The sequence below is a fragment of the Leptospira gomenensis genome, from assembly GCF_004770155.1.
Taxonomy (GTDB): domain Bacteria; phylum Spirochaetota; class Leptospiria; order Leptospirales; family Leptospiraceae; genus Leptospira; species Leptospira gomenensis.
The window spans coordinates 70172-127842 of the sequence record NZ_RQFA01000072.1 but is presented as its reverse complement, the minus strand read 5'-3'; the positions used below and the strand labels follow the sequence as shown (position 1 = coordinate 127842).

Sequence of the window (57671 nt, the reverse complement as noted above, 5' to 3'; positions counted from 1 at the left end):
AAGTTCCCCTTCCGCGGAAGCGGCCTTGAGGTCCCCGGCGAGAACCAGAAGATAACGGAGTTCCTCGAGATGAACCTTGGCTTTGAGAATGTTCCGTATCTTTTCCGAATACATTCTGCTTCCCCAAGCCGCGGCGATTTTGACTGGAAGTAAAGTGGAAACGGAACGCAGATGTTCGAAAACGGCGGAATGTTCCCTCGCCTGGGTTCCTCCCATCTTTCGCTCCAATTGATAAATCTTTAAGATAAGATCGTGCGCCAATCTCCACACTTCCAACTTGCCGAAATTTCCCAAACGAGAAACGTTCTCGAAGACGGCTTCCTTACTGTTACCCACCTCGGGAGAAGGATATACGGGAAGTTTTCCGTCAGTGAAAATTTTACGGAACCCATCGGGAATCGGAACCACCGAACGCGCGGAATAGTCGAAGGTAAGAACTCGGATTTTAACGAGGGCGACCTTCTCCCTTCTCCGGTTTTTGGAAAGACGAAAGTAAAGGTCGAAGGATTTTTCCCCTAAGTTATCGAGCACCACGTCCACGGTGGTAAGATCGTCGTAGAGAAGTTCCCCTTGATACAAAATTCCCGCGTTGGCGAAAATGATACTTCTGCCGAAGATATCGGTCACGGAAAAACCGAGATATTGGAAGAAACGAAGATGCGCTTCCATCACGAGATCCAGGATGGACGCGAACGAAACGTGAATGTCCAAAGCCAGATCCGTTTTCCGAATCGGGATATCCGTCGAAAAGTGCTGATTGGCGGGGAATTCTATCTGTATCTCTGACATAGGATCGAAAAGAAATGGGTCGTATGAACGAACTTTGGAAAACGAAACCCGTTACGTATACTTGGGCTCTATTACAGTTTCGGAATTCTCGGTCCCGATCTTGAAACACTTCCCGGATAAGAAGTCGAACCCGCCAAAAAGCGGAAGTCGGCTTGTCGAATGAGACAAAAGATTTTCCGATCCGGTCGATTTTGCAAAAACGGGGAAGCGTCGAACGCCGGAATAAAAAGTTCTTGATGCGAAGGATTCTTCAAAGAATATCCTTCAACCGTTCGAATATAATTTCTTGCTCGTTATTTTTCCGAAAATTCGGAGGAAATAAATCCGCAGGAAAACGGAATTTTTCCGTAATGAACCTCCTCTTTTTTTCGTATGTCCCCGTTCGTTTCGGAATTCGGCGTATAACGAAGAAAAGGCGGTTTCTACGTCGTGGATTGAAAAGGAAAATTGAGAATCATTGAAAACGAACACGAAGATCTTCGACAATCCCGATGAGATGATCCGTGAAATCGTACGCCCCGGAGCGTATCTTCATCTTTCCGCGACGATGTCGCGTCCGAACGCGCTGATCTATTCGCTCGCCCGTTGTTTTCAATTTACGAATCCGCAGTTTACGATCAGCATGGCCGGGATCCATTCGAGCGCGCACGCACTTACCTTATCCAAGATCGTAAAGAGGATGATCACCGGATTCGCCGGCGACAACTATCCGAAGCCTTCGCCTAATTCATTATATTCTAATTTATTCGAAGGGAATCCGTTCGAATTCGAACTCTGGTCCCTTCTCAGTCTCGTTCAAAGGTTGATAGCCGGAGCGATGCGACTTCCCGGATTCGTGACCAACTCACTTTTGGGAAGCGATCTGATTCTGGACAAGTTAGGCAAAACCGCCTTTCTTTTTCCCGATCCGCAAAACACCGGCGTAGTCGAACATACGAACGGATCGTATCCTCCCGATTATCGCGGAAAAAAAGGGATCGATTTAGCCTATATTCTTCCGCTCAATCCCGACTATACGTTGTTACACGCAGTGATCGGCGACGAGTACGGAAATCTCGTACTTTGTCCGCCGAGCGGCGAGGGAAATTGGGGAGCGCTCGCCGCCAAACAAGGAGTAATCGCCACCGTGGAAAAAATCGTTCCCGGAGGTTCCATTCCTTCCGAATTGGTTTCGATTCCGGGCAACCGAGTCGCCGCACTCGCGGTCGCGGAATTCGGAGCTCATCCGCAATCGCTTCGCGTTCACGACCTGCCGGGAGTAAAAGCGTTCGAAGGTCTTTCCACTTATCTCGACGACTACGAATTCCAAATCGAGGCCAATGAAGCGGCTAACGTGCCTTCCAAGGCTGAAAAATGGTATGCGGATTTCGTAAATCTTTCCGGAGGACATTCGGAATATTTGGAAAAACTGGGAAGCGTTCGTCTCAGAAGATTGAAGAACATTCCCGCGGAAAACAAGGCGCAAAAACTCGAAGATCCGAAAACGGTCAACGACTCGGAACAGATGATCATTTTGGCGGCGAGAGCGATCCGGGAATACGTAAAGGAGAAAGGATACAAAACCATTCTCGCGGGAATCGGCGCGGCTCATATCTCGGCTTGGACGGCAGCGCATTTTTTGGAAAAGGAAGGCATCCAAGTAAGCGTAGTCACCGAACTCGGTTTTTTTTCCATGAAACCCCATACGGGCGACGTGTTTCTTTTCAGCCAACTTCACACGAAGGATTGTTCCATGCTTTCGGATATTACCAACATACTAGGCACGGTCGTTCCCGATCATTGTCTGGGCGTTCTAGGAGCGGCGGAAGTGGATTGGTTCGGCAATATCAATTCCTCGATGACTTCCAAGGGAAAATTTCTCGTAGGTTCCGGAGGAGCCAACGACATCGCAGCCAACGCGGATTGTATCGTGGTGGCAAAGGCTAACCGCGGCAGGTTCGTCAAAAAAGTACATCATATCACTTCGGTGGGAGACCGGGTTATGGAGGCGATCTGTCAGTTCGGAAGATTCAAACGAACGCCGAATACGGATCACGTATTCGAATTCTCTCATTGGATCGCTCCTCCTTCCGACGAAGAAATGGAACCGGACGAAGCGGTGCTTCGTTTCACTTCGTGGCTTCCTCCGGACGAGGACATTCCGCTTAAGAACGAGCCGCCCGTCACCGCGGAGGAATTGACCGTTTTACGGGAGCTCGATCCGGAAAAGATTTACATAGAACAATTTATGGTATATACAAGACTTCCATAATAAAATAAAATTCGAATTTAGTAGAGGAACGAAATGAGCGGAAAAAACCTAACGTCGAACGGAGTAAGAATCACCGGGTTCGGTCATTATTTTCCGAAAACGATCGTGACCAACGAAGAGATCCGTTCCCGTTTGAAGTTTCCGGAAATGCACCCGGCGGAAAAAGCGGTCATCGGAAACATAGGAGTCAACGAACGAAGAAGGGCCGACGAAACGGAAACCCCTATGTTCATGGCCGCGCGTGTCGCGGAAATGGCCCTGAAGGACGCCGGAAAAAAACCGGAAGAAGTGGATCTTTACGTTCTCGCCAATTGGACCGATCGTTATTATCTTCCCGATCTCGCGCCGCAAGCATCGAAACTTTCGGGAACCAAAAACGCCCTCGCGTTCGACGTCAGCACCGCGTGCACCGGTTTCGTACACGGAGTTCAAACCGCTTCCGCGTTTTTAAACACCGGTAAATTCAAAAACGCGCTCGTGATCGGAAGCGAACGTTTTTCGGTTCGCACCAGAATGGGAGGTTACGGGGAATTCACCGCGGGAGATGCGGCCGCAGGAGTGTTTTTGGAAAATACGGGGGATAAAAACTTCGGCCTGATCGATTCGTTTCTTCAAGACGACGGGGATCTCGCCGGGATCATCGTTACCGGACCGCCTCCGCAGAGTTATGTGAAAAGTTATCCGGAACTCGTAACGAACGCGGCCGATCTTACTTTAAAATCCATGGATCTCCTTTTGGAGCGGAACGGATTAAAAATAGAGGACATAGATTGGGTAGTGCCTCATCCGGGAACGGACGTCGTCGTGCAGGACGTGTTAAAACGTACCAAGTTCCCCAAAGAAAAGATATTGATGAATTTTTCGCGCGTCGGCAACACTTCCGCGGCGTCCATCCCTATCGTTTTATCAGAATATTATTATAAAGGAACATTCAAAAAAGGTGATGTATTCCTTACGCCCGCGGTCGGCGGAGGATTTTATTGGGGAGGACTTCTTTTCCGCCTCTGACTTAAACGCGGACGAGACCTTTCGGGATATTGGAGAATATGAAAATAAACGGATACGAACTAAAAGAAAGATTAAACTCGGACTCTTCCACGGAGGTATACAAGGCGATACGCACCAAGGACGAGATCCCGGTCGTCATAAAATACATACCGGTTTTGGACGAACTTCACCCCGCGGTGGTGAACCTTAGAAACGAATTCGAAATCCTCAATCATCTCGCCTCGGAAAGGATCATCCGGACCTTCGGAATGGAGCGTATCCCGGAAGGTTTCGTCCTCATTTTGGAGTTCGTACAAGGAGGAACGCTCAAGAATTTTTCGGGAAGAAAACCCGTCAATCTCAAGGACTTCTTCCGCATCGCGATCGATCTCACCGAAAAACTCGGCGAAATACATCATAAAAAGGTAATACACAAGGATTTAAAACCGGACAACATCATCTTCAATCCGGAAGGAAGCGTGCTCAGGATCGTGGATTTCGGAATTTCCACGAGACTTTCCAAAGAGGAGACTTCCTGGTCCAATCCAAATCGGCTCGAAGGAAGTATTCACTACGTTTCCCCCGAACAAACGGGAAGAATGAATCGCTCCGTGGATTACAGAAGCGACTTCTACTCGTTAGGCGTCACCTTCTACGAACTTCTTACGGGAAAACTTCCGTTCGAAAGCGAAGACCTGTTGGAGCTCGTCCACTTCCATCTCGCCAAATCTCCGATCGATCCGCGTAAGTTGCGCGCGGAAATTCCGGAAGCGCTTTCCCTGATAGTAATCAAACTTCTCTCCAAAACCGCGGAGGATCGTTATCAGACTTCGGAAGGTTTGAAAGCCGATCTGGAAACCGCTCAACAGAGATGGCTGGAAACCGGGGAAGCTCCCGCGTTTCCGCTCGGTTCCAAAGACGATTCGCACGAATTCAAAATCCCCCAAAAACTCTACGGAAGAGAGGAATACATCCGCTCTTTGTTAAACGAATTCAAACGAGTGACTGACACAGGAAGAACGAGCGTAGTACTCATCGCCGGTTATTCCGGAGTGGGAAAATCTTCTCTCGTCAAGGAAATCAATAAACCGCTCACCGAATCCAAGGGATATTTCATTTCCGGTAAATTCGACCAATACAATCGCAACGTACCTTTCAGCGCGATCATCCAACTCTTTTCGAATCTGATCGAACAGATTTTGACCGAATCTCCGGAACGAATCGACGACTGGAAAGGAAGAATCAAAAACTCCCTGGGAAGCAACGGAAAAATCATGACCGACGTGCTTCCAGAATTGGAATTCATCATCGGAGAACAGCCGCCCGTTCCCGAATTAGGCGCTCAGGAAAACGCGAACCGATTTTACGCAGTTTTCCAAAACTTCATCAAAGTTTTTGCAAGCGTAGAACATCCGCTTGCGATCTTTCTTGACGACCTCCAATGGGCCGACACCGCTTCCCTCGAACTCGTGAAAAATTTAGTGGAAGACGTTTCAGTAAATTATCTTTTTCTAATGCTCGCGTATCGGGACAACGAAGTGGATGCGACCCATCCTTTTTCCACGTTAGTCGCCGGTTTGGAAAACGAAGGATTCCGTTTGGATCGGATCCAGTTGCGACCTCTCAGCCTCGAAAACGTGAACGAACTTCTCTCGGACAGTTTGCGTAAAACGGAGAAGGAAACGCTTCAATTCGCGGAAATCGTGTATTCCAAAACGCGGGGAAATCCGTTTTTCATCAACGAACTACTCAAACAACTTTCCAAAGAGGAAGTCATTTCGTATCGGCGGGGGGATTCTTCCCTTTCCGGAGAATGGGTTTGGAATCTCGATAAGATAAAAGGCATCGATATTTCGGATAACGTGGTCGAACTTTTGGTGCGTCGAATCAGGAAACTTTCCCCTCGAACCCAGGAGACTCTCAAACTCGCGTCCTGTATCGGAAGTAATTTCGATCTCGCGGTCCAATCCAAAATTCTCGGAGCAGGTCTCAAGGAAACCGCGGCCGCTTTGATGGAAACGATGCAGGAGGAGCTGATCGTTCCTTACGGGGATAACTACCGTTTGGTGGATTCGTTCGAGGAAACCGACGAGAATTTCGAAAAAAATTTCCAGACGGCAAGAACGATCCAATTCCGTTTTCAACACGACAGGGTGCAACAGGCCAGTTACGAACTTTTGAACGAGGATCAAAAACAATCCATACGTCTTAAAATCGGAAGGATTCTCCTCGAAACCCTCAACGAAAAGGCGCTCGAGGATTCGGTGTTCGACGTCGTCAACCACCTCAACACCGGCTCCTCTTTGATCGGGGAAATCGCGGAAAAAAGAAAATTACTACAATTGAATATACAGGCCGCGCAGAAAGCGAAGTTGTCGGCCGCTTATAAACCCGCAAAACTTTATTCCGAAAAGGCGAGAGAACTGCTATTCTCATTACCGGAAGCGCAAAAAGGAGACAAGGAACTCTGGTCCAAGGAATACGACCTCGCCCACTCCGTTCACAAGGAATTGGCGGAAGTTTTGTATCTGAACGGAAACTTCGAGGAATCCCAGGAGATCATCCAAACGCTTCTCAAAGAATCTAAAACCTCCGTGGAAAAAGCGCAGGCCTATAACTTATTGATGATCGAATATTCCGCACAGGGAAAATTCGACTTGGCGCTTCCGACCGTCGTCAACGCGTTAAAACCTTTGGGAATAGAAATTCCGACTTCGGGTTTCGACAAGGTGACGGACAAGGAAATCGAAGAAGCCAAAAAGAATCTAAGAAACCGCAGCGTAACATCGTTGTTAGACGAACCGTTGATGACGGACCCGACGCACGTATGGGCCGTCAACCTACTGATCAGCGCGATCCCGATGGCTTACAACAAGGAACCCGCGTTGTTCCCTATCATATGCCTGAAGATGGCCAATCTGTTTTTGAAATACGGAAATCTTTCCGACTCGTACGGATATTCCTGTTACGGAATGGTATTGGTCGGCAAAGGAGACTACAAGGGCGCGTACGATTTCTGCGAACTTGCGGTGAAGTTGAGCGAGAAATATATGAACTCGGGGGGATACACCAAGGCGGCGAACATTCTCGCCAACTACTCCTCTTCCTTCGTCAAACATCTTAAATTCTCCGAGGAGATCAACGTCAAGTGCGTTCAATCCGCTTTGGATTCCGGAGAATTCCTGCACGGAAGTTACGCAGCGATGAACGATGCGTCTAACGTGCTCTTTCAGGGAAAAAATCTGGAAATCCTAAAACCAAAAATCACCCAGCTTCTCAAGTTCGTTCACAAGGTGAAGAACAACCTCGCCATCGATACGATCCTCGGAGTCACGTTGATCCTATCCAATCTCAGGGGAGAAACGGGAAGTCACCTCGACTTTTCCACGCAGGAATATCAGGAAAAGGATTACATCGATTTATGCAACGCGCATCAGAGTCCGGCTCCCATATGCACGTTCAAAGTGATGAAGATCCGTTCGCTCCTCATGTACGGAGAATATCAGTTGGCGCTTCAGGAAGCCGAAGAAGCGAACGGAATGATCCTATATCTCGGAGGTCAGTACGGACCGTTCGAACACAATTATCTTTATTCCCTCACTTTGGCCGCCAACTACAAGAAGGTGACGCCGGATAAAAAGAAGGAATATCTAAAAAAGATCAAAGAGAATCAGAGACAACTTCTCACGTTAGCCGAAAGCTGTCCCGAAAATTTCTACCACAAATATCTTTTGGTGGAGGCCGAACTCGCTCGTTTGGAATACAAAAACTGGAAGGCGGCGAGAACGTACGAAGCAGCGATCCGGGAAGCGCGCAAAAACGAATTCCCGAACGACGAAGCGCTCGCTTCCGAAATGGCGGCGATGTTCTGGCTTTCCAAAGGCAGCGTCAAGATAGCGGGAGAATTCATCAACGAAGCCTTTCATAGATACGGACTCTGGGGAGCCAATCTAAAACAAAGCCTTCTCAAATCCAAGTTTCCGGAATTCGTCCGAGAACGAGGAACCGGAACCCTCAGAACACATAGGACGATTTCGACGACGACCGCCGCGGCGACCGAAGTTTATTCCGGTCAGACTTTGGATCTACAATCCGTTCTCAAAAGTTCGACCGCGATTTCGGGAGAGATAAAACTCGAAAACCTTCTCGATAAACTGATGAAGATCGTGATCGAAAACGCGGGAGCCCAACGCGGCGTGTTGATCCTTAAAAAAGAAGGTCGCCTTTTCGTGGAAGCCGAAGGTTCCATCATGAAGGACGACGTCGAAGTCCTCACTGGCATTCCGCTCGGCAACAGCAGGAACCTTCCGATATCTCTGATCTATTACGTGGAAAGAACGAAGGAAAATCTCGTCTTAAGAAACGCGAATCAGGACGAAAAATTCAACAAGGACGAGTATATTAAGAATTCGAAAATTAAGTCTGTCTTATGCGCTCCGGTGATCAAACAAGGCGAAATTTCCGGAATCTTATATCTTGAAAACAACCTTTCCGAAGGAGCGTTCACTTCGGATCGTCTTCAGATCATGAACATCCTCTCCTCTCAAGCGGCCATCTCGATCGACAACGCGTTACTCTACTCGAATATGGAGGAAAAAGTAAGGGAAAGAACCAGGGAATTGGCTCAGGCCAACGCAGACCTTGGACTAAAGAATCAACACATCACGGATAGCATAACGTATTCCTTAAATATCCAACAGGCGATACTTCCTTCCCAAGATGTGCTTGCAAAAAATCTAAAAGAGCAATTCGTAATCTTCCGTCCGAAAGATATCGTGTCGGGCGACTTCTATTGGTTCAGCAAAAAAGACGGATCAATTTTTCTCGCAGCGGTCGATTGTACTGGACACGGAGTCCCGGGTGCTTTAATGTCAATGATCGGGAACACGCTTCTCAATCAGATCGTCAACGAAGCGGGAATCAAAGACCCCGGTAAAGTGTTGGAGCACCTAAATCGGAACGTGCGACAGGCTTTAAAACAAGACAGCTTGGACGCGAACTCCGTGGACGGAATGGACGTTTGTTTTTGCAGAATCGACAACGACAAAGTCCTTTTTGCGGGAGCCAAAAGGCCGCTTTACTTTTCCAAAGACGACAAGATCGAAGAGGTCAAGGGAGACAGACATTCGATCGGCGGAAGACAGAAAGAGGATTCCAGAACCTATACCACACACGAAGTAAAACTGGAAAAGGGAAAACCCACTATGTTCTACCTCGCGACGGACGGATATATGGATCAACCGAACCCTCAAAGACAACGGATCGCGAGTAAGGGACTAATCTCCCACCTACAAAACGTCTCCTCGTTGCCTGCCTCGGAACAAAAGGAAAGACTGGAGGCCTTTTTGGACGGCCACCAAGCCGGAGAGGCGCAAAGAGATGACATAACTTTGATCGGATTCCGAATCTGATCTCGAAACGGAAATCAAGGAGCATGTTAAAAAGAAATGATGGAGAATCAGTCCGTAGACCTTTTTAAACAATACAAAGAGGCATGCGATTATCAATTAATTGTTTCCTTTAAGGGAAGACTCTCTCAGGAGGTTCTGACCGAATTCGGATCTATGATTCGGACTTCCCTGAGCACGGAATCCAAAATCAAGAAAATCTTCGCGGTTTTTATAGAACTCGCGCAGAATATGCTTCACTATTCCGCGGAACGAAAGGCTCTTGAGGACGGAAGAGAAGGAGGTGTCGGTATCATCATGGTCGATGAAAAATCGATTGGCTATAATGTTTCATCCGGGAACCTTGTACTAAACGATAAAATCGAGTCGCTGAAGATGAAATGCGACAAGATCAATTCGATGTCCAGGGAAGAGCTTAAGACATACTATCAACAACAATTGCGCTCCGACAGACCGGACGATAGCAAAGGTGCAGGAGTCGGGTTGATCGATATCGCCAGAAAATCGGACGGACCGATTTCCTACGGTATCGCACCGATAGACGATAAACATTCGTTTTTTACGCTCTCCGCATACTTCACAAAGGAAAATTAAGAATGGAATCTTTACACATTCAACAGACGAAAACTTCTCCCGAAGTGATTTTAGATACGGAAAAGGGCGTTGTGGAGATCATAGGAGAATCGTATCCCGAAAACGCGATCGCGTTCTACAAGCCGGTATTCGATTGGCTCAATTCGGCTATGGGATCGAAAGGATCTATCCAAGTTAAATTCCAGTTGGATTACTTCAATACGAGTTCGTCCAAAGTGATCATGGACATTTTGGATTCCCTCCAGAAATATCACGATCAAAGCGGCAAGGTCAAGGTTCTCTGGCTTTACAAAGAGGACGACGACGATATGCAGGAAACCGGGGAAGAGTTCTCTTCCGATCTTTCTTTGCCGTTCGAATTGAAATCCTATAAGTGACGTTCGGAGTTCGTCGTTTCAGATGGAATCATCCTCTTCTCCGCAAAAGGACTTTAGCTCCTTCTTTGAAGGCGAATTCCAGTTATTAAACGAAGTCAACGAGATCCTGGAAAAAAAAGAATCCTTACAAAAGGAAGATTTGATCCAGGAGTTGAAAAAGGTCGGCGACGCCTACGAAGCCCTTTTAAAACAATCCTCCAAGCTGATGAAGATCGGAGATTCCACGCAGAATCGGTTGATCAAAACGCAGAACGAACTCCAGGATTCGAACCAAAGGCTCGTATCGTCGTATCAAAATCTGAAACAGCTCAGCGAGATAGGACAGATGATCACGGCGAGTCTCGAACCCAAGATCATCCTGACTTCCGTTTTCGAAAATACGAGATCGATGGTTTCGATGGACGTCCTCGCGTTCGGAATCCTGGAAGAGGGAAAAAACGAAATCAAATACAAGTTCAGTTTGATAGAAGGTAGATATACGCCCGCCCCTTCCGTGGATTTGTTAAACGAAGACAATCCGTCCTCCTTTTGTTACAATCAAAATCAGGAATTGATCACCAACGATTTAGAGAAGGACTTCCCCCAATATGTTTCTCCGGTACAAAAACATTTCGGAGAAAAATCGAACTCGGTAGTTTATCTTCCGTTAAAGGTGGAGGAGCGTTTCGTGGGAATCCTTACGATACAAAGTTACGAAAAGAACGCCTTCAACGAGAACCAACTCAGCATCCTCAGAACCCTCGCCAACTACGTAGCGATCGGCGTCGATAACGCGGACGCATACAAGACGTTATCCAAACGGAATCGGGAACTCAAGGATTCTCTCGAAAAGATCAACGTCTTGAACGAAGGCCTCGAAAAGGAAAGACAAAAATCCGAAAGCCTTCTGCTCAACATCCTTCCCAAGTCGATCGCCGAACGCCTGAAAGGCGGAGAAAACGTGATCGCGGATTACATCCCCACTTCGACGGTATTGTTCGCGGACATCGTCGGTTTTTCGAAGTTATCGACGCAAATCCCCACTCCGAACCAGTTGGTCGAAATTTTGAATCAGATCTTCACCTGTTTCGACGACATCGCGAGCAAATACAAACTGGAAAAGATAAAAACCATCGGAGACTGCTATATGATGGCGGGTGGAATTCCGAATCCGACCCCCGATCACGCCGAAAAAATCGCGTTAGCCGGAATCGAAATGATGGCCGGTTTAAAGGACCTCCAAAAATCCTGGAAATACGAATTCAATATTAGAATCGGGATCCACACCGGAGACGTCGTCGCGGGAGTGATCGGAAAAAACAAATTCGTCTACGACCTTTGGGGAGACTCGGTCAATACCGCTTCCAGAATGGAATCCCACGGACAAACTGGCAAAATCAACTGTTCCGAGGAAACCTACAACGTCTTAAAGGATCTTTTCGAGTTTGAGGATCGGGGCGTAATCGAAGTAAAGGGAAAGGGTCCTATGCGGACGTTTTTCCTGTTAGGAAAAAAATAAAGTTTCACGATCCGCCAAAATCCGACCGTTGGGAATCGGGAAGAAAAGAAAAGTCGGTTCTTTGTCAGAATCTTCGCTCAAAGTACCGTAAAAAAATGAGTTAGCGAAGCGCCTTTCCACCCGCATTGCCCGCATCGTAGATCGTCCCTCGTTTAACCTCGCGAAATCGCGAAAGCAAAACTCCGACTTAAACACGTGATTTTTTTTGAATATTAGAAAACTTGCGTATTCAAAAACGCGTGAGCGATCGATGCGGGGTCAAGTTATTGAAAGCTCCGTTATTTTTCGTTTACGGGGAAAGTAACAATAACTTGACCGGAGCGGAGAGCGCGGCCGCATTCAGGGTAGATTTTTCGTTCCGAAAAAAATCCCGCGGCACGCCCGAACGCGTTTAACCGAGTGCGGCGATTACGTCGGCGGGAGCCTGAACGAGTTCTACGAGCACACCTTCCGAAGAATAGGGAAATTCCTCGTTCGCCTTCGGATGAATGAAACATACGTCGTATCCCGCGGCGCCTTTCCGAATTCCTCCGGGAGTAAAACGCACTCCCTTTGTGGTAAGCCATTCCACCGCTTTATGGATATCGTCCACCCAAAGACCGATATGATTGAGTTTCGGTTCGTGAACCTTCGGGCTTTTGTTCGCGTCGATCGGCTGCATGATATCCACTTCGACTGCATACGGTCCCTTTCCCATCCGTAGGATGTCCTCGTCCACGTTTTCCTTTTCACTTTTGAACGTTCCCGTCTTCTCAAGTCCGAGTATGTCCACCCAAAAGGTTTCGAGTTTTTTTTTGTCTTCACCGCCTACGGCTATTTGCTGAATTCCTAATATTCTAAACGGTCTCATGATTCCTCGTTTTGTTGTCGGATCGACGTTTCTTTTTTTCTTACGGCGCGCCTTTTTCCGTTTTGGGAAAGGCGACCCCCATCCAGTGAATTTCCTGCCTCGTCTTTTGCAACTTCTATCTCTTTTGTCGTAATTCCGACTTTTTAGCGGGAGAAAATTCCGCTGGACGCGGATGTTTTTTTGTGATAGGGAAAAATGGCCGCCTGTTCCCGCCACCACTCCTCCTCCACCCAATCAGGGTGGGGCGCCCGCGTTTCACGGACGGATCGTCGGAAGAAATACGGAGCGGCCCTTAGTTCTTCCAGCCGTAAGTCCCCAACAAAGGAAAATGATCGGAAATCGTCCGCACTTTCTCACCTTGATCCACCCGATACGAACTCTGTCTTACGTTGGAGGAATAAAAAAGATAATCGATCGTTCGATCCGGTTTCCCGATCGCTGGATCGTTCGAATAATGCGTAAAGTATTTCGTACGCTCCGGTCCATTCAAAATATTGAATGGAACCGACGAATTCCATTTTTCAAAGAGCGGCTTGATCTCCCCTTCATCCGAATAAAAAAACGCCCCGTTGGGATGCATCGATTTACGATCGAAACCGGGAGGAAGAAGATTGAAGTCCCCTCCTAAAATCCAATAATGCCCCGCCAAATCCAGCTCCTTCAAAAGTCCGGCAATGGTTCCGACTTGTTTGTGCATCGTATCGGTCCCCTGCGAGAACGCGTCGAGATGTGTGTTCAAAACCGTAAACTTGTCCCCGCCTTCGATCGGGAAATCGTTCTGTAAAATCGCCCTCTTTAGGTTGAACTGAGTGGTGATCGGATCCGCCGGCATAAGAGGAAGGGCGTGACGGATTCCGTCCGAAATTTTGAATTTGCTGACCGTGACCAATTTCATCCCCACCCTTCCCATCACTTTGGGATGAGGGACGAACAAGGACTTCCAGTAAAACGCCTCGCTATAACACGCGTAAGACGGATCGATTCGAGAAAGGATTCTTTCCGATTGATTTTCTCCGAACGTATTTTTGGCTCCGTCGTGAACTTCCTGAAGAAGAATAACGTCCGGATTTTCGGCGCGGATATAATCTACGATCTTCGTCAAAGTCTCCTCGATCTCTTCTCGGGAAGGAGCCGTATCCGGTCCGTCGCCGTTCGGAACGTCGTACCAAAAAACCCTTTTTTTACCCGCAAGATATTGTATATTCCAAGAAAGGATTTTGATTTTAGAATCCGCTTTTAAAATCGGAACGTCTTCCTTACAACGCACTTCAGCCGGTTGCGCTTGGTCCGGATGAAACGTAATCGAATAGATCAAAATTAAAAAAGAACCGATCAAAATTCCCAAGACCGCCAAAATTTTTCGAAGCCAACTCATTTCGTTCCTCTCCGCAATTCGTAAAGAGATTCAAGATACGCATACAAATCCGAGTGTAAAGGATTTTCTTTTTAAGAGGGTGGAATAAAACTGACCTTAGAGCCAAAGATGAAAACGTTTTCCACGATCCTATTCGTAATATTCTTCGCTGCATCCTCCCTGACATCGGAGGAGGTGGAACTCAAAGTACGTATCAAAAACGGAACCACCGGAAAAGACGGCAGTATCGAATCCCTCCGCCTGATCGCGTTACAACAAGGAATGATTCCCGTTCGGGAAATGGGCGCCGCATCCGGATCGTTTACGATTCCTAAAACTTCAGTGCCCGACCAAGCCCCTCTTTTGCTCCAAGTAAAATACGCAGGGGTCTCCTACAACAAAATGATTCCTCCCGTTCCCGTGATGCGATCCGGAATTCAAGAAGTGATCGTTTACGAAAAAACCAAGGACAAATCCCTCGTACGCACCCGCTCTGCGATGCAGATCACACGAGGCCGCGATTTTCTACGTGTTTTCAAAATCTTTCTCATTTCCAACAATACGATTCCGCCCAAAAGTTATCAGGACGAACAGAATCCCTTCGAGATATTCGTACCTTCCGAAGCGACGGAAGTCGTAGGACAACTCACACAGGGAGAATCTAAAATGGCGATCCCTCTCCAACTGCAGGACGGACCTAACGGAAAATATCTGGATCGTGCCCTGTTGCCGGGAAGTTCTGAATTACAAATTTCTTATACGATTCCCGCGAGCAATCTATCCACGGTGACGTTCAAGGACAGGATGTTGGCTGAAAAAGAGGAAGGGTTTCGGGCCGTATTCTCCAAGCCAGCCGATATGGAGGTTTCCTTTCTCGGAGCGAACAAACAAGAACGGATCCAAGAGGACGCTCCCGCCGACATGAGAGCCTTCAAAGTCGGATACCCCGCCCCGCGTTACGAACTTTCAATCTCCGTATCCGGAGGTGCAGCCGTGGAGATGGAAACGGAACGGGCAAACAGAAAAATCGAAAACGGAACCTGGTTTCCGACCACGGAACGTTCTCTCTTGGGATTGACCGCCGTTTTAGGATTCCTGTTTACACTTTCCTTCGTATTCGTTTATCGAAAAAAATAAACAGTTCGGCGGAAACCTTTCCCGGTTGAAAAAAACCGTCGCATCACGTAGTCGTACGAAAATCGGGATCGTCTCATACAAAGACGAAACAATCGGATGAAATCACATTTCAAAAAAAGAATACAATTAAATTAGAATATTCAGGATCAGGAATTCGAAACGACCTTTTTCTTTTTGACCGAAATCCCGGAATCCTTCTTTAAGGTTCCGGATTTCGGTTTGGGCTCGGCTTCCACCTTCTCCCGCACGATACTTTCCCAGAAAGACTGGATGTCCCGAAAAACCTCTTCCCTATGTTCGGGAAATTCGTTCATCAATTCGTGAAAGAGACCCGGATAGATGCGTATCCGCTTGTTGCGATAAATTAGATTTTTATAAAGTTCCGTGGATCCGTTCACGTCGATCAGACCGTCCTCCTGTCCGTGGAGAATAAGAACGGGACAACGCAACACGCCGGCCTTTCGAATCAACCTCGGACCGAGTTCCAAAAGTTCAGTCCCCATCCTGAGGGAAACCATCCCGTGAACGAGAGGATCCTGACGATAGGCATCGATCACATCCGGATCGTGCGAAAGAAACCGAAGATCCAAATTGGCTTCCACCGTCGTCGCGGGAGAAAACTTACTCAGAAAAGAACCGAGGATTTTTTTGATCCGTTTTTCGAAATCCATACGAACGCGTAACGCGGGCGAGGAAAGAACTAAACCGAGAATATTATCCTGATTGATTCCCTCTTGCGCGTAACGAAGCGCGATGGCCCCTCCCAAAGAATGACCCAGAAGAAAAAACCGTTCCTTATTTTCCCGTTTTAAAACCTCCGAAACGAAATCGGAAAGATCCCGGACGTAAAGATCGAAAGAATCCGCGTGCCCGCGTTTCCCCTCCGAATTTCCGTGTCCGCGCATATCGAAGGAGTAGAAGTTAACGTCGCTCTTGGAGAAATAACGGAGCAAGTTCGTATAACGGCCGCTATGTTCTCCGAAACCGTGATGAACGATCGCCAAACGATTCGCCTTAGGCTTGGTCCATGACTGACAGTATAACTTCGATTTATCGGAGCCTGATAGGATATAAAATTCTTTATGATGAAAGGTCATTTCTAAAACCAAACTTTGGGAAGAACGGAATCATGAAAAGAAAAAGGGTCAACCAATATTCTGAATAACCTTTGAGAAACCGTTCATTTTCAAGGATGGATTTTATTACGGACTCGTTCCTAACCGGCTATGTCTCGTTGTCCGAATCTTCGGAATCTTCTCCGCAAAAACCCGAATCGAAGTCAAAGTTTCCTTGAGTTTTAGCCCGGCATTCGCATTGTTTGGAATTCGTTTCACAAGATAAAGAATCTGGAGAGAATATGGATCAAAAACCATCGGAGCGAAGCCTATTGCGTTATTTCGGATTGGGAGAACTGGCGAATCACGGCTGGAATGCAATCCTCGCGTTTTGGATGATCATGGGAATGGCCTTCTTTCTTTTTGCGGATCAGAATCTGATCGCACCCAATTTGAAAAACATCGGAGCCTCTTTCGGATTGAACACGCAGGAAGACGTGGATTGGTACATCGGAGGATTGATTCCGATCCTATTTTTCATTTTGGGAGGAGCGGTTTCCGTAAGTATGGGATATCTTTCCCAAAAATACTCTCGAAAAACCTTGATCATCTTCTCCGTGTTTTTGGGGGAAATACCCTGTTTTCTTTCCGGATTCGCAACGAGTTATCCGGAGTTCGTGATTTACAGAACTCTTACCGGGTTCGGACTCGGGGGTATTTTCCCGCTTCTATTTACCGTATTGGGGGATTACTTCTCCGAAAAATCCAGATCCACCGCGGCGGCATACGTATCGCTTTCCATGGGAATCGGACTCGGAGTGGGACAACTCTTCGGAGGAATATTAGGAAATGCTGATCCGATCAACGGATGGCGAACCAGCTTTATATATCTCTCCGTACCTTCCTTCTTTTTTGCGGCGATCTATTGGGTCTTCTGCAAAGAACCGCTACGCGGAGGTGGGGAAACGGAATGGCAGGGAATCGCCGACAAATTTCCGGAAGAGAGTTTTCATCTCCGTTGGAGCGACGTTAGACTTCTTTTTAGGAACAAAACGAATATCGGAATCTTTCTACAGGGAATTCCCGGCTGCGTTCCTTGGGGAGTTTTTTTCGTCTTCCTCGTGGACTACTACGAAACGTCGTATCACCTCGATAAGGCCACGGCGACAATGTTATTGACCTACGCGGCGATCGGAGTTTTTGCGGGAACGTTTTTCGGCGGCGTGATAGGACAAAAACTGTACAATCTCAACAAACGTTACCTGCCGATTTTTTGTATGACGAGCATTTTTTTAGGCATTCCTCCGTGTATCTATCTTCTCAAGGCAGGAGAAGTGGCGGGATCGGGACTTTTCATCCTGATCAACATCGCGGCGGGATTCATCATATCGGTTACGGGACCGAACGTGCGCGCAACATTAATTAATGTGAATATTCCAAAAAATAGAAGTAGCATGTTTGCGCTCTACAATCTAACCGATGATTTAGGAAAAGGATTAGGCCCCGCGATGAGCGCTCTGATTCTCGGACTTACCCCGGGGGATCGTTCGCTCGGACTTTCTATTTCGGTACTTTTCTGGATTCCCTGCGCATTATCCTGGTTGATCGTATTGAAAAATTTCGAGAAAGACGAAAAAAGTGTACACGATTATCTCGTCGCCGAAGCCCGAAAAATCCGAGGTGCCGCGTAGTTGGACGTTTCAACATTCGAACTTTATCTTTTCGACATAGAAGGAACGACGACCCCGATCGAGTTCGTTCATAAGACATTGTTTCCCTACTCGGTATCGAAATTCGGGGAATTTTTCCGAAAAGGAAATCTCGAAAAAACGGTCTTGGAAGGGCTTATCCGGGAAGGAAAGGCCGACGTTTCGTATTCGAAGGAGGTTTCCGATTCAGTAGAAACGTTAATCGACTATTGCGAATATTTAGTGGGTGTGGATCGTAAAAGCGGTCCCCTCAAAGAAATCCAGGGAAGAATCTGGAAAGAAGGATACGAAAACGGAGAATTAAAAAGTCTTATGTTTGCCGACGTTCCCGAATTTTTAAAACGCATACGAAGTTCCGAAAAAAAAGCAGCGGTGTACTCCTCTGGAAGTGTGCAAGCCCAAAAGTTAATATTCGAATATTCTAATTTTGGAGATTTGACGGGATATTTTTCGGGTTATTTCGATACTGCGGTCGGAGGCAAACGTGAGTCGGAAAGTTATTCGCGTATTGCGCGAGAATTGGGAATTCCACCGGAAAAAATAATATTCTTCACCGACGTAAAAGAGGAAGCCGACGCTGCGACTCGGGCGGGATGCAGTGCCGCCGTGTTGGAAAGACCGGGAAATACCCAACAACCGGCACACGGATACGCGAGACTTACTTCTTTTGAAACTGTAAATCCCTAAATCATGGACGAATCGGAGACCGCGGGCTTGCAAACCGGTTCGTTTCCGAACACCCTCGAAAATATTCCGAAGCCGATCTCAAACCGCTTTTTTTTCGGGCGAAATCGGGGGAAATTTCCGATCTTTGAATTGTGAGAACTTTCCTTATTTTCATTCCGCTTTTTTTGAGTTATACCGGACCTATGTTCTCGAGGGAACTCGTCTATGCGTTCTGGGAGCCCGGAAAACCTGAAAAAGAGAAAATGATTCTCATAGGCGAAACGGTTCTTTACGACAAAGTAAAACCGATCGAAGAAGAAGGAAAGAATCGAAACCTCGATATCGGAGTCGATACGAGAGCGGACCTAGTAACGATCAAGATCAATTACGATCCTGGATTACGCGAAGGACAAATCTTATATCTGATCGAAAAGGATTTCGATCATAAGAATTATCGGAACGGAAACATCGTAGGTCGGATAGAAATCAAATCCATTTTTCAAACCTCGTTCATCGGCAAACGGGCGCGCGGAATCGGAAATCTCGGATTGGTAAAGGACAGAAACCTAATGGTAGCCGCGCCGCTCGTATCCGAGAAAATAGAATCCGCCATCGTAGAACGCAAAAAAGGCGACTATCATTTGGCCAGAAACGAAATCGCCGAATCGATCCGATCCTATAAACATACGATCAGTTTGGATCCGTCTTCACCGATGGGACATTTTCGTCTCGGCCTATTATACAAAAAAACCGGCGAAGCCTATGTCTCTGCAGGCTCGGAATTTTCTATGGCCTGGAAAAACAGAAAACGTTTCGGTAACTCTCAGGAAGAATTGGAATTTTATGTGGAATACATCGATTATCTGAATCACAAATACGAAACCGAAGGATTCAAAAACGCATCCGTTTTATCTCGCTCGATGGAAGTGATACAAGAGGCCTTTAAATTAACGAAAGAAGATTCAGAACTCCTAATACAATCGGCTATGACTTATTATCACTTATTTAGGGAGGAATCGAAACCGCTCTTATCTACCGCCTCCGCGTCCTCAAAAAGAAAAAAAGCGGATACATACTTCGAAATCGCGGAAAAATTGCTGAGAAATTCCGAAAAAAAGGATCCTTCCGATTATAGAATCCATCTACTCGCGAGCAAATTATACATCGATAAAATTACGGAGTTATCCTCGGAAACCGGGCAAAGTGGAATCGGAGAATCGGAACGTATGGGAATTTTCAAAGGATACTTATCGTCAGCCGTAGAAAAATACAAAACGTTTAAACCGACTTCCGTTCCCGGAGACCCGTATATCCTTAAAGCTAATACGATATTGGGATCATTCTGAGAGAACTCGTCTGGTTTTCAGAAAGATATACTTTTGAAGAATCAGCATATCGTCCGGATTTGAGTCGAAAAAATTGACTCCAAGAAGAAACTTCCCTTCTTCGCCGGCGATATAACGAACGACCTCTCCTCTCATAACAAGGGTTCTCTCCGCCACGGGAATAAATATTTTTATAATATTATGTTTTTTTAAATATTGGAAAATGCGTTTCTCATTTATCTCGAAAAGAAGGCCGTTGATACTGATATCAACCACCCTCGTCGCCGCTTTTGTATGTCTATAGTTATCTTCCCGGATAAATATCTTAGTTATCGAATAGTTGAAAATATCCGAAAGTTCGATCAGATATCCGGCCTGCGAGGGAGTGATGGAATATCGATCCATTGCCGAAGTATGAACCCTGATATATCCGACGACATCGTTGAACAATCGAATAGGGAGTATTAGATACGAAATGATAAAATCGCGGATCTCCGTTTTTTGCAGCTCGCGAAAGAATTTGTCCGCGTAATCCTGACCGTTTTCCAAAACCATACGAATATATTCCGCTCTATAATTCGTCATCCAGGAAGAATCCTGTTCACGGATATAATTAACGATCAAAGAAGTATCGGGAATATAAACGGGACGATCGTGTCTACGCATAAAGGATTCCAAAAACGATTCCTCTTTTGAACCTGAAAAGAAAACTATCTCGTAATCCTTCGAAACCGTGGAAATATATTCGGAAATCATAATATTAATGAGTCTCAAATCCGGATTGTCTTTTTTTATCTCCCTCATCAGGCTGTTAAATCTTTGTTCCACCTGGATATTACGACCGATCTCCCGTCCGCCGCCGGATAAGGAACGAAAAAGAATCACATAGTTCATAAAAAGGTCATCGACCGCTACACGAACGTTCTTTCTAAAGGATGCGGCCTGAAGTTCCGACGGAATTCGGATTCTAATCCCCTCCTCTAAGAATTCGAGAATTACGACCTCGAATTGGTAGAGAATATTCATGATTTCAAAACTGATTTTCGCCCTTAGAGTAAGCCCCTGAGTCGCACCCGGAATACGCAGATAAACGTTAGTCTCTTCGATATTTTCTACGACCGCAAAAAATCTTTGTCCGTCATAATCGAATGGAAACTCCACATCATCGGCTTTCAAAAAATAGAACAGATGTTTTACGAGATTAATATCCGTACCTATGATCGTTTCTCCGAACATAGTTTCGAGAACTGTGATGAGCTCTTGTAGACTATCCGACCTTCCGACTGCCATACGATAAATTTTACGAAACGAAATCCTTCATTAAATATCGGCTCGCGAAATGTCGGAATTCAATGCAGAATTACGGGGATAAAGCGACATAATTTTAGGAATTTATCGAGAACCGAGCGAGGTCGGAACACAAGAAAGCTATGCTTGATCGAGAACACTATTCTCCTATGGTAATTTTTACGAAACGTGCAAAAGAGGATAAAAGCAAAGAAGTAATAATCAAACTGCGAGTTCTCTAAAAAAATCGTCTGGGAAGTTTCAGGAAAAACCCGACAGAGAAGGTATGGACACAAGAAAGTCGGAACTCAATCCAGAATTATTCGATATGATGAAGCAGGGAAAATTATCTGCTCAAAAAATCTTAGATTTAATCGCTTTAAAGGAGTTAGTCGATAGATTCGCAGTCACTTCATTTCTTGAAAAAGAAAAAATCGCCGAAATCAAAGCAAAAACGGGTGTAGAGCCTGATATTCTAACGTGGGGAGATTACTTTCAAACCGAAATAGCATCCCGCTATTTTGACAAGTCGGAACTCGACTTCAAAAAAATCACTGAAACGATCCGTTTCGACCTAATCTCTGCACATTTGATTTTTTCCGGCAAGCCTGAGTATTTTAGCGATTCAGTTCGTGGGCAAGCACTGATATCGAAATCGATAGATTCAGCCTTCTGGACTTTAGAAGACGAAGAAGTAATCCATTTAGAAATCCTCCTGGAATACTACACACAAATGGGGCTTGGAGAAAAACCGTTGACTGTATCTGATCGAATCTGGTATGAAAGTTTTGAATTGGAGAAAGAAGCAGTTTAATGGGATTCATCGACGAAGACACAATCGACCTGGGCTCCGGAAACAAAATCCTCATCCTTAGTTTCAATAACCCTGAATCGAGAAATTCTATGACTCGTGAGATGGGTTTGGAATTCAAAAAAATTACCGAAGATATATCGCAGTCATCCGACAAACAGAAGCCAAGGTCTATAATTTTGACGGGAAAGAATGGAATTTTCTCAGCAGGAGGAAATTTCGAGCTGTTAAAATCATTTTCAACGAAAGACTTTGAATCGAATAAAAAAACGATGTTTGAATTTTATAATTTATTCCTTTCCGTTAGGAAATTGGACATCCCGGTCATCTGCGCTGCCAACGGACACGCGATAGGGGCTGGTTTATCATTAGCGTTTGCATGCGATATTCGAGTTTTTGCGAACGAAGGAAAATATCAGTTTAATTTCGTTAAGCTAGGGATCCACCCCGGAATGGGATCCAGCTATATCGTCAAAGAGTTATTCGGCACTCATATCGCAAATCGCCTTTTATTTATGGCAGAAATGTTTAATGGCGAAGAGGCACTTCGAATCGGACTTTGTAACGATTCCGTTCCGCAAAAAGAGGTTTTAGGGAGAGCCACGGAAATCGCAATCGCTTTATCCGAAAGTGCGCCTTTGGCTTTGCGTGAACTGAAAAAAAATACTTACAATAACGAAGAACTAACCGCCGCATTGAAAAAAGAGGCAGAGTCGCAAGCAAGAAATTTTATTTCCGAGGATTTTAAGGAAACGATTAAGGCGATCGAGCAAAAAAGAAAACCTGAATTTAAAGGAGTTTAGTGTTTCTTTTTAGTTTGTTCATCGTCGTAACTTTCCAACGCCTTAAATGTCGGTTCATAATCATTCCAGGCATTCCAAACGACAAAGCCATGTCCTCCGCTATCATATGAGGCTTTTATCTGAGCTTTGATATATTCGGGGAGGGAGAGTCCCGACTTTCCAACCGACATATTAAATCCTTGAATGTAGGGAACTACTCTCGTGGTTTTAAGCGATCGTTTTAATGTGAAGAGAGTTCCGTCATAAACCGTTTGATATGGATCATTAATGCGATTCGGCATGCCGTAAAAATGGGAAGGATATAACATAGGATAAAGCACATCCACCACTTGGGCGAAAACTTCCACTTTTTGACCAATCATATCATTCTGATTAAATGGAATTCGGCCAAAAATATCAGCTCCAATGTAAGGCAAATTATCACACTTTAAAGTTTCGTTTCTGATATTCTTGATAATCCCGGCAATGTTCTTATATCTAACGTCATAAGATAGTTTTAATTGCAAATTATCGGCATAACGAATATAATCTAACTGAATCTCCGGAAAACCGGTTCGGCAAGCCTCACGGACGGATCTATATATAGATGCAAGCCTCCGTTCGGTAGGTTTTTCCGTAGGTAAACCTCCTTCGAAATTAACGACTCTGGCTACGGGATAAAAGCCTTCTTCAATGATAGAACTCAAATCCTCCCTCGAAGGCGTCGTCGGCTGTATATCAATTACCAATAAATTAACTCCGTGACGAATCGCTTTACGTCGGATCTCTTGAAATACTTTCGTTTTTTTTAAAGTTCTCTGAGAAATATAAATTCCACGGGCAAAATTGGGTACACCAACTAATGCATCGAAAGGTTTTTTTTGTTCGACGGATTCATTAGATTCTTTTAATTCATCCGTTGTTACGACTTTAATAGAGGAACTTTCTTTCAAACGTTTGTTTTTCGAATTATCTAAAACGCTGGAAGGAAGAGTTTTCTGATTTTCTTGACTTTTTGACGTAATATCGGTAATCAAAGAAGAAGAAACTCGGTTTTCTTTATCTTCTTGTATAAGCACTTTATGCTGTGAAGATTCTTTCCTAATGATTTTTGGAAACGGAAGATCGAAATCGGCAGAAAGACATAAGGGAATTAAAAAAATCAAAGCGATAAAAGTTCTAAATTTCAAGATGCGTAATTTTCTAGCCAAGCGAATTGAGTCCTGTAATAAATGTCGGAATTAAGCAGTTAATACTGTAAATGCAGCTTAAAAAATATAACAATCGAGACGGTTTCCCTACAAAATTTATCATTACATTTTCAAAAAAGGGATAATTCAATGCCTACCGGATTCGCATATTCAGATTACTTCCTTCTGCATAACGACCAACCTCGGATACCTCATTTCGAAAGTTCCGACAGACTAATAGCCTGTTTGGATCGACTTTCACGAAACAATCTTTTTCCTACTTTTTATAAACCGGATATCAAGCCGATTTCAATAGAAATGCTCAGCTTAGTTCACACAGAATACCATATTCAGAAAGTACAAGATTCCGCTGGGAGGCGTGGTTACTTCGACGGGGATACTCCGTTTACGGAAGATTCTTGGTTATCTGCATTTTATGCGGCTGGCTCAGGCATTGCACTAGTAGACGCACTCGTTGAAGGCAAAATTCAGAATGGATTTTCGCTCCTCCGACCTCCCGGACATCATGCCGAACGAGATCGGATTATGGGCTTTTGCATGTTCAATAATATTGCGGTTACTGCCCGTTACTTGCAGATAAATGGCTTCAAAAAAATTTTTATCGTAGATTGGGATGTCCATCATGGAAACGGAACCCAAGAAATATTTTATTCGGATCCGGATGTATTTTATGCATCCATCCACCAATATCCTTTTTATCCGATGACGGGATCTTTTGATGAAACCGGATTCGGTTTAGGCAAAGGTACGACTTTAAATGTTCCGATGCCGGCCGACTCTCATAATTCCGCTTATATAAAGGCCTTTGAAAAAAAGATTATTCCTGCAATAGAACAATTTCGACCAGAAGTCATTCTCATCTCCGCCGGATTTGATGCACACAAGCGAGACCCGCTCGGCGGGATGAAAGTTACTACACTTGGCTTTGAAAAAATAAGCGATATGGTCTTGGCTGCAGCCTATCATATATGTGAAGGTAGAGTTTTATCCTTTTTAGAAGGTGGTTACGACAAAGATACTTTAGCGGAGTGCGTGGACGTGCATCTAACTGTTTTAGATTCTTTTTCTTAATTTTTTTTTCTATTTTTGCGATCATTCATGCAAGCAAAGGAAACGTTTTCTTTTGAGGAGGCAAATGTTGCCAATGCAAGAAATCGATTTTCAATACTTTACCGAATTCAATGGAAGATCTATATCCAATTCAGGAACCTCCGATTTATTAGTCCCCTTCCATCTAAAGATATTTATCGAACAAAAAATTAGAAAACATCGAAATCTCAAAAACTATTTTCATTTTCTTATCAATAGATTTCACAAAAAACATTTGTTAACCGTATTTCCAGATTCAGCATTTAGGAAAACTCTATATCAATCCAAAAATCAGAATTTAGTTCGATACTCGTTTCGGCCAAATCACGAAGATTGGTATAAGGCTAAAATCGCAGCTTTTTATTTCGGAATTTCAGTCTGTCGCTTATTCGCAAGATTAGTCGATATGGATAAAGAAGAAAGCCGGGAAGAGATCCATTATAGCGAAATCAACAAAAGGTATCGAAGAGATTTTTCTTATTCGAAAGGCATTTTGCAACCTTTTCATTTACACCTCACGATTTTTGGTAACCCGCAGATGATTCTTAAAAAACTACTTTTAGGAAGAAAATTCCAATTAGATACCGCATAAATTTCGGAATTTTATAATAAATCGTCCGATATTTTTAGATAGAATGGAAATTCATTCCGAATCACTCAATCAAATCGAAGCAAGATTTAGAAATTATATATTACTCTTGGACTTTATATTGAGAGAAACTCGCAACGAACTTTCTGAAAATAGAACCAAACGGGAAATCTGGCTCGAACAGCATAGGGACTGGAAGAAGAATCGTTTGCAGGCGGCAGAATTCCGACCTGTCAAGATTCAGATTCAATCTACGCACAAATCTTGCGCACAAGTTGAGTCGGAGAAATCGACATGTATCCCCTGATATTTAATAACTGATCAAAAACATGCTCATAATAGCAATCAATCAGCTCATAAAAAATTCTTGAAATTATGTCTCTTTAATTCGTTAATTGACGATAAGATCAGAAATTTACTGCTTTTTATGCGCTTAAATCGGTTTTTAGTCATATCCCTTTTCTTTAGTTCGGCAATAGCTATCCACTCGGATGGACTCCCAAATTTCTCGATTCAAGAAAAAGAAGCAAGAACACACTTTTTCAAAGGATTTTCGTATTTTAATAACTCAGAATATTCCTCAGCAAGGGAAAGTTTTCTAAGATCACTTTCGATAAAAAACGATTTTACCTTAGCCCGTATCCTACTTTCACATTCTTATTATCTCTCAGGAGATTGGCCGGAAAGTATGTCGGAATTAGAGCAAATTGAAGTAAACTCAGGATTGAGTCAAATTCAAAAATCCAGACTAGATGCTTTGAGAATTAATTTGGCTGGCGGTAGCCAAGATTCATCTAATCAATATTATACCACTCTATCTGGTGACGAACTTCGGCGTTTCAGATTCAGAAATCCGACCGATGTGGCAATTGATGATGATGGGTTTTTATACGTTCTGTCCTTTGACACGGCGAATATTGTTAAATTTGACTCCAATGGGAACCCTGTAGATAATTTTAAAGGCTCTTTAGGTCGGAATTTATCCGGACCGCTCTTTTTTTCGTTGAGAGGAAAATCGATCTTTGTTTCGGATTTTAAAGGCGATCAAATCTTCGAATTTAACACTCGGGGAGAATATAAAAATCGATTCGGAAAATCAGGTAAGAATAACGGTGAATTTCACGGCCCCACAGGTATTTTTCTTACGAAAGACGGATATCTGTATATTTCTGATTCCGGTAATCATCGAATTCAAAAACTTAAAAATGACGGAACATTCATTCAGGAAATCGGAGTCGGAATTCTGCGCAATCCATCTGGATTAAAGGTAAATTCTAAGGGTGAAATTTACGTAGCCGATAGAGGAAACGCACGAATCGTCGTTTTCGATTCAGAGGGTAATTTTCTTAAAGAAATCCGCAATACAAACGTTTTAAATTCCCCTCGAAATCTTACGATTCGCAAGAACGACCTGTATATCTCGGATGAAAAGTCGGGACTCATTATATATAACACAATCGAAAATACTTGGAAACAATTAGATACCTTTCGAGATTCAAAAAACGTAATTCGGAAATTAAACCAACCGTTTTCCTCTGCGTTCGATTACACGGGAACTCACTATATCGCAGATTTTAACCGACATCGAGTTGAAATATTTAGTCCAGCAAATCAACTTTCATCCAATTTGGATCTGGTAGTGGAGAAAGTATTAAACCGGGAATATCCGGATATATCCGTCTTCCTCCGGGCCAGGGATCGATCCGGTCGGGATTTAAAGGGTATTCCAAGAAACTCTTTTCGGGTTTATGAATACGGAAATTTATCTCCCCTGATCGGCTTAGCAGATATGCAACAGTTCAACAATAGAATTTCGCTTTCATTGATCTACGAAAACACGTCGGAAGTCAAAGCAAACTATTCTGTTTTTGAAAAGTCGTTAAAACCACTCTTAACATCGTTAAGACAGTATGACGGGGTGGAAGTTCTTCGCTCCGGGTCGGAACTCGTAAAAGCCTCGGATTTCGGATATTCGATGCACGAAATCTTCAGAATCCTGCGAAACTCCCCCGTAGAACCGACCTCAAAAACCGGCAAAGCAATCTACCGCGGAATATCCGACCTATTAGATCGACTCGGGCCTCGAGCAGTCTTAGTTTTGGTCTCCGGTAGTTCCGACCCAGATTCCTTTACCCAAATCTCCCCTGAAAAAATCATCCGATATTCTAAGGCACATGCGATTCCAATCTATTTTTTATCCCTTTCGGATTCGGGTCCGGCGGTTGAAACATACAAAACGATCGCGTCCTCGACCGGAGGTAAATTCATAGTTATTCCGGGAGAAGGTCAGGAAAAGACCCTATACGATTCCATATTATCACACAAAGACAGGCGTTATATCGTCTCTTTTAAAAGTAGAGTAGAAGCCGACAAAAAGGATTTCTACATTCCTATAGTCGTAGAATCGAATTTTAGAAATTCTTCCGGAAAGGCCGAGGCAGGATTTTTTACGAAATGACGAATCTGAAAAATCGGCAAAAAGTCGGAACTGCGTTAACCATTATACTTTTTATCGCAGTGTATCCGATCATATCACAGGATAACACGGTCAAAAACATCGCGGAAGGCGAGGCTCGTCTAAAGGAGCGGAATTACGCCGCCGCCTATCGATCCTTCACCGAAGCATCGAATCAAAATCCGATGTCGGTTCGAGCCTTGCTCGGTTTGGCGGAAGCGGCACAACATCTTCATAAGCACACAGAATCTTTCGAAGCCTATCGCAAAGCCCTTTCATTCGCTCCGGATAACAAGAACGCACTGAAAGGGGCCGCTCTCGCCTATGTGAGAAAAAAAGAATATCAAAATTCTCTAAACCTATTAAAGACCGCATTGGATACGGACCCGTTCGACCCGGTTTTGGCGCCGGTACAAATACAGATTCTTTTGGAAATGGGTAGCTACGAAACCGCTCTAAAAAAATTGGAAATGTCCCGTTCCAAACTTCAAAGCTCCAAAGAAGTTCAAGTGCTTGAAGCCAAGGTCAACGGTAAAACGGGAAACTTCGGAAAAGCCTACCAACTCTGGAATTCCATCCTAGCCTCTTCTTCCGATGATCCTGATTTATTTTTTAACTTCGCTTCTTTGTTGATCGATTGGGCGGAAAAGAGTTCCCCTTCCGAAAAAAGACAAAAACTCGACGCCGCCGCAGAAAAACTCGAACGTGCTATTTCGTTGTATCCTGATTTCGAAGAAGCGATCGATCTACTAACTCGAATTAGGATTTGGCAAGGGGATTTTCCCTCTGCAGTTTCGCTTTCTCAAAGATTAGTTTCGTTATATCCTAAAAACTCATCCTACCTTTATCTCAAAGCATTTTCCGAGTCGAAGGAATCGGACAAAGGATCGACAGTATATAAGGATTCCTTAAAGAAGGACTTAGATGAAATTCTCAAACTCGACGACTTAGATTCCATTTCGAGACAAAAAGCCGAAACCGTCGCACTGACGTATTTTCCGGAAAACCATTCGTTTCGAAGAAAACTCGGCGAATACCGAATGCAGCGATTCCGCTCCTCCAAGAATTCGCTCCTTTTCGAAATGGCATCGCACCATCTGGCTTCCGCAAGGGAACTCATTCCCGGTCAGCCGGAAGTTCAGTTTCAAACGTTAAACGAATACAAAAGGATCGGCTTTTTCCCGCGTTACCTCAATCTTCTACTTCTACTAAGAAAGAAATACCCCGACAACGAAAAGTATCAGTATGAAATCGAAAACCTGCTCGATTCGATGAAACAATCCATCGCATATCGGGAAGGAATGCTTCAGATAACGGGGGACAATCTTTTAGAGGATTACGGGAGAACTCCGCCCGTCCTTTTAACCTTCGATCTAACGGATAAGACGTTTCTCGGAGATTATCCTGATCTAGCGGTATTGGTTTCCTCATCGGTTCGCAAAATTTTATCTTTAAATCCGACCGTAGCGCTTTCCGATGTGTTGGAATCCAATCGATCCAATCCTGCCGCGTTAGACGTAACTCCCGAAAACTATACCGCCGCCCTACCGTATTCGGAATTGTTTTACGTCAAACTCAGGGATCAAATCAAAAGTAAACCAAAAGCGAGATTTCTAATTTACGGTTCCTTAAAATACGACAATCATTCTCTGTCTATCGAATGGACGATCAAAGACGCAAAACACGAAAAAATTCTGACAACGTTCCGGATATACTCCAAGGGAAGGGATTTTATCCCGGAAGCGGCGTCCCGTTCCGCGGCGAAAATCCTTTCGACGATTCCCCCATCGGCATCCGTATTGAAGGTAAAGGACGAGGATATACTGATCAACGCGGGTGCGTTAGACGGACTAAAGAAAGGCTCTAAAATTCAAACTTACAATACTTCAGGGAAATCGGGAGAAGCGACCGTAGTCGAAACCGACTATTTCCTATCTAGGGCGGTGCCGGACAACGGAATTACCGGTCTAAAAACGATCGCGGAAGGCGACCGGGTGATCTGGAAAAAATAAAACGAAAACCTATTTCATCATTCTTTACGTTTAGGAAAACCGCTGAAAAAATCCAAAATCGAATCGGCCAATTCTTTTTCTAACATTAGAATATCAGAATATTCTGAACGATAAGCCTCGTTTAAACGAAAAGTCCAAACGGAACCTTCGATTTCCAGACTTTCGATCTTAGCGGAATCGATCGTATTACGCAGCCACTCCGGATAACCGGTTTTCGACTCGTATTTTCTGCGAAACAAATCGACAAAAAGATACCGATTCGTTTCGATCCGAAAACGGTTCCTAATCCGTTGATATTCGACGTCCAGATCCACATCCGGATAAATCCTAAATTCCCGCGTTTCGGAATCCCAATCCATCCTCGACCCTTCCAGACTTACCTCGTCTTCCGGATCGATCTCAACGCGAACCGGATATTCGTACAAGGGAACCGAATTTCGAGTTTGATCGTATCCCACTTTTACTTCGGTCGAAGCCCGCGTACGATCGATCATAATCCGAAAAACGGATTCTTTTCTACGATCAAGATGTTTTCGAATCGTATCCTCCGCCTCTTTCGTAAAACGGAGAGGAAAGACGGGAGGTTGACCCTTTTTGGGAAACAGGTTTCGGAGGAAATTCTGAAACATATAAGTCGATCTTTAAAGTCGGTTTAATTTTAAAACATATTAAACGAAGTAAAATAAAAAAACGGCCTACGCTTCATGAACATTATGCTTTTCTAATTCTTGTATCGTAATCCAAGAGGATTTTTTTATAGGCCGTCGTAAACTGAGGAGAACTGATCATATAATCGGCCGTAGACCGGTTACACGCCATAGGCACGTTATACAAAACCGCGATCCGCAACAAGGCTTTAACGTCCGGATCGTGGGGTTGCGCGGTCAAAGGATCCCAGAAAAAAATCACTATATCCAAATCCCCTTCCGCGATTTTGGCTCCTATCTGTTGATCCCCGCCCAGCGGACCGGATAAAAATCTATAAACGGGAAGTTCCGCTTCTTCGTTGATGAGTTTGCCGGTGGTGCCCGTTCCGAATAAATGATGTCTGGATAAAATTTCTCGATGTGTTTTAACCCATTGAACCAGATCTTCTTTACGGTTATCGTGGGCCACCAACGCGATCCTTTTTGTGGCGGAAACTTGCACTTCTTTCATTCTAACATACTCTTTTGAATCTTTTGTTTCGATCTAATTTTTGGATGACGGGGATTTCGGACCAATCCTTAATTGACCGAAGCCCTTTTTTTTGACGGATTCCACAAACGCAAAAACCTCCCTCTTTGAAGATGAATTCCCTCTCAGAACGATCCCCCTACTTCTTCGTTTTAATTTTCGCTTATGCGGCGATCTTCCTGATCACTTCCGCTCGACCAGTCTTTGCGGAAAAGAATCCCGCCGATAAGAAGATAGAAATTCTTATCCCGGAAGGATCCGATTCCGATTGGGGAAAAAACGCCCTTCCGTTTGAAGATTTGAATTTATTGGGGGACGTCGATGAAAACGTTTCCAAAACGTTATTCGAAAAAGCGAAAGAGGATTTTCTAAAATCAGTGGATCTTTTCCGAAAGGCTTCCGATCTTGCGGACGAAAAAAGAAAGGAATTCGATCGAATTACTTTCGAAGCGGATCGATATGAATGGCAGAGAAAAAATCGAAAGGAGAATTTCGAACGTTCCCTACTACGCGATCTGAACAAAGCGCGAACGGACTCCGTTCACGATCTGGTTTCGGCTATGAATTCCCTGGAGAAAATCCAAAACCCCAAAGTGAAGGACTCGGAAAATTATCGCGAACTTCAAGCCGGAATTTATAGGGAATACGTCAAACACCAATTGGCGCTCAAGAATTTTCTTTTGGCGACGGATCTTTTGGAACGTTACATCAACCTCGGAGACAAATATTACGAGGATTCGGAGGCGCAAGGTCTATTAGCGAATTGTTATGAACGAGCGTATCGACTTTCTAAAAAAAACAGGGACAACGAGTCGAAGGAAAGATACGATATTCTCCGAAAAAAACACGGGCTTTTGTACGCGGAGTTCAAGTTCGGTAAAAATTCCCCCGACTACAAGGAATTCTCCCGAGAACTTTTCAGGGATTGATCACTGAATTCCGAGTTGTTTTTTGAGATTTCTGTTTTCCTCGATTAAATCCCGAATTTCCTTTTCCGTATAAGCAAAAAGGCGATCCTGAGCCTCGAGAATTTTATCGAGTTGTATCTCTTCTATATGAGAATAATCTAATGCTTGTTCGGTCGCCTTTTTAAAATCCAGTGCGTCCTTTAACTCCTGGGTTTTCATCGAATCAAGGATCTCGGAAACCTTCAGCCGTTCGTGTAACGCCAAAAGTTCCTTGTTTTTGAGTTCGTTCACCCGTTCGAGGGCTTTGTTTATCTCTTCGTTGTTCTTTTTGACCTTTGATTCGAATTCTAAAATCGCTTGTAACGCCTCATTCGCTTTGGTCGCGTCCTTGTATTCTTTTTGCGCGAGCTCGAAAACTCCTTCGAAAAATCCGATATTCGTCAGACAACTGTTGCCGATTTCGTTCGCCGCCAATTTATAGAATTCGGATTGAATGGTTCTGTCTAGGATGAGTCGTAAATTTCTGGAATGAACCGGATATTCCAACACTTCTATCTTGCCGCTTTCGGGAACGACCGAATTGATCTTTTCGGATTCTTCGGAATAAACCATGATAAGACTGACATAGGGATGAAGTTCGAACTTACGAACGAATTCGCGGACTTGATTCCATTCGGAAAAATTGACCGAAAGAAAAAAGATATGGATATCCGCCTTCATCAGATCGATCGCTCCGAGACCGTCCAAAGAAACCTTACTCAGTTCGATGTTGACCCGAGGGTGTTTCCAAATCTGAATCGGAAATTCCTTACCCGAAGTGAGATGCCAAATGATCGCGTTTTTTTGACTCATCGTATTTATCGTAACACTAACCAAAGGGTTTAGCCCGGTTAGGAACCTCGTTTCGTGATCTTTTTTATCTTTCCCCATAAACTTAAACTTCGTAATCTCTCTGTCAATTTTGATTTTTGATCGGAGATTCGATCCAAAAAGTTTTGAATCGGTTTAGGAAGATCCATGTCCGTTCTTTTGATCATGATATTGATACTGATGATCGCGATCAAAATATTGGCGCTCCAAGGGCCGATCCAATCCGGCACCTTTTCGTTGTAGGAAATCGTGCTTCCCAGGGTAAAAAACGTAAAATAGATCATCAAGAAAACGACTGCAAGCGTAAAACTCATCCCTTTACCCGAGCGTTTCACCACGAGTCCGAGCGGAAACGAAATGAAGAAAAAGATCAGACAAGAGATAGGCATCGCGATCCTTCGATGGATTTCCACGTTAAAATCGGTGAGAACTTTTTTTCCCTGCTGCATAAGGGCTAAAAGTTGCGTTAAAACGGAGTAGGATTGGGTCATCTGATCGGGGGTGAGGGTTCCGTTGGCGGCTCCCATGGCCAAATCGATCTTCATTTTTTCTACGAGTTGTTTCAATCCGGTCAAACCTTTGATTTCGATTCCCATTTCTTGCAACATTTCTAGTCCGGGAATTTTTTCCAGTCCTTCGCTTTCAATGTTGTTGCGGATCTGAAAGAGAACGGGCATGGAGAACGTTTCCGGTTTTACGTTCAACTCCAGGGTTTTCTTTTCTTTTCCTTTGGGAATATTGTAGTCCATTTCTCCGTCCCGGAAATCGGTGATGGAGAAGGTTTTACGATCGTCTCCCCATTCCAAGATCCAACCGTCTTTGAGACGGATGGATTTTTCGTATTCCCCGTCCGGGCCTAATTTTTCGACGAGGTTTCCCTTGCCCGCGTTGATGATCTGAATGATTCTAGAACCGCCCATCGGAATCATTTTTCCTCCGATGTGGAAATATTCGTTTCCTTCCAGAAAAATTTCCCATTCGCGAATTTGAATTCCGCGGAGCTCCCCCGTATCTCGGTTGATGCCTTCGGTGTACATCGTTCTGGCGCGTTTTTCAAAAAGATCCTGTGTTTTGTCCCCGCTGAATTGTCCGGGAGTTATGGCCAAAAGTGGATTGTAGGCGAGCACCCATTTGTTGAATTCGTTCATCTTTCTTGTGTTTTCGGGGGAAAGATAAAAGTTGAGATACGCGACGGCCAAGGCCATCACGAAACCGAATGCAAGAAAGTTAATATAGATTCGCGGAAAACTGACTCCTGCCGAACGGATCGCGGTGATTTCCGAATCTCCGGAAAGTCTTCCGGCGGCCATGATCCCGCTCATCAGACAAGCCATCGGAATCGTCATGGGCAGCGTATTGGCGAGAAGATAACCGAAATAATCCAAAAGTCGGAGAGGATCCACGCCCTTTCCCACGAAAAGTCCGATCATCTTTTGGAGTGCGAGAACCATATAAACCATGGTAAAAAAAGCGAGCGCCACCAAAAACGGGGAAAGGATTTCTTTGAGAATGTATCGATCCAAAATCGGAACGATCATATAGAATTTTCGTTTGTCTGTGTGAACCTGAAAGTCCGACGGAAGATCTTCGACGCTGCTGAGCCGTACGGTCCGCAAATCCTTACCGGAATTGGAATTTCCGGTCGTTTTTCGGGAATCCGATAAGGAGCGAAGTTTGGATTCGTATTCTTCGTAGGAGGAAATGTCGGAGGAGCGATTTCTTTTTTTCGAATCCTGGGGAAGGTCGGAAGATCGATCGCGTCGTGAATTCGCACCTTTTTTAGAAGAGGAAGAATCTCCGCTCTTTCGGGAGGAAGCGGAGGTCGGTATCGATTTCGATTCGGAGGAAGGAGAAAGATTTTTTTTATCTGCGGACGCGTTGGACCTAGTCTTTTTGGAGACCGCCTTTTTTCGATTGTCGCTTTCCTTCAAGCAAGGATCCTTCCTTTCAAAGTCGCGCTCGTAGCGCTTTGAATTTCGACGTTCACCGTGGAGCCGATCATGTCGGAAGCCACTTTTCCTTCGGGAAGTGGGAACACCGTCATTCTTCCGCAAGGAGTTCTACCGCAGAGTTCCTTCGCGGATTTACGGGAAACGTTCTCGATCAAAATCGGATATGTTCTTCCGATACGCTCCCGATTCTGCTCATGCGAAATCGAAGTCTGAAGATCCACGAGTTTGGTCAAACGGGCGGACTTCACCTCTTCGGGAACATTGTCCGGAAGTTTTCTCTGCGCCATCGTACCTTCCCGTTCGGAATACTTAAACATAAACGCCATGTCGAATTTCACTTCACGGACTACGGCGAGTGTGTCTTCGAACTCTTCCTCCGTTTCGTTCGGAAATCCTACGATGATATCCGTGGTAATTCCTACGTCGGGAACGATATGTCGGATCTCGCGGACCACGTCCAAAAATTCTTCTTTGGAATAGGAACGTTTCATCTCTTCCAAAACACGGGTATTTCCGGCTTGCAACGGAAGATGGATGTTGGGTGTGAAACGGGGATTCTCCGCCATAAGTTTTAAAAGATGAACCGGAAAATCCTTGGGATGCGGAGAAGTAAAACGGATCCGTTCGATCGTAGTCTCGTCCAGAATCATCCGAATCAAACCGGCAAAGTCGGTTCCCTGTTCTTTGTAGGAATTCACATTTTGTCCGAGCAAGGTCACCTGACGAATCCCCTTTTCGGCCAGATCCCGAACCTCGCGAACGATACTTTTCGGATCACGACTTCTTTCGCGACCGCGGGTATAAGGAACCACGCAGAAAGTACAGAAATTATTGCATCCGCGCATAATGGTCACAAAAGCCTGAATTCCATTGACCACGCGCGGTTCGATTTCGTCGTAGGTTTCGATCTTGGAAAGTCGGGTCAACGCCAGGGATTGTTCCCCTGAGCGGATCCGCCCGATCAACTCCGGTAAACTTCTGTAATTGTCCGGTCCTACGACCAAATCCAGGGGAAGTTCTTGGTGAAAAAGATCGTCCCCGAGATTCTGCGCCATACAACCCAAAACTCCGATGACCAAATGGGGATTTTTCTTTTTTAGATATCCTAAGGATTGAAGACGATTGTAGATTTTAGCGTGTGCGTTTTCCCGGATCGCGCAGGTATTTAGAAAAATTATGTCGGAATCTTCCGGATCGGCGGAAGAAGAATATTCCGCGTCCTTCATCAAACTGGCTACGATCCCGGAATCGTATTCGTTCATCTGGCAACCATAGGTCTCGATATAGACCTTTCCCGCCTTTTTTTCCAGCTCTAAGACGCTCATAGGACTGAATTTCTGCTTGCCGGAACGGCTGTAAAGGGGTTTTCCATAAGTAGGAAGTTTGGAATTTTCTTGCAAAGAATTCCTTTTCGGCCCCTTCTGGAAACCCCTATGGCAGTGAATGTAAAACCCAACTATTATAAACTGCTGAACCTCTCCAGGAGTTCCGACTTTCAAGCTATAGAATGCGCATTTCAAGAGTTGTTAGAACAATTGGAATCCGATCCATGGAGTCCCTCTCGCGATTTGGATCGAGAAGAAGCGGTTCGCGCGTATCTCACGTTGAGTTCTCCGGAAGCCAGGGAAGAGTATGATAAAACTCTGGATTATGAGTTCCTACTTTTGGATCCGGGTAAGGTGCCGGAAGAATTCGAAGCGTTTTATAAAGTGCAAAAACTCTCCGAAGGAGAAGAAACCAAGATATTTTACAGTCGGTTTTTGGAATTCAAAAAAGATCTGGAAACAACACTTTGGAGTTTAAGAACCACGGTTTTATTTTTTTTAAGCGCTTTTTCCGTTCTGACGATTTTTGCGCTTTCCATGGCCCTCGCGCAGAAAAATGGTTTTCTATCTCCCGGTGCCGAATTGTTCTACAGAAAGTGGGGAATTCTTTGTTCTGCGGGAATTCTTTTTTCGGGATACTCGATCTTTCGAAAATGGATCCTCCCCCGACACAAACGAATTCGACAAGGCCGGAGCGACTCTTCCCGTGAAAAAAGCAGCAAAGAAAAACGATCCTAAACATCTCGCCGAAGAAGAAATCGCATATTATTATACTCTGTTACAGGAAGAACTGACCGAATTCGACTGCGGGGAACTTTGTAAACCCGATAACGAAGGAATTCCTTTTTGTTGTATCGCGGACAACGCAGTTCCGACCTTGTATCGTTCCGAATTCTCCTTATTAAAAAAAAGAAGCGATCTTTGGAAAGTATGGAAGCCCGAAACCGAACAGGACAAGAAAATGCTTCAGGAATACGATTCCAGAGAAACTCTGTTTTGCGAATGTAAGGGAATTCAATTTTGTGAACGGGAAAATCGTTCCATCAGTTGTCGTACGTTTCCCTTGGAACCGTATCTGGATACGAGAGGGGTTCTTATCGGTTTGGTTTTTATGAAAGAATTTACCGGAAAATGTCCGATGACGTTACGCGCAAAAGAGGTTCGTCAAGAATTTATTGACTCGCATTTTCTTTTTTGGGAAAAACTTCTTTTCCGCCTCGACTCCGAATACGAAACCTTTTGGAATTCCTCTAAATCGTATCGACGGTCACGGGCCAAAACCGGAAAAAAATTTCCTATTCTTTTTCCGAGCCATCTCCAAGGAAAGGATTATCTCTTGGAATACGTCTAAGCGCCGTTTTGTGTCGAAGATCGTATTCGAAACGGTGGATTTGAATACTACAAACCGAGCTAAAGAACATTCAACGATTTGAATATGATTCGATTTGATCGAAACCCTATTTAATCTTCCTCCGGAACTCCCGATCCAATCGTATCGTTTTCCGTATCTTCCACGAATGAAAGCGGAACTTCTAAAACTCCGAATTCGTTTAGTATGTTTCCGGTTTCGTCGATTTCTACCAGAGCGGGAAGTAAACCTACATCGGTGGAAATTGCCCGAAAGTCGTAGCAGATTGTCCTCCATTCCGCTTCCGGCTCCGGCCCCCGGATTTCGATCGAATACTCGGAGTTTTTTCTCCAGAAAAATTCGCTGCTCGTTTCTCCTTCCCGTAAACTCCGTTCCACTTTACGACCGCGACCGTCGCGATAAAAAATCCATTCACTGTTTCGGATCATGTTGAATGTCCCCTGACACGAAACCCATTGTCCGATCGGTTCGTCTCGGAATCGGCTTCGCAGAGTTTCGATTTTGCGATCGATTCCTGTGGCACTTTCTTCTTCGATCCGTTTTCGCTTTTTGTTCTCAATTCGCTTTTGAATTTCGACGTAAAAAATACAAACAACAAGATAGAATATGGAAAGTGCGAGAATGATTTTCATAGATAAAAACTGAATCTTTTTTCTTATCCGAAAGATGAAACCTCTTTTGATTTCAATTCAGAGTATAAAATGAGCAATGTTTTTTTATTTAGGTGTTCCTACATACACAATCTAGATCCAGTTTCCCGTAAGGAGCGACGGTTTCTCAGCCAAGTCTCACCGTGAATCAAGCTCCGTGTGAGTTCCCACACCGATTTGCTAGCAAAACCAAACCGAAGAATTCTCCGCTAAAAAAGAACCTCTAATCTGACTCACCCCTCCGAGGAACTCAAAAACGTAGGAACTCATTCCCAATCCCTCAACTTGACAATAAAAAAGAAATCAAGTTACAAGATGAAACCATTTTGGAGCGCCTCATCCGTTATTCTAAAAGATAAGAGATCAAGGCTCCATGAATAAATATTCTTTCTTTATAATATTCTTACTTTCAACGTTCTGCATAGCACACGCACCGGAACGACCCGATCCACCCTACGTCATTCTACAATATCTGATGAAATCCGCATCCTCCGACCAAACGCCTCCTCCGGGAGATACGACCGATCCTTGCGGCCCCTCCCTTTCTTTTTCACCCGCGGCGGTCGTGGATACGGGGCAAACCCAATGTTGGAACGGGGCCGGATTTCCGCTTTTTCCTTGTCCCGGAGCCGGCCACGACGGTGATTACGTCAATGTTCCTCGTGCCAGAAATTTTGTCGGACCAACGCAACATTGCGTTTATCCGAACGATTATACTACCTTGGATGCGGTTCACGGTCTGACCTGGAAAACATGTGCACAAGGACAAACAGGAGCGGATTGTTCAGGGGGAGCACTAACACCGATTAGCTGGGACGATGCGAGCGCGGGACTTCCGGGAAGTTGTGTTTCCCTCAACGGACTAAACGGAGGAAACGGATACGCGGGAAAAACCGATTGGAGAATTCCGACCGCAAAAGAACTGGCATCCATCATTCACTACTCGAACAACCCGCACGTGGAAACGGTTCAATTCCCCGGCATGTTTACTGGAAATTCATATTTAAGCGAAACCACGATCCCGCTCTCACTCTCGGCTTGGTCGATCAATTTCAGTCCGGCGAATTTAGGAATCAACACCAACTTAAAAAACACGCCGATCAACCTTCGTTGTGTTTCCGGAAACGCGGCCCCCGCTACTTCCTATCTCGATAATTCTCTAACACCGCCTGGCACAAATTTGACGATCTTGGATCGAAATACGAATCTCCTCTGGACCAAATGTTCCCTCGGCCAGGTCGGAACTTCCTGTTTAGGAGCAGCCAATACTTCGGATTGGAATGGCGCCCTCAGCGACTGCGAAAACCTCGTTTTGGGAGGTAGGAACAACTGGCGACTTCCGAACGCAAACGAACTTTTAAGTATCGTTCAATTTACTACACCTGGACCGTCCATTTCTTCCGCCTTTTTTCCCAACACGTTAACCGGCGCTTACTGGACTTCGACAACGTTCGACAATGATAAAAGCAAGGCGGAACTCATCAGCTTTAACGGGGGACTTCTAACCTCGAACGACAAATCCAGTATGATTTACGTCCGCTGTGTGACGAACAACTGAAGCAAAAGAGAATAGATTACGAAAAACGAAACTCTTTCTTTCCTCCGACATACGAAAGAAATCAGAAACGATAACCCATATCCGAAGTCAACGTGAGGGAGGTTTTGGCGAAGTTACCGATTCCCCTTCCGATTTCCCTCCCTTTGCTATCTGTCAAAATCGCCTCCGCGATAATTTGATGACTTGCGTTCTGAACCACGCTTCCTTTTGCCGTTAAAATTCCGGATTGAATCGGACGGAGCAACGTTATGTGAAACGTGGAAGTCAGAACGAAACCGTCTTTGACCAAGGAATTGGCCGCAAAATACGCCGCATCATCCGCCGCCTTAAAATAAACGACGCCGTGCGCGGAACCAGCCGCATGAAAAAAATCCTCCCGGATTTCGATCTGAATTTCGGCGCTTCCCTTTCCGATCTTCAGTTTGGGTCGGAAGTACGCGTTTACGGGAGCCCCGTGATACATGTTTTCCAATTTACGATAATGTTCTTCCGAAGTCTGTTGTGTTGTTTCCGACATAAACGATCATCTCCAAAATTTAAAACGTCAGGTTATCCACACTTCGAACAAAACGGTAAGAATCTAAGATCTTTCGAAAAAAACGATCCGACCGTTTCCGAACGAATGAGTTCCTTTTCTCCACAGAAACCGGGAAGTTTTTTTGATCCCATCGTTTTTTTAGAAGTCTGCATCAATTCCAAACGTTCGAACCTATGGGAAGAATAATTAGTTTTATAACAAAACAAATTATATCATTCTATAACATGGAAAAAAACTAGAATCGAATTTTTAACTTTGTTTTGCGCGGAAGGAAGTGGGAGTCATTCCGGTTTCTTCCTTAAACGCGCGTAAAAAACTTGTTTTGGAATTGAATCCCGCATCCAACCCGACTCGCAAAACCGGATGATCCGTTTCCAAAAGAAGTCGTTTGGCTTTTTCTATCCTAAGTTCGCGGCAAAGTTCCAAAAAACTTTTTCCGAAATATCTTCCGATGGTTTGCGAAACCGCATGAACGCTCAGGCCGAGTTTGGCAGACAAAGATCCCAGATCCGATTCCGGATCCAGATAAAATTCCTCTTGATTCAGGATTTGGAATATTCTTTCTCCGATTTCCGAAATAGCCTCTTCGCTTAACAATGACTTTCTGTACTTAACCTTTTCCGAATCCTGAGCGATCGCCATTACCTCTTCGGAATTCTCCGCATAAACGCGAAACCAGGCGAATCCGATTACCCAAAGACTCAAGGCCGCGTGGGAAAGTGTTTCCGATCGAATCCCCGGCAATACAGCAAATAACAAAACGGAAGCGACCAAAAGAACGATGCAGATAAAAACGAATCTACGAAACAAAACGATTTCGATAAACGCGGCTTTCGAAAATTCCTCGCTTAGGATTCCGAGACGATAATAAATTCTGACGAACACGGCGACATTCGTTAAAAGTGTTATCAATCCGAGCGCGGTACATTCCGGGTGCGGTTGGACTCTTTCCTGAAATATATACGCGAGTTTCTCCTCCGCGCTCAAAAGGAAATACGGAATCGAATAGGAAAACATCAACACCGGAACCGCGAAAAAAATCCACTCCCAAATCCTATGATCTTTCGGATATCCGAAATATCTCCGCAAGGCGACCGAAAACAAAGGCGCGGCGGAAGCGCCCAACGGAAAACCGAGTCTAGAAATATGAGGAAATTGGAATATAATACCGGACTGAAACACGAAAGCCGTCAAAAAAAGAATCGAAAGAAGCAGGAAAGCCCAACCTAATAACGCGCTTCTTTTTCCACGGCGATTCGAATTAAAAAAGAAAAAAGCCAAAAGCAGGGATTGAACCAAACCTGCGCCGATCACAAAGGAGCCTAAATCCGGATAAATCAAAAAATTCCCCTCGAAAACGGGTTCCACCCAATGGGGCGGTGCGACCCAAGTTACGGAATCGTATATCCTATTTTTATAAGGAGAAGATTCATGTCAAAAATCGTAACCGGCCTTTCCATTTCGTTTCTTTTATTCTGTGTTCCGTTTTCCTATTTGAACGCGGACGCGGTTTCCCTACAAGCAGGTTTGTCCCAGCTTTTTTTAAACGGCTGGAACGTCGCGGGAACGTATTATGGAAAACGTTTCGTCTTCGAATACTCGCACGGATCCGACCTACAATTCGACGCGATGAGCGGCGCAGGTATGAACGATTCCGAAAAAAAACAGAATCTCACGGTCCGCCTCCCCTACACGACCGGTTTCGGAATCGGATTTCTTTTTACTCCGAATTTTGACGTTCGCTTGGAATTTAAAGAACACTTTTACAGAGTCCGTTCCGAAACGACTCCGGACGAACTCTATCTTTTCCAATCTCTCGGTTTACGCACGGATCTTCCGATATCGGGAAACGGAACGGAAAACTGGCTTCCGCCGCTTTCCTCTTCCGAAAACTTCATCGACCTTACCGTTCGTAAATCGATCGAAGCCGAGCTGCTTTACGGAGCACACTATGTTCCGGGCGGCACAACACATCGTTATCGGACGCGATCGGCCGGTATAGGGATTTATTATCGTTTTTTTCCGTTAGGCGGCCAAGAGGGTCTTATGATAGAACCGTCGCTTCGATTTTGGCCCAACGTCTGGACGGATTCTCCGGGTTCGACGGCGTTCGAAAACCGATACGGAATTTTGGGATTACACAAGGCTCACGAACAGGGATTGTTCGCCAACGTTTCCGTGGGATATTACAAAAGACTGGACTAATGTTTAACGAATTAAAATATTCTAAATCGATTTTAATACGAAATGGCGTCTATGAAAAGGTTACAAAAACGTTTCTGCCGGGAAAAGTTTATAAAGTATTTCCTCTTCCAAAATCCGCAAACCGATCCATTCTTTTTTGATTTTTTCCAAGACCTTGGATTTCCAATAGTTGTTGTTGCGGTTAGCGGCGGAATAACCGCCCACCACGTTCGAGGAGTAAATCAACAATGTGGAACCGGATAACGCGTAAAAAACCAGACTGGTCGGATTAACCAGATACACCGCATAGGATGCGGAAATCAATACGAAGTTCACAAAACCGGAAGTGACCCCTTCGGCGAATTGATTCGCGTAAATTTGTCCCGTTCCGGGAATCAAAACGGAAAACAAGGCCGCCAAATAGGGATTTTTTTCTTTATCCGAGGCGAGCGAAGTTTCCCTTTTCCAGAAAGAATGCAATTTTTCTAAATTACTATTTTTGAATTTATCGGATTTTATACCGGCTTCGAATTCCGTCTCTTCCAACGTATCGAAGTCGTGAAGGGAGGAAAGATATCCGATTACCTCTTCCAGCTCCTCCAATCTGCAATCCGTCCGCAAACAACCGGCCTCCGATATGGGCTTTCGAATTTCGTTACGATTTCGTATCAGACCGGAAAACGAGTATAAAATACGGAAGCGGACGTCCGCAAAATCGGATTCGCGAAAAAACTTGTTCAAATCCTTTCCTTGTCTTAAGATCGCAAACGCTTGAAAAATCCTGACCTCGGAGCAATCCGTTTCGAAGGTCAAACGACTCAACTCGATTTCGGCCTCTTGGTATTTTTCTGACTTGTAATACTGAACCGCGTTACGCAAAGTCGTATGTTGTGAAAGCGACGTCGAACAGAAATTCTCTTCCGAAAAAACGGCTGAAACCCCCGATAAAAACAGGAATATCGTATATACTACTTTTCTTATTTTCATATTGTAGAACAGCGGAGGAACAAACTCGTTCGGAGGATCTTTTTTTCCTGAACAGATTGATTCTTTCTAAAATCGAAGCCCATCAAACGGTGGAACGAAATTTTCAAAATGTCGCTTGTCCGATGGAACCTTCCTGTTCCCAATTCGTAAAAGAACAATTCGAACAACGCGATTTCATTTCGGCCCTTTTATTTTCCCTCAACCGAATCCTCTTTGTGGAAAACCGTTTTTTACACGGAGAAAAAAATCATAGGATCGTTTACGTGAAAAACAGAGGGAAGTTGATCGAAGACCGCGTCGTCGATCAGCTTCCCCGAGATTACTCTTCGTTGAAACGCGAGTTTAGAGTTGATTCGCGTTGACCTGATAAAAATAACTTTTTTCAGTTTCGAAATTATGGATTCCGAGACTTTTACACGATTCCGAATCGCATAACTTGATCTCCTGATCTTTTGCTTCCACGTAAGCGTAATCTTCGCTTCCTAAAACTCTCGCACCTATCGTCATGGTCACGCCTTGGGGAAGATGGGAAACGACCAATGCAGCTTCTTTTTTAGAGGAGAATTCGGAAGTGATCGCATCGTCGATCGTGATGTTTTGATACGATTTAGGACCGGAAACCCAGATAAAAGGAACTAGAAAACAAATTCCCCCGATGATATTGATACTTTTTACTTCCGTAATGACGGGAACGGTCCTCAAGATCTTTTTATCTTTTCTGATTTCCAGGACGTGTTTTTCGAATATGATGTTGGACATTTCCACATCCACGGGAGCTTTGCCCACTTTCATTCCTTGATAATAAACCTCCAAACCAGCCGGTTCGGTGTTGACCTTTACCATTGTGGAAGGCGCACAATGAACGATCGCAATTACTGCGAGAATTGATAGGTAGTTTTTCATGATATTTTCATTCCTTAAAAATCTGATTCTATTTCCAAAAACGAGGCTTCAATGTCAATGAAGTTTAATAATAATATCTTTACGGAGGATTTTTGAGCCTTCGTTCGGCGTAAAATTTTATGAGCGAACGATTTTTTCTTCCGTTAAATCGACGTTAGTCGTCTTAAAGGAATGAAACCGTCCTATTGGGGAATTTTCGGTGGAAATTTCAGATTCAAAATTTCGCGCATCGTATTCTCCAATTCCGAACGGAGAGTTTTTTCGTTTTCGGAAACGTACGCTTCAAAGAGAGAAGGAAGACTGTCCGGATCGTTGATCATCCGGATCGTAGCGACAGCCTCGATTCTAAGGTTGAGTTTCTCCCTTTGATTTCTCGCGAGCACGAGCAGAGCGGGAACGGCGTTCTTATCCTTGAGTTCCCCCAGAGAATGAATGAGTTGCCACTTGACCATATTTTCCGTCTCTTCCGAAAGGATTTTGGTAAGTTCCAGTGCGCTCGTGTTGGCGCCTAACTTGCCCACTGCGAACGCGGCTTTGGTTCGAAGTTCGGGTTCCTCCCCGTTGGTCAACACCGCCAAAATTCCCTGTCCTCCGCCGTTGTTGCCTAAATCCAAAAGTAAATCGATCATCCTCGCCTTGAGGAACAATACGTCCTCCTTAACGAGCTGGTCCGAAACGACCTTGGCTCCCTGTTTATCCTGAAACGTAATCAGAGCCTCCAAGGACACCCTGCGTATGTCGGGATTTGCATCGGTAAGACCTTTGTAAAAAAGGGAAAGATATTGGCGATTTCGTTTATTCTTTAAAATTTCTAATGCGACAAGACGGACGTCGTCGTCCGGATCACCCGAAGCCGATTTTTGGAATTGGGAAAATTTTTCGGTCATTCCCAAACGGTTGATCGCGATAAGGTATTTCTTTCTTACGCCGGAGCTTTCGTCGTTGGCGAGTTTATGAATCTGATTTTGGATCCGTTCGTCTTTGATGATAAGGGAGGATTCCAAAAAGTAAAGCCTCTGAACAGGATCCTTGGAAAGAGACATGTCCAAAAGAATCGGCAACGCCCGATCGTCCTTTAAAAGTTGCATCAAACGGTAACTCAAGGAACGTAATTCGGTTTCAGGATCGCCTAACGCCGCAATGACGGAATAGATCAGACGTTTTTCCTTTTTCTTTTCCGCCAAAAGGAGAATTTCCTTTTTGAGTGCTACGTTCGTGGTCTTCTGAAAAACGGAGTCCAGAACGCTCACCCAATTCGGCGCGTGCGAATCCAAATCCTCCAGATCGAAAAATAAACGTAGGACGGCAAACTGAACCTTTTCATCCACGGATTCGTTCTGAAAAATCGGAAGCAACTCCCGCACCAGATCGAGACGACCGCGGGAACGGATTTCACCGATGGCCACTATTTGAGCTTTGCCGGAACCGAGTAATTTTTCCTTAAATTCGTCTTTAGGAGTTTCCGCGGCTTCGAGATAAATCGGAAAAAAAAACGGAATCGTAATCGCGTAGAATAAAACGCACGTTAGTCGATGCTTCAGAAAAATCCCTCTCTCCTGGTGGATTCTTCCAGGGCTGCCGAAGCGGCCCTTTTATTTTCGTAGGCTTCCGACAACGACGGATCCAAGTCTATAGCGCTTTGAAACGACCGCACCGCCCTTTTGTATTCTCCGTTTTTGTAATAACAAATTCCGAGATAATTGTATGCGGTTGAGGCGATCTTAGGTCTCACATCGGAACGTACGATCGCGGTCAATTCGTCGATGGCCTTCTCTCGATCCAAAATCGAATTCGAGTCTATTAGAATTTTCGCAAGTACCAAGCGGCCTTCCATGTCGTCCGGATCCATGTGTGCGGAACGAAACGCCTCGTCCTTGGCCCTGTTTTTCAGATCGGGATCCTTGGATTTGTTGTATAAAAGCGCCAATTTTTTATGCGCGTTTTTGAGATCCGCTCCGTCTTTCGAGGAATTCAAAACCTTGAGTAGGATTTTCTCCGCGTTGGAATCGTCCTGCATTCCCATATAGGATTCCGCCATTTTCAGATAAACCTTATACGCATCCTCTTTGTGTTTGACGACCCCGGTATATTCCTCCACCGCTTCTCTAAAGAATTTATTCTCGAGAAGATAATCGCCTAGGGCCTCGCGGCTTTGAACATTTTCCGGTTCGATCGCGGTTGATTTTCTCCAGTTTTCGATCGCGAGCGTTCCGTTACCGGAATGTTTATAAACAAGTCCTAATGTATGATACGCTTTCGAGTTTTTCGGATTCAGTTCGATCGCGCGGTTCAAGGCGGTGATCGCCTCCGAATATCGTTCCATCTGATCCAGAACGACTCCCAAATTGATCAACGCCGTTTCCGTAAAACCGTCTCCCGGAGTGGAGGAAACGATCCTGCGATAGGTTTCTTCGGCCGCCAAAAGATCGCCTTTGTTGTAATAGGCTTCGGCGAGTTGAAAGAGGGAATCCAAATCCGTCGGATTGTATTTTAGACTTTTCTGAAGCGCGGAGATCGACATCTCACCCTGATTCAGATTGGAAAAACCTTCCGCGATCAATCTGTAAATTTCCGGATCGTTCGCTCCTGCGTCGCGTGCGAGCTCCAAATATTTTAACGCTTCTTCCTTGTTGCCGTTCTTTTGTAATACTACAGCAAGGTTGTATAAGTATTTGGCTTCGTTGGGGGAAAGATTGCTCGCCTGACGGAAATGATATTCCGCGCTTTTATAATCCTGTTTGTTGTACGAGATATTTCCCAAATAGGAATGCGATAAAGCCGCCAATCTTCCCGAAGGCGTCTTCATAACGACTTTCTTAAATTCCTCTTCGGCTTGGGGAATATCGCCTTTTTTGAAATAACTTACCGCGAGGTTGTAGGTAAGATACATGTCGTCCGGCGAAGCGGAAAGCCCTTCCTTATACGCGTCTATGGCGGCGTCGGGATCGTTGAGTTCGTTAAACAGATTCCCCGCCAAAAGCGAAACCCTTGGATCGTTGGGCGCGATCTCTTTCGCCTTTAGGGCCGCCATTCTCGCATCGGCGAACCTACCCGCGTGTTTATAAGCCAAGGTGAGATTGTAATACGCGTGAAAATTTTTGGGATCGAATTGAACCGCGCGCTGCAGACGTTCGATCGCCTGCGGATAACGTCCGCTTTCGTCGTGGATCACACCTAACACCGTCAAGGCGATAGACTTTTCCTCTTGTGTTCCGGTCGAATCCAGAAATTCGTTACAGTAGTCGAAGGCCTGTCTGGTAAAACGTTCCTTGTAAAGATTGATACATTTCGCCAAGGCGGGGTTAGCGTTCGCGTCGGGAAGATAAGGTCGTTCCAAAAGGCGATTGATATCCGATTTGTTTTGAACAAGATCCCTGTTGAATCCGCCCGCAAAATCCGAATCTCCCGATTTCGTTTTAAAAAACTGATAATAGACGGCGAATCCCAAACCGCCCAACACCAAAACACCGGTTAAAATCCAGAATATTAGAAGTTTATTATACGATCTCCGGACTCGAACTGCGACCCTTTCCTCCGGGAAATAGAGTTCTTTTTCCTCCATTCCCTCCAAAAAAAGCCTGTTCTTGCGGATGTCGTTATCCATCGGATTTGATTTCGTTTTTGAGGATCGAGTCCAAAATTCCGTTCACGAACCGGGCCGACTCTTCGCTTTCGAACTCCTTAGTGAGTTCCACCGCTTCGTCGATCGTCACGTTCTTCGGAACTTCCCAGGTAAACAACAACGCATACACCGACAACCGAAGGATCGCTTTGTTGACGACGCTGATTCTGGAAAAGTCCCAGTTCTTGGAATATTTCTTAATAAGAGTATCGATCCGTTCCTGATTTTTCACAACCCCATTTACGATGGAAACCGCGAAATCCCTTTCTTCCTGTTCGATTTTTTTATCGTACCATTTGAACTTTAGAACTTCCTTAAGAGGAGGTCCCGTCAGTTCCAACTGATAGAGAGCCATAACGGCGATTTCACGGGAAGTGCGTCTGGCCGACATCTAAAGAAGGGCGAGCAGGTTGACCATTTCGACGGCTGTAGCTGCGGCTTCCGCACCTTTATTGCCGGCCTTGGTTCCGGCCCTTTCGATGGCTTGTTCGATCGTATCGGTGGTCAAAACTCCGAAAACGACCGGAATGGAATATTGAACTCCGATAGAACCGATCTTAGCGGATTCTCCCGCGACGAAATCGAAATGAGCCGTAGCCCCGCGGATGACCGCACCCAAACAGATGACGGAATTGTATTTTTTGGAAGCCGCGGCCTTGGCAACGACCACGGGCATTTCGTACGCTCCGGGAACTCGGACAACGGTAACGTCCTCTTCTTTGACGCCGTGCATACGAAACGATTCGAGCGCGCCTTTCAAAAGGGCGTCGGTGATGAATTCGTTAAAGCGGGAGACGATCACACAATGTTTTTGTCCCTTGCCGTTCAGATCTGCTTTCAGTTCTTGGATCATAGATTCCTGATTGATTCTATTGTTGAGAAATCACATGTTACCTATTGTGGCAAATCAAAAAGTCCTTCTAAGATCGTTTTTCTACTTCCTTAAGAAATCGATCGTATTCCTGTTTCTTATTTCCTTCGCGCAATGTTCGATTTATCGTAGAATTTTCCCGAAGGAAGATCTCTTTCTCAAATCCTTAAATCTTCCCGATTGGGTTCTCGACTCGTCCATTAAGTTGCGTGTTTTATCCGGACTCGTGGATCTACCCAATCCGGAAGATTCCTTACCCGAAGACGAGATCGCCACGTTCGAAAATCGCGCCCGGAGAATCTTCGCCACTTCTCCCCGAGCGATGAAGGATCTTTTCGAAGCGACGGGATGTATCGACGGTTCCCGACTTGCCGGAATTCGCGCCAACCGCATCACCGAACGGGAAGAAGACGTATGGTATGCGATCTGTCAAAACGGAAAAGAAGACGCGATCGTTTTCCGTTTGTTTCAGATGGGAAATTCCGACCTGTATCGAAAATACGAAACCGAAACCCTCCCTGCTTGGGAGGAAGCGAGAAAACTGGCCGCAAACAATCCGGACAAAGCGGTTCGTCTGGCCAATCAGGTGGTGGAACTGGAACCCGCCCATCCCGGAGCCAGAAAACTCCTCGGAAGTCTTTATCTCAAAGGCGGATATTGCAAAGGATCAATCCGCAACTATCGATTGTATCTCCGTGTAATGCCTCTCGCAGGAGACAAATGGAAAATCCACGAACAACTCAAGGAGAAATGCGGGGAATTCCTAAAACCCGAACCCAAACGGGAGGAAGTGGATCTTCCGGACGCGGAAGAAGAGTGAATTTAGCCTTATTATTTTAGAATATTCTAAAACTATAATATATTACAAAACGCTCCGTGCGGCGGGCCGCAAAGTTCCGGGGATTTAGGTTGGACGGAGAATACCTTCCAACGGAATGGATCCGATCTGGACCTTCGGAAAGAGCCCCGTTTTCGCCCTTAGGAAAATCCTTTAACTTTGTTTTCCTTTAGCGACGCGAATGACGAGGGAGATTTTTCCGTTGGGTTTTTCCACGACTTCGAATCCCTCTTCTCGGAGAGTTTTTTTGATCTTGTAAAGACCCAAGTTCACCACGTTGTTCGGTTGTTTTTTTTGCGGAGCGGATTCTTCCATCTTTAGAAGTATCGGCTCGGCGGGGAGGAGATCTTGAACGTGTATCTACGTTTTCGGAAACGTTAAGGTTTCCTTGACAGGCGCGCGCCTGGATTCTGTCATGAATCCGAATGGCAATTCGAATCCTTTTCTATTCGTTTTTCGTTTCGATTGCGATTTTTACGGGAATCGCATTTTGGGCGCCGGACTTTCTACAATGGGAAACCCTGGAATGGATCTACGGGAAACGGACTTTTTTTCTTTTTACGTTCATATTCCTCGTTTCCGTTTTCCTGATCTACGTCATCTACAGAAAGGCTCGAAAAGGAGTCCATCATTCCAAATCGAAGACGGAACTTCATCTCCGGGAATCGCTCGACGAGATCGTCCAAGACAACCAATCCCTGTTTTCCTTTTTAAAAGCCGCGACGGACGACCTCGAAAAACGACTCGAATCCAAAAAGCGGGAGTTCCCACCCGAATATTTTTCGGCTTGTTCCGCGGAATTCGTCAAACTAACGCGGGAATTCGATTCGTCGTCGGAAATTTTCCGGGACATTCCGCTCGCACCCGAAGAGGACGACCCGAAATCCAAAAAGGAAAGAAATTTTAGAATTTTTGAATATTCAGATTTAATAAATCGTCATCGGAAACTTTCCAAGTCCCTCGAAAAACTCAGAGAGGACGTATCTCGTCTCAGGGAAAAGGTGAACGGCAGATGAAATTTCCTTCCGTAGAAGCGTTTTTATTGGGCGTCTTTTTAACCGGTTGCGCCACCTCTCCTCCGATCCAAGGGACTTCTCTTTCCGACAAAAACGGAATCCTTCCGTTCGGCGCCTTGGGGATCGGCGCGGATTCCTTGGACTCGGTGGGTAAAAGAAGGTGGGGATTTCGGGTAAAATCGATTCTTCTTCATCACACCGCCGGTCTCAAAGCGGGGGAATATTTGGAAAAGAGTCGGGCCGCGGGTTGGATGGTCCACTTTATCGTGTCGGAAAACGGCGTCGTTTACGGAGTGGAAGAACCTTCCAAAATCCTCTACAAAGCGGCTCCCGGAATGGATGAACATAGTATTCATATCGCTTGGGAAGGGAACGGAGAAGCGGCCGTAAAAAACGAGGGGCAACTGAACTCCCTCGCCGATTTGATCGGCAACTTGGGAAAAGAACATTCGATTCCATTCAATAATTATGATATTGCCGGCGGAAAGGGAATTTTCACCCATACGCAGAGTAAAAAGAAATTCGGCCGATTTTTGGATACGACGGAATGTGGAGGCGAAAAAACCCTCGCCGCGATTTTGGAAAAACTGCGAGGCAGGTTTCATCCCGAGACGGAGTGGAAGGATCGTTTTCATCCGGGTTGGGTTTTGAGAAAGGAAAAGTTTACGGATTCCGCCGGAAAAAAAATAAACCCCGTTTTCAGTCACGGTCGCGGAATCTCCCCTTCCCCAACGATCGACTTAATTTCGGTCGAAAAAACTTCCGAGGGAAAAGCTCCGGAGGATCGAAGGCTTCGTTACAATCATCGCGGAGTGATTCGTCCCGATTGTATCGTGTTACACTACACCGCGATTCCGGATTATCAAAAGACGATAGAAATATTAGAAAAACGGAATTTATCCGCCACCTTTCTTGCGGACAAAGACGGGAAAATCTATCAACTTTTGGATTCCATCCTGGACACGGCCGCAGCGGCCACGGGTACGAACGCGAACTGCTTTCAGGTGGAAATCGTGGGTAAGGACACCGAAATGTTGTTGTCCAATCGAGAACAAACGGAAGCGGTCGTACGACTTGTCAAAGAACTTTCGGAAAGGTTCAAAATACCGTTGAACAACGAAAAGGTGGAATCGTTAAGAGGAGTTTATTCCCATACGCAGGCGAAAAAAAAATGGGGCGGTTCGATCCATTTGGACGGCAAGGATTTCGATCCGGGAGAACCGTATATGAAAACCGTTTTGGAAGCGGTCGGCGGAGCGTATTATCCGGAAGAATCTTGGTATGAACGTCTCAGCGGCGAATGGATTTTGCTCTTCACTCCGTTTCAGCCCTAAAAAACCCGCTCGGGTCCGCTCTTGACACGGTCGCAACAATTCTTAGAAACCGTTTCTCTACAGTAAATATCGACTTATAAAATGCAATTTCGCATGACGTATATATTGTTCGAAAAAGTACAAAAAAATCCTGAGTTACCAATAAATCATTGATTACAAAGAAGTGTAATTACTTTCCATAGTAGAAGCGCATTTTCAACGTTCGACGATCTTCATTGGACGATGCACTTTTTGAATCGGATAAAAAAGCCGTTTTCAAGTAAGAATCCGTTCGCCGAATGCTTTCGGATTCGAAACCCACGACGGCCAAGCGGTTAGAATCAGATGAAAACAAACGTGCTCCAACGTTCCCGAAAGTTTTTCGGGATTTTACTTTTTTTATTTTCGGGAATTACTTCCTTCGCAGTTGCGGACGATCTGAGTCCCGCGCAAGAATTATCAAAGACGGTCGATCCGATCTGGTTGATCGTTTGTTCCGCTCTCGTGTTTTTTATGCAGGCCGGCTTTTTGATGTTGGAGACGGGACTTTCCCGCTTAAAAAATACGATCAATGTCGCGGTTAAAAATCTGATGGATTATATCGTCGGGACCGTCGCGTTCTTCAGCGTCGGCTTCGGATTGATGTTCGGACTTTCGGAACAGGGATGGATCGGTAAAAATCTTTTTTTTCTGGAAGGTCTGAAATCAGGTCGGGAATTTTCGTTTTTTCTTTTTCAAGTGGCGTTTATGGGAACCGCGGCGACGATCGTTTCCGGAGCAGTCGCGGAACGCATTAAGTTTTCTGCATATTTGATCGTTTCGGTCGTAATTTCGCTTATCATTTATCCTATTTTCGGTCACTGGACCTGGGGCGGAGGATGGATCGCAAAACAAGGGTTTGTCGATTTCGCGGGATCGACCGTAGTCCATTCCCTCGGCGGATGGATTTCTCTCGCGGGTGTCATCATACTCGGCGCTCGAAAGGACAAATTCAAAGAGGACGGAAGTCCGAGAAAAATCCAAGGCCACAATCTAACTTTTTCCGTATTGGGAGTATTTATCCTTTGGTTTGGGTGGTTCGGATTCAACGGAGGAAGCGCGCTTTCGTTCACGGATTCCGTTCCCCTGATAATCCTTAACACCAGTTTGGCGGGAAGTGCCGGAGGAATGCTCGCCATTTCCGTATCCTGGTTGATCTACCGGATCGCATCCGTGGAAGAATGTATGAACGGAGTTTTGGGAGGACTCGTGGCGGTAACCGCGGGCTGCAACGAAATATCTCCCGCAGCTTCGCTTTTTGTGGGAGCCTGCGCGGGAATCACCGTAGTCATTTCCTCTCTCGTGCTGGAGAAGGTCTTCAAATTAGACGACGTAGTCGGAGCCTTTCCTGTCCACGGCGTCTGCGGAATCTTAGGAACGATTCTTCTTCCTATTCTATCAGCTAATCATAATATTCAAATATTGCCTCAGCTATTGGGTGTGGTTTCCTGCGCCGTCTGGGCGTTCGGCCTGGGACTGATTCTGTTTTGGGCGTTGAAGATAACGATCGGGATCCGGGTCAACGAGGAGTTCGAGGAAAAAGGTTTGAACGTAGCGGAACACGGAGCGGGATCCAGTTGGATCGACCTGATCCATTCCCTCAAGGATCTTTCCAAAGGTGGAGGAGATCTTACCAGAAAAATCCACGTCGATCACGGAACCGAAGCGGGCGCCATCGCCTTTTTGATGAATCAGTATCTCGGAAACTTAGGAGAGATGATTTATACGATCAAACAAAAATCCGGCGAATTAGAGAATTCCGCCTCCGAAATATCCGCCGCATGGGGAAACATGAGCCACGGAATCCAGGAACAAGCCGCCAGCCTCGAAGAAGTGACGGCTATTTTCGATTCGTTTCGGGATTCGTTTCGGCAGATCTCATCTTCGGCAACGGAACAAAAGGAGATCGAACGAGGAGCACACAAATTGTTAAACGAATTGGTGACTGGCTTTCAAAAATTCGATTCGGATCTCAAACTCGGATCGGAACGCTCCCGCGAATCGGTGAACAAAATAGATCGAAGCAGAAAAGAATTGGATCATTTGGAATCGGACATCAACGATATCGGAGATTCCGCGAAAAAAGTGGAAAGTCTCGTAAAACTTTTGAACGACATCTCCGTTAAACTCGGAATGTTGTCGATCAACGCCTCGATCGAAGCCGCACGTTCCGGAGAATCGGGAAAAGGTTTCGGAGTCGTGGCGGAAGAGATCAGCAAACTATCCTCGGGCACGCAGGACAGCACGAAAAAAGCAGCAGAAATTCTAGGGGAAATACAAAGCTCCGTCTTACGCGGAAAACAAACCGTATTCGGAACGGTCGAGTTTTTTAAAACTCTAACGGACGAATTTAAAAGTCTCGCACAGACTCAGATAGAGATACGAAACAACGGCGCGCGATACTCGGACATGATCCGAAATCTGGATCTTCTCAATACTTCCATGATTGAACGAAGCGACATCATCATGCAAAATATGGAACAACGTTTCTCCGAAATCAAAGGCCTCTACGAATCTGTGGAATTCATCAGCGGCGCTTTCCACGAAATTTCAGCACAATCGGAGGAGTTAAGCGCCACGGGAGAATTCCTAAAACAACTCTCTTCCATCCTCAATTCTTTGGTGCGTAACTTCCGCGTTGAAAAGGAAATATCGCGGGAACTGATCGCGAATTAGGAAAATTTTAAGACCGGAGTATTTAATAATATTATGGAATACAAATATTATTCGGATGCAAAAACACAAAGGCGAAACTACCTATTCGGCTACTACAACCGCCCGTATCTATGGTTTCAGCGTAGATTTACCGGACCATTGTTGATCGCACTTTCCGCCGCCGAGTTTTATCTCGCCTCGGAGACCAACGGCTTTGTATTGGCTTTGTTTTTCGGAATATTCGGAATTTTTTATACTCTTCGTCCCTTTATTGCGTTAAAAAGAATCAAATTCGAGAGCGGAGGAGGAATCGTCTCCGTAGCGGAGGATACGATTTCGATATCGGACGAAAGCGGAAATTTTACGATCAAAGCCCAGGAACTTCTCAAAATCATCCCGAAAAAGAATTACGTTTTCCTAAAGGTCCGTCTAAGAACGGTTCTCTATTTTCTCGTCGATTTAAACTCCCTGGAGAACGCGGACGCGTTTTTGAAAGAAATAAAGTCGAGATATCCGGATAAATTTATCGGCTAACGTTTGTTTGGCGGATCGAGGTCCACGAAGTGGAAAAACCGCATCCGGCCCGTTTCCTACTTCCGGAATCGGAAAGCCCCGGCTCTAACTCAGAAGTGGAGAATGTCCCCTAAGAATACGGGCTTTTCGCCAATTCCTTCCGTATCGGAAAACGGCCGAGTATTCAGAAAATATACATTAGTATTTAGGAATGTCGTGCGATATCGATCAGCGATCCGGCCACAGAAAACGGAACGTCGTTTCACGGCCTTCCCGTTCCATAGGAGAACCGCCGCACTTCTTAAATTCGAACTCTTCCTCCGAAGGAAAATTCATTCCTAAAGCCGCGACGGCGCCCGAAATCAGACGTTTTTCACTTCGAGCATACTCCGCAACATCCACGCCGTTTTTTCGTGAACTTCCAATCTTTGGGTAAGAAGATCGAGCGTCACCTCGTCTCCTCCCGCGTCCGCCGCGGGCAACAGGGAACGCGCGGTTTTGATGACGGTTTCATGACCGCTCACCAAATGACGCAACATATCCTCCGCGTTCGGAACGCCGCCTTCTTCGTGGATGGAAGTCAACTTTCCGAGTTGCCCGGAGGAAATCGGAGCGAAAAAACCCAAAGACCGGATCCGTTCCGCGATCAAGTCGATGGAAAGCCATAGTTCATTGTATTGGGTTTGAAACATCAGATGAAGCGTGTTGAATAGCGGACCGGTCACGTTCCAATGATAACTGTGGGTTTTAAAATAAAGAGTATAAGTATCGGCCAAAAGTTTCTGTAAACCTGCGTTGATCGTGTCCCTGTTTTTTTCGGATATTCCTATGTCTATTTCCATGATTAAATCCCCCTTCTTAAATATTAGACCAAAGACAAGTGCAACACAAGAAAAAACTTATGGAAGTCAGAACGAACGTTCCACCCCTTAACTCATAGAATCATTTTTTTCCGGAATAGAACCCTCGGATCGCGCTAAAAACTTCCTCCAACTCCTCGTCTTTCATATAAGGAAACAGAGGATAATTGAGAACGGAAGCGCAGATCCTGCCCGTCGTATGTTTATCGCCGAATTTTCCCTTGATATAAGGTTTGGCTCCGGGTTGATCGCTCATCGCTCCCGGATAAATGTTTCCGAAACCGATTCCTTTTTCCTTAAGCGTCTCTTGGATATTCGGCCTTTCCTCCGGAGTGGAAAGAGTTACGTTACAATAACCGTTCTCTTCGTAATCTTTCGGAGGTCTTATCACGTTCACTCCGAGGTTTGGGAGTACTTCATAATATTTTTGTGCACTCGCGCGTCGCGATTTCAATCTTGCATCGAGGTGTTTGAGGTTGATGTTTAAAAACGCGGCCTGTAACGTATCGAGCCTGGAATTCCAACCTACGTCTCCGTACGCGTAATGCGAAATTCTGCCGTGATTGGACAACATTCTCACTTTGTTCGCCAATTCCTCGTCGTTTGTAAAAAGCGCTCCTCCGTCACCGGCTCCGCCTAAAACCTTCGCGGGATAAAAGGAGGTGGTGCTGATAAGCGCGTCCTTGTAGATCGATACTCCTTTGTATTTCACTCCGAAACACTGAGCCCCGTCCTCCAAAAGTGGGATTCCCTTGGAATTACATAACTTACGAAAGTCCTCGATCCGGGCCGAACCCCAACCGTAAAGATGTACGATGATCGCCGCCTTCGGTTTAACGCGATCGACCGCTTTTTCGAATTCGGAAAAATCCATCTGAAGATCGTCCGGATCCGTGTCCACGGTATAGGGATCCGCTCCCACGTTGACTACGGATTCGAACGTCGCCCAGAACGTGGAATCCGGAAGCAGAACCGCGTCTCCCTTTCCTACTCCGAGCGCGCGCAGAGCCAACTGAAGAGCGTCCGTACCGTTCGCGCACGCGACGGAATATTTCGTTTGTGCGTAAGAAGCGAGACTCTTTTCCAACTGGGAAACTTCCTCTCCTCCGATAAAGCTCGCGTTTTTACTGAGAACTTTCACTTTTTCTTCCCATTCTTCCAGCAATCCCGGCTCGAATCTCTTGATATCAATAAATGGAACGCCCATTCGGCTCTCCTGCATATGTTTAAATTTAAGAATATTCTAAAATACTTACTTACTTTTTTTCGGAAAAGTTTCCCTACCTAT

General features: G+C 45.1%; 51 protein-coding genes (2 of these 51 running past the window's edge). 27 read left to right on the top strand and 24 right to left on the bottom strand.

Annotated features, from left to right (window positions below; translation table 11 throughout):
* Positions 1 to 789, bottom strand: partial view of a four helix bundle protein gene (locus EHQ17_RS16185; protein WP_135591564.1) — the 5' portion only. 78 nt of this gene lie to the left of the window's left edge; only the first 789 of its 867 coding nucleotides appear in the window; it begins with the start codon at positions 787 to 789; its stop codon lies off the left edge, out of view.
* Positions 790 to 1246: 457 nt separating this feature from the next.
* Between EHQ17_RS16185 and EHQ17_RS16180 the strand changes: the two genes are divergently transcribed.
* The 6 genes from EHQ17_RS16180 to EHQ17_RS16155 are packed head-to-tail and all read left to right on the top strand — an operon-like array spanning position 1247 to position 11904.
* Complete coding sequence (locus EHQ17_RS16180; RefSeq protein ID WP_135591566.1) at positions 1247 to 3040, top strand: CoA-transferase; 1794 nt, start codon at positions 1247 to 1249, stop codon at positions 3038 to 3040.
* A 33-nt stretch (positions 3041 to 3073) separates the two neighbouring features.
* A complete protein-coding gene (locus tag EHQ17_RS16175; RefSeq protein WP_135591568.1) occupies positions 3074 to 4048 on the top strand; it encodes a ketoacyl-ACP synthase III in 975 nt (324 codons plus the stop codon).
* 38 nt (positions 4049 to 4086) lie between these two features.
* Positions 4087 to 9438, top strand: coding sequence for an AAA family ATPase (locus tag EHQ17_RS16170; RefSeq protein ID WP_135591570.1), 5352 nt, complete (start codon positions 4087 to 4089; stop codon positions 9436 to 9438).
* A gap of 36 nt (positions 9439 to 9474) precedes the next feature.
* Positions 9475 to 10029, top strand: a complete 555-nt coding sequence (locus EHQ17_RS16165; RefSeq protein ID WP_135591572.1) for a SiaB family protein kinase — start codon at positions 9475 to 9477, stop codon at positions 10027 to 10029.
* Positions 10030 to 10031: 2 nt separating this feature from the next.
* Positions 10032 to 10406 carry a DUF1987 domain-containing protein gene (locus tag EHQ17_RS16160; protein WP_135591574.1) on the top strand — a complete coding sequence of 125 codons (375 nt, stop codon included), beginning with the start codon at positions 10032 to 10034 and terminating at the stop codon, positions 10404 to 10406.
* A gap of 22 nt (positions 10407 to 10428) precedes the next feature.
* Positions 10429 to 11904: an adenylate/guanylate cyclase domain-containing protein gene (locus tag EHQ17_RS16155; RefSeq protein WP_135591576.1), complete on the top strand. Its 1476-nt coding sequence runs from the start codon at positions 10429 to 10431 to the stop codon at positions 11902 to 11904.
* Positions 11905 to 12295: 391 nt separating this feature from the next.
* On the opposite strand, the gene EHQ17_RS16150 is transcribed toward EHQ17_RS16155, so the two are convergent.
* Together EHQ17_RS16150 and EHQ17_RS16145 are read right to left on the bottom strand one after the other, a co-directional pair.
* Positions 12296 to 12754, bottom strand: coding sequence for a VOC family protein (locus EHQ17_RS16150; protein WP_135591578.1), 459 nt, complete (start codon positions 12752 to 12754; stop codon positions 12296 to 12298).
* A 292-nt stretch (positions 12755 to 13046) separates the two neighbouring features.
* Positions 13047 to 14129 (bottom strand): endonuclease/exonuclease/phosphatase family protein, encoded by a 1083-nt coding sequence (locus EHQ17_RS16145; protein WP_135591579.1) that lies wholly within the window; start codon positions 14127 to 14129, stop codon positions 13047 to 13049.
* Between the two features lie 108 nt (positions 14130 to 14237).
* Between EHQ17_RS16145 and EHQ17_RS16135 the strand changes: the two genes are divergently transcribed.
* Entirely contained in the window at positions 14238 to 15245 is a 1008-nt protein-coding gene (locus EHQ17_RS16135; RefSeq protein ID WP_135591583.1) for a hypothetical protein, read from the top strand.
* Between the two features lie 146 nt (positions 15246 to 15391).
* Here EHQ17_RS16135 and EHQ17_RS16130 read toward each other — a convergent pair whose 3' ends face one another.
* The gene (locus EHQ17_RS16130) at positions 15392 to 16342 is read right to left on the bottom strand and encodes an alpha/beta hydrolase (protein ID WP_135591585.1); all 951 of its coding nucleotides are present in this window, start codon (positions 16340 to 16342) and stop codon (positions 15392 to 15394) included.
* A 260-nt stretch (positions 16343 to 16602) separates the two neighbouring features.
* Here EHQ17_RS16130 and EHQ17_RS16125 point away from each other — a divergent pair, with 260 nt between their 5' ends.
* The 3 genes from EHQ17_RS16125 (at position 16603) to EHQ17_RS16115 (ending at position 20021) form a co-directional block, all read left to right on the top strand.
* A complete protein-coding gene (locus tag EHQ17_RS16125; protein WP_135591586.1) occupies positions 16603 to 17991 on the top strand; it encodes an MFS transporter in 1389 nt (462 codons plus the stop codon).
* Complete coding sequence (gene mtnC / locus EHQ17_RS16120) at positions 17992 to 18696, top strand: acireductone synthase (RefSeq protein ID WP_135591588.1); 705 nt, start codon at positions 17992 to 17994, stop codon at positions 18694 to 18696.
* A gap of 128 nt (positions 18697 to 18824) precedes the next feature.
* Positions 18825 to 20021, top strand: a complete 1197-nt coding sequence (locus EHQ17_RS16115; protein WP_246057592.1) for a tetratricopeptide repeat protein — start codon at positions 18825 to 18827, stop codon at positions 20019 to 20021.
* On the opposite strand, the gene EHQ17_RS16110 is transcribed toward EHQ17_RS16115, so the two are convergent.
* On the bottom strand, positions 20013 to 21290 hold the full coding sequence (locus tag EHQ17_RS16110) for a PilZ domain-containing protein (protein ID WP_135591592.1): 1278 nt from the start codon (positions 21288 to 21290) through the stop codon (positions 20013 to 20015). The genes EHQ17_RS16115 and EHQ17_RS16110 overlap by 9 nt on opposite strands.
* 283 nt (positions 21291 to 21573) lie before the next feature.
* On the opposite strand from EHQ17_RS16110, the gene EHQ17_RS16105 reads away from it, so the two are divergent.
* Together EHQ17_RS16105 and EHQ17_RS16100 are read left to right on the top strand one after the other, a co-directional pair.
* Entirely contained in the window at positions 21574 to 22101 is a 528-nt protein-coding gene (locus EHQ17_RS16105) for a hypothetical protein (RefSeq protein WP_135591594.1), read from the top strand.
* Complete coding sequence (locus EHQ17_RS16100; protein WP_135591596.1) at positions 22101 to 22901, top strand: enoyl-CoA hydratase/isomerase family protein; 801 nt, start codon at positions 22101 to 22103, stop codon at positions 22899 to 22901. The genes EHQ17_RS16105 and EHQ17_RS16100 overlap by 1 nt, the downstream gene beginning before the upstream one ends.
* Here the strand turns inward: EHQ17_RS16100 and EHQ17_RS16095 are convergent.
* The gene (locus EHQ17_RS16095; protein ID WP_425460720.1) at positions 22898 to 24073 is read right to left on the bottom strand and encodes a putative glycoside hydrolase; all 1176 of its coding nucleotides are present in this window, start codon (positions 24071 to 24073) and stop codon (positions 22898 to 22900) included. The genes EHQ17_RS16100 and EHQ17_RS16095 overlap by 4 nt on opposite strands.
* A gap of 147 nt (positions 24074 to 24220) precedes the next feature.
* On the opposite strand from EHQ17_RS16095, the gene EHQ17_RS16090 reads away from it, so the two are divergent.
* The 4 genes from EHQ17_RS16090 (at position 24221) to EHQ17_RS16070 (ending at position 30236) form a co-directional block, all read left to right on the top strand.
* Positions 24221 to 25162, top strand: a complete 942-nt coding sequence (locus tag EHQ17_RS16090) for a histone deacetylase family protein (protein WP_135591598.1) — start codon at positions 24221 to 24223, stop codon at positions 25160 to 25162.
* A 73-nt stretch (positions 25163 to 25235) separates the two neighbouring features.
* On the top strand, positions 25236 to 25772 hold the full coding sequence (locus EHQ17_RS16085) for a DUF1564 family protein (protein WP_135591600.1): 537 nt from the start codon (positions 25236 to 25238) through the stop codon (positions 25770 to 25772).
* A gap of 424 nt (positions 25773 to 26196) precedes the next feature.
* Positions 26197 to 28227 (top strand): NHL repeat-containing protein, encoded by a 2031-nt coding sequence (locus EHQ17_RS16075; RefSeq protein WP_135591604.1) that lies wholly within the window; start codon positions 26197 to 26199, stop codon positions 28225 to 28227.
* On the top strand, positions 28224 to 30236 hold the full coding sequence (locus EHQ17_RS16070; RefSeq protein ID WP_135591606.1) for a tetratricopeptide repeat protein: 2013 nt from the start codon (positions 28224 to 28226) through the stop codon (positions 30234 to 30236). Before EHQ17_RS16075 ends, EHQ17_RS16070 begins: the two co-directional genes overlap by 4 nt.
* Before the next feature lie 17 nt (positions 30237 to 30253).
* On the opposite strand, the gene EHQ17_RS16065 is transcribed toward EHQ17_RS16070, so the two are convergent.
* Both EHQ17_RS16065 and EHQ17_RS16060 read right to left on the bottom strand, forming a co-directional pair.
* A complete protein-coding gene (locus EHQ17_RS16065) occupies positions 30254 to 30865 on the bottom strand; it encodes a hypothetical protein (protein ID WP_135591608.1) in 612 nt (203 codons plus the stop codon).
* Between the two features lie 82 nt (positions 30866 to 30947).
* The gene (locus tag EHQ17_RS16060; RefSeq protein WP_135591610.1) at positions 30948 to 31394 is read right to left on the bottom strand and encodes a methylglyoxal synthase; all 447 of its coding nucleotides are present in this window, start codon (positions 31392 to 31394) and stop codon (positions 30948 to 30950) included.
* 131 nt (positions 31395 to 31525) lie between these two features.
* On the opposite strand from EHQ17_RS16060, the gene EHQ17_RS16055 reads away from it, so the two are divergent.
* Complete coding sequence (locus tag EHQ17_RS16055; protein WP_246057590.1) at positions 31526 to 32341, top strand: FcpA-related putative periplasmic flagellar protein; 816 nt, start codon at positions 31526 to 31528, stop codon at positions 32339 to 32341.
* Here EHQ17_RS16055 and EHQ17_RS16050 read toward each other — a convergent pair whose 3' ends face one another.
* The 3 genes from EHQ17_RS16050 to miaB form a co-directional block, all read right to left on the bottom strand.
* The gene (locus EHQ17_RS16050; protein WP_167881229.1) at positions 32342 to 33172 is read right to left on the bottom strand and encodes a hypothetical protein; all 831 of its coding nucleotides are present in this window, start codon (positions 33170 to 33172) and stop codon (positions 32342 to 32344) included. It lies immediately after the preceding gene.
* 38 nt (positions 33173 to 33210) lie between these two features.
* Positions 33211 to 35019: an LptF/LptG family permease gene (locus EHQ17_RS16045; RefSeq protein ID WP_425460719.1), complete on the bottom strand. Its 1809-nt coding sequence runs from the start codon at positions 35017 to 35019 to the stop codon at positions 33211 to 33213.
* A gap of 98 nt (positions 35020 to 35117) precedes the next feature.
* Positions 35118 to 36467, bottom strand: a complete 1350-nt coding sequence (miaB, locus tag EHQ17_RS16040) for a tRNA (N6-isopentenyl adenosine(37)-C2)-methylthiotransferase MiaB (RefSeq protein ID WP_135591618.1) — start codon at positions 36465 to 36467, stop codon at positions 35118 to 35120.
* Between the two features lie 108 nt (positions 36468 to 36575).
* Between miaB and EHQ17_RS16035 the strand changes: the two genes are divergently transcribed.
* Positions 36576 to 37205 (top strand): J domain-containing protein, encoded by a 630-nt coding sequence (locus EHQ17_RS16035; RefSeq protein ID WP_135591620.1) that lies wholly within the window; start codon positions 36576 to 36578, stop codon positions 37203 to 37205.
* Entirely contained in the window at positions 37174 to 37818 is a 645-nt protein-coding gene (locus EHQ17_RS16030) for a hypothetical protein (protein ID WP_135591621.1), read from the top strand. The genes EHQ17_RS16035 and EHQ17_RS16030 overlap by 32 nt, the downstream gene beginning before the upstream one ends.
* Before the next feature lie 110 nt (positions 37819 to 37928).
* Here EHQ17_RS16030 and EHQ17_RS16025 read toward each other — a convergent pair whose 3' ends face one another.
* Positions 37929 to 38264: a hypothetical protein gene (locus EHQ17_RS16025; protein ID WP_135736211.1), complete on the bottom strand. Its 336-nt coding sequence runs from the start codon at positions 38262 to 38264 to the stop codon at positions 37929 to 37931.
* A gap of 595 nt (positions 38265 to 38859) precedes the next feature.
* Here EHQ17_RS16025 and EHQ17_RS16020 point away from each other — a divergent pair.
* Positions 38860 to 40044, top strand: a complete 1185-nt coding sequence (locus tag EHQ17_RS16020) for an Lcl C-terminal domain-containing protein (protein ID WP_135591625.1) — start codon at positions 38860 to 38862, stop codon at positions 40042 to 40044.
* Between the two features lie 61 nt (positions 40045 to 40105).
* On the opposite strand, the gene EHQ17_RS16015 is transcribed toward EHQ17_RS16020, so the two are convergent.
* Complete coding sequence (locus tag EHQ17_RS16015; RefSeq protein WP_135591627.1) at positions 40106 to 40561, bottom strand: PaaI family thioesterase; 456 nt, start codon at positions 40559 to 40561, stop codon at positions 40106 to 40108.
* Between the two features lie 270 nt (positions 40562 to 40831).
* Positions 40832 to 41923, bottom strand: a complete 1092-nt coding sequence (locus EHQ17_RS16010; protein WP_135591629.1) for an AraC family transcriptional regulator — start codon at positions 41921 to 41923, stop codon at positions 40832 to 40834.
* A gap of 90 nt (positions 41924 to 42013) precedes the next feature.
* Between EHQ17_RS16010 and EHQ17_RS16005 the strand changes: the two genes are divergently transcribed.
* Complete coding sequence (locus tag EHQ17_RS16005; protein ID WP_135591631.1) at positions 42014 to 42787, top strand: hypothetical protein; 774 nt, start codon at positions 42014 to 42016, stop codon at positions 42785 to 42787.
* Between the two features lie 60 nt (positions 42788 to 42847).
* Here the strand turns inward: EHQ17_RS16005 and EHQ17_RS19850 are convergent, their stop codons facing one another.
* On the bottom strand, positions 42848 to 43753 hold the full coding sequence (locus tag EHQ17_RS19850) for a hypothetical protein (protein ID WP_167881230.1): 906 nt from the start codon (positions 43751 to 43753) through the stop codon (positions 42848 to 42850).
* A gap of 89 nt (positions 43754 to 43842) precedes the next feature.
* On the opposite strand from EHQ17_RS19850, the gene EHQ17_RS20330 reads away from it, so the two are divergent.
* Entirely contained in the window at positions 43843 to 44115 is a 273-nt protein-coding gene (locus tag EHQ17_RS20330; protein WP_167881231.1) for a membrane protein insertion efficiency factor YidD, read from the top strand.
* Here EHQ17_RS20330 and EHQ17_RS15995 read toward each other — a convergent pair.
* The 5 genes from EHQ17_RS15995 to ribH all read right to left on the bottom strand — a co-directional run bounded on the left by EHQ17_RS15995 (position 44096) and on the right by ribH (position 49131).
* Positions 44096 to 44656, bottom strand: a complete 561-nt coding sequence (locus EHQ17_RS15995) for a hypothetical protein (RefSeq protein ID WP_135591635.1) — start codon at positions 44654 to 44656, stop codon at positions 44096 to 44098. The two genes, EHQ17_RS20330 and EHQ17_RS15995, sit on opposite strands and share 20 nt — an antisense overlap.
* Positions 44657 to 44838: 182 nt before the next feature.
* Positions 44839 to 46155: a HEAT repeat domain-containing protein gene (locus EHQ17_RS15990; RefSeq protein WP_135591637.1), complete on the bottom strand. Its 1317-nt coding sequence runs from the start codon at positions 46153 to 46155 to the stop codon at positions 44839 to 44841.
* Between the two features lie 38 nt (positions 46156 to 46193).
* The gene (locus tag EHQ17_RS15985; RefSeq protein WP_135591639.1) at positions 46194 to 48260 is read right to left on the bottom strand and encodes a tetratricopeptide repeat protein; all 2067 of its coding nucleotides are present in this window, start codon (positions 48258 to 48260) and stop codon (positions 46194 to 46196) included.
* Positions 48253 to 48669: a transcription antitermination factor NusB gene (nusB, locus tag EHQ17_RS15980; protein WP_135591641.1), complete on the bottom strand. Its 417-nt coding sequence runs from the start codon at positions 48667 to 48669 to the stop codon at positions 48253 to 48255. The genes EHQ17_RS15985 and nusB overlap by 8 nt, the downstream gene beginning before the upstream one ends.
* Positions 48670 to 49131 (bottom strand): 6,7-dimethyl-8-ribityllumazine synthase, encoded by a 462-nt coding sequence (gene ribH / locus EHQ17_RS15975; protein ID WP_135591643.1) that lies wholly within the window; start codon positions 49129 to 49131, stop codon positions 48670 to 48672.
* Positions 49132 to 49165: 34 nt separating this feature from the next.
* Here ribH and EHQ17_RS15970 point away from each other — a divergent pair, with 34 nt between their 5' ends.
* The gene (locus EHQ17_RS15970) at positions 49166 to 49969 is read left to right on the top strand and encodes a tetratricopeptide repeat protein (RefSeq protein ID WP_135591645.1); all 804 of its coding nucleotides are present in this window, start codon (positions 49166 to 49168) and stop codon (positions 49967 to 49969) included.
* 171 nt (positions 49970 to 50140) lie between these two features.
* Here the strand turns inward: EHQ17_RS15970 and EHQ17_RS19840 are convergent, their stop codons facing one another.
* Positions 50141 to 50302, bottom strand: coding sequence for an iron-containing alcohol dehydrogenase (locus EHQ17_RS19840; RefSeq protein ID WP_167881232.1), 162 nt, complete (start codon positions 50300 to 50302; stop codon positions 50141 to 50143).
* A gap of 110 nt (positions 50303 to 50412) precedes the next feature.
* Here EHQ17_RS19840 and EHQ17_RS15965 point away from each other — a divergent pair, with 110 nt between their 5' ends.
* From EHQ17_RS15965 to EHQ17_RS15950, 4 genes are all read left to right on the top strand, one after another.
* Positions 50413 to 51003, top strand: a complete 591-nt coding sequence (locus EHQ17_RS15965; protein ID WP_135591647.1) for a hypothetical protein — start codon at positions 50413 to 50415, stop codon at positions 51001 to 51003.
* The gene (locus EHQ17_RS15960) at positions 51000 to 52337 is read left to right on the top strand and encodes a peptidoglycan recognition protein family protein (RefSeq protein ID WP_135591649.1); all 1338 of its coding nucleotides are present in this window, start codon (positions 51000 to 51002) and stop codon (positions 52335 to 52337) included. Before EHQ17_RS15965 ends, EHQ17_RS15960 begins: the two co-directional genes overlap by 4 nt.
* A gap of 324 nt (positions 52338 to 52661) precedes the next feature.
* Positions 52662 to 55031 (top strand): ammonium transporter, encoded by a 2370-nt coding sequence (gene amt / locus EHQ17_RS15955; RefSeq protein WP_135591651.1) that lies wholly within the window; start codon positions 52662 to 52664, stop codon positions 55029 to 55031.
* A gap of 33 nt (positions 55032 to 55064) precedes the next feature.
* Positions 55065 to 55544 (top strand): hypothetical protein, encoded by a 480-nt coding sequence (locus EHQ17_RS15950; RefSeq protein ID WP_135591653.1) that lies wholly within the window; start codon positions 55065 to 55067, stop codon positions 55542 to 55544.
* 341 nt (positions 55545 to 55885) lie between these two features.
* Here the strand turns inward: EHQ17_RS15950 and EHQ17_RS15945 are convergent, their stop codons facing one another.
* The 3 genes from EHQ17_RS15945 to lon form a co-directional block, all read right to left on the bottom strand.
* Complete coding sequence (locus EHQ17_RS15945) at positions 55886 to 56368, bottom strand: Dps family protein (RefSeq protein WP_135591655.1); 483 nt, start codon at positions 56366 to 56368, stop codon at positions 55886 to 55888.
* Between the two features lie 97 nt (positions 56369 to 56465).
* The gene (locus EHQ17_RS15940) at positions 56466 to 57590 is read right to left on the bottom strand and encodes a DegT/DnrJ/EryC1/StrS aminotransferase family protein (protein ID WP_135591657.1); all 1125 of its coding nucleotides are present in this window, start codon (positions 57588 to 57590) and stop codon (positions 56466 to 56468) included.
* A 77-nt stretch (positions 57591 to 57667) separates the two neighbouring features.
* Positions 57668 to 57671, bottom strand: partial view of an endopeptidase La gene (gene lon / locus EHQ17_RS15935; protein WP_246057589.1) — the 3' end only. It continues 2555 nt past the right edge of the window; the window shows 4 of its 2559 coding nt (coding positions 2556-2559); its start codon lies beyond the right edge, outside the window; its stop codon occupies positions 57668 to 57670.

Excerpts from the sequence above, each read along its gene's own strand:
- EHQ17_RS16175 (WP_135591568.1), top strand. The coding sequence starts at position 3,074 with ATGAGCGGAAAAAACCTAACGTCGAACGGAGTAAGAATCACCGGGTTC.
- EHQ17_RS15960 (WP_135591649.1), top strand. The coding sequence starts at position 51,000 with ATGAAATTTCCTTCCGTAGAAGCGTTTTTATTGGGCGTCTTTTTAACC.
- EHQ17_RS16065 (WP_135591608.1), bottom strand. The coding sequence starts at position 30,865 with ATGTTTCAGAATTTCCTCCGAAACCTGTTTCCCAAAAAGGGTCAACCT.
- EHQ17_RS16125 (WP_135591586.1), top strand. The coding sequence starts at position 16,603 with ATGGATCAAAAACCATCGGAGCGAAGCCTATTGCGTTATTTCGGATTG.
- EHQ17_RS16105 (WP_135591594.1), top strand. The coding sequence starts at position 21,574 with ATGGACACAAGAAAGTCGGAACTCAATCCAGAATTATTCGATATGATG.
- amt (WP_135591651.1), top strand. The coding sequence starts at position 52,662 with ATGAAAACAAACGTGCTCCAACGTTCCCGAAAGTTTTTCGGGATTTTA.
- EHQ17_RS16155 (WP_135591576.1), top strand. The coding sequence starts at position 10,429 with ATGGAATCATCCTCTTCTCCGCAAAAGGACTTTAGCTCCTTCTTTGAA.
- EHQ17_RS16055 (WP_246057590.1), top strand. The coding sequence starts at position 31,526 with ATGAATTCCCTCTCAGAACGATCCCCCTACTTCTTCGTTTTAATTTTC.
- EHQ17_RS16015 (WP_135591627.1), bottom strand. The coding sequence starts at position 40,561 with ATGTCGGAAACAACACAACAGACTTCGGAAGAACATTATCGTAAATTG.
- EHQ17_RS16050 (WP_167881229.1), bottom strand. The coding sequence starts at position 33,172 with ATGAGTCAAAAAAACGCGATCATTTGGCATCTCACTTCGGGTAAGGAA.
- EHQ17_RS16145 (WP_135591579.1), bottom strand. The coding sequence starts at position 14,129 with ATGAGTTGGCTTCGAAAAATTTTGGCGGTCTTGGGAATTTTGATCGGT.
- EHQ17_RS15995 (WP_135591635.1), bottom strand. The coding sequence starts at position 44,656 with ATGAAAAACTACCTATCAATTCTCGCAGTAATTGCGATCGTTCATTGT.
- miaB (WP_135591618.1), bottom strand. The coding sequence starts at position 36,467 with ATGAGCGTCTTAGAGCTGGAAAAAAAGGCGGGAAAGGTCTATATCGAG.
- EHQ17_RS16085 (WP_135591600.1), top strand. The coding sequence starts at position 25,236 with ATGCAAGAAATCGATTTTCAATACTTTACCGAATTCAATGGAAGATCT.
- EHQ17_RS16165 (WP_135591572.1), top strand. The coding sequence starts at position 9,475 with ATGATGGAGAATCAGTCCGTAGACCTTTTTAAACAATACAAAGAGGCA.
- EHQ17_RS16075 (WP_135591604.1), top strand. The coding sequence starts at position 26,197 with ATGCGCTTAAATCGGTTTTTAGTCATATCCCTTTTCTTTAGTTCGGCA.
- EHQ17_RS16020 (WP_135591625.1), top strand. The coding sequence starts at position 38,860 with ATGAATAAATATTCTTTCTTTATAATATTCTTACTTTCAACGTTCTGC.
- EHQ17_RS16170 (WP_135591570.1), top strand. The coding sequence starts at position 4,087 with ATGAAAATAAACGGATACGAACTAAAAGAAAGATTAAACTCGGACTCT.
- EHQ17_RS19850 (WP_167881230.1), bottom strand. The coding sequence starts at position 43,753 with ATGAAAATAAGAAAAGTAGTATATACGATATTCCTGTTTTTATCGGGG.
- EHQ17_RS15965 (WP_135591647.1), top strand. The coding sequence starts at position 50,413 with ATGGCAATTCGAATCCTTTTCTATTCGTTTTTCGTTTCGATTGCGATT.
- nusB (WP_135591641.1), bottom strand. The coding sequence starts at position 48,669 with ATGTCGGCCAGACGCACTTCCCGTGAAATCGCCGTTATGGCTCTCTAT.
- EHQ17_RS16150 (WP_135591578.1), bottom strand. The coding sequence starts at position 12,754 with ATGAGACCGTTTAGAATATTAGGAATTCAGCAAATAGCCGTAGGCGGT.
- EHQ17_RS19840 (WP_167881232.1), bottom strand. The coding sequence starts at position 50,302 with ATGGAAGAATCCGCTCCGCAAAAAAAACAACCGAACAACGTGGTGAAC.
- EHQ17_RS15970 (WP_135591645.1), top strand. The coding sequence starts at position 49,166 with ATGTTACCTATTGTGGCAAATCAAAAAGTCCTTCTAAGATCGTTTTTC.
- EHQ17_RS16130 (WP_135591585.1), bottom strand. The coding sequence starts at position 16,342 with ATGACCTTTCATCATAAAGAATTTTATATCCTATCAGGCTCCGATAAA.
- EHQ17_RS16025 (WP_135736211.1), bottom strand. The coding sequence starts at position 38,264 with ATGATCCGAAACAGTGAATGGATTTTTTATCGCGACGGTCGCGGTCGT.
- EHQ17_RS15985 (WP_135591639.1), bottom strand. The coding sequence starts at position 48,260 with ATGGATAACGACATCCGCAAGAACAGGCTTTTTTTGGAGGGAATGGAG.
- EHQ17_RS16110 (WP_135591592.1), bottom strand. The coding sequence starts at position 21,290 with ATGGCAGTCGGAAGGTCGGATAGTCTACAAGAGCTCATCACAGTTCTC.
- EHQ17_RS16135 (WP_135591583.1), top strand. The coding sequence starts at position 14,238 with ATGAAAACGTTTTCCACGATCCTATTCGTAATATTCTTCGCTGCATCC.
- ribH (WP_135591643.1), bottom strand. The coding sequence starts at position 49,131 with ATGATCCAAGAACTGAAAGCAGATCTGAACGGCAAGGGACAAAAACAT.
- EHQ17_RS16100 (WP_135591596.1), top strand. The coding sequence starts at position 22,101 with ATGGGATTCATCGACGAAGACACAATCGACCTGGGCTCCGGAAACAAA.
- EHQ17_RS16160 (WP_135591574.1), top strand. The coding sequence starts at position 10,032 with ATGGAATCTTTACACATTCAACAGACGAAAACTTCTCCCGAAGTGATT.
- EHQ17_RS15940 (WP_135591657.1), bottom strand. The coding sequence starts at position 57,590 with ATGGGCGTTCCATTTATTGATATCAAGAGATTCGAGCCGGGATTGCTG.
- EHQ17_RS16070 (WP_135591606.1), top strand. The coding sequence starts at position 28,224 with ATGACGAATCTGAAAAATCGGCAAAAAGTCGGAACTGCGTTAACCATT.
- EHQ17_RS15950 (WP_135591653.1), top strand. The coding sequence starts at position 55,065 with ATGGAATACAAATATTATTCGGATGCAAAAACACAAAGGCGAAACTAC.
- EHQ17_RS16035 (WP_135591620.1), top strand. The coding sequence starts at position 36,576 with ATGGCAGTGAATGTAAAACCCAACTATTATAAACTGCTGAACCTCTCC.
- EHQ17_RS16090 (WP_135591598.1), top strand. The coding sequence starts at position 24,221 with ATGCCTACCGGATTCGCATATTCAGATTACTTCCTTCTGCATAACGAC.
- EHQ17_RS16060 (WP_135591610.1), bottom strand. The coding sequence starts at position 31,394 with ATGAAAGAAGTGCAAGTTTCCGCCACAAAAAGGATCGCGTTGGTGGCC.
- EHQ17_RS16005 (WP_135591631.1), top strand. The coding sequence starts at position 42,014 with ATGTCAAAAATCGTAACCGGCCTTTCCATTTCGTTTCTTTTATTCTGT.